The organism is Actinomadura soli (assembly GCF_005889715.1).
In the GTDB taxonomy this organism is placed as follows: Bacteria; Actinomycetota; Actinomycetes; order Streptosporangiales; family Streptosporangiaceae; genus Spirillospora; species Spirillospora soli.
The window spans coordinates 1-57,671 of record NZ_VCKW01000006.1; the positions used below are offsets into that span (position 1 = coordinate 1).

The window sequence follows — 57,671 nt, forward strand, 5'->3', positions numbered from 1 at the left end:
GTCTGGGAGGGTGGGCAAAGCCACGTCCACGTTGCCGCGGAGCAGGTCGGCTTTGGGGCGATTCCTGGCTACGCTGGCGCAGTGAGCGGCGCCACAACGAGGTGGCGAAGTGTCTCTAGGGGAGTTAGTCGATGAGCGGCATGCTCGATCAAGCGAAGGACGACCTGCTCCGGCGGGCGGCTGAGACGTGCGCGCAGCGTCCAGGGGCGCGCGGCGGTGACACGGAGGAGGCCTTCGCCTACCTCCGGCTGTACTACCGGCACGTCGCTCGCGAGGACCTGCTGGATCGGGATCCGGCCGACATCTGCGGCCCCGCGATGGCGCACCGCGCGCTCGGCGAGGAGCGGCCCCAGGGACGCGCGAAGGTGCGCGTCTTCACGCCGTCGCTGGAGGAGTACGGCTGGGACCCGGGCCACACGATCGTGCAGGTCGTCACCGACGACATGCCGTTCCTGGTCGACTCGGTCACGATGGAGCTGACCCGGCACCAGCTCGCCACGCACCTGATCGTCCACCCGCTGCTGGGCGTGGACCGCGACGTCGCGGGCCACCTGAAGGCGTTCCGCGGCAAGCTCGACAGCGACGACGACGTCGACGAGTCGTGGATGCACATCGAAGTGGACCGTACCAGCGACCGGTCCGTCCTGGACGAACTGGAGAAGGACCTGCTCCGCGTCCTCGGGGACGTCCGCGTCGCCGTCGAGGACGAGCCGAAGATGCGGGCCCGCGCCGGTGAGATCGCCGCCGCGATCCAGGAGACCGCGCCGCCGCTGCCGGACAAGGAGCTCGCCGAGGGCATCGAGCTGCTCGACTGGCTGGCGAACGGGCACTTCACCTTCCTCGGCTACCGCGACTACACGCTCACCGAGAGCGGCACCGCGCTCAAGCCCGAGCCGGGCACCGGCCTCGGCATCCTGCGCAGCGACAAGCAGGAGTCCGACAGCTTCGCGGCGCTGCCGCCCGAGGTCCGAGAGAAGGCGACGGAGAAGCGCCTGCTGGTGCTCACCAAGGCGAACTCGCGCTCCACCGTCCACCGCCCGCTCTACCTCGACTACATCGGCGTCAAGAAGTTCGACGAGTCCGGCGCGGTCATCGGCGAGCGCCGCTTCCTCGGCCTGTTCACGCACGTCGCCTACAGCGAGTCGCTGTCGCACATCCCCGTCCTCAAGCGGAAGCTGGAGGAGGTGCTTGAGCTCGCCGGTTTCACCGCCGACAGCTACGACGGCCAGGACCTCATCGAGATACTGGAGAGCTACCCGCGCGACGAGCTGTTCCAGATCTCCGTCGACGACCTGCTGCCGATCTCGCTCGGCGTGCTGCGGCTGCGCGAGCGCCGCCAGCTGAAGCTGTTCCTGCGCAAGGACCTGTACGGCCGCTACATGTCCTGCATGGTGTACCTGCCGCGCGACCGCTACACCACCAAGGTCCGGCTCCGCGTCCAGGACCTGCTGAAGGACGCGTTCGACGGCGTCAGCGTCGACTACAGCGCCAACGTGACCGAGTCGATGCTGGCGCGGCTGCACGTGGTGGTCCGCGGCGAGCGCGGCCGTCCGCTGCCCGATGTCGACGTGCCCGAGCTGGAGGCGCGGCTCGCCGCCGCCATCCGCTCCTGGGAGGACGACCTCGGCGACGCGATCGTCGAGCAGTGCGGCGAGGAGCGCGCCCGGACCCTCGTCCGCCGGTTCGGGGACGCCTTCCCCGAGGGCTACAAGGCCGACTTCCCCGCCCGCACCGCCGTCGCCGACCTGCGCCGCCTGGACGACCTGAAGGACGGCGTCGCCGACACGTCCATCAACCTGTACGAGCCGTACAGCGCCGAGCCGGGCGAGCGCCGCTTCAAGATCTACCGGCTGGGCGACCCGATCTCGCTGTCGCGGGTGCTGCCGCTGCTGCAGAACATGGGTGTCGAGGTGATCGACGAGCGGCCGTACGAGATCAGGACCTCCGACGGGCACCGGTTCTGGATCTACGACCTGGGGCTGCGGTACGAGCCGCCCGCCGGCGTCGCCGAGGAGTCCATCAAGGGCCCGTTCCAGGACGCGTTCACCCGGCTGTGGCGCGGCGAGATCGAGAACGACGGGTTCAACGCGCTCGTCCTGCACGTCGGGCTGAACTGGTGGCAGGCGATGATCCTGCGCGCCTACGCGCTCTACCTGCGGCAGACGGGCACGACGTTCTCCAAGCGCTACATCGAGCAGGTGCTGCTGCGGAACGCGTCCATCACGCGGCTGATCGTCCGGCTGTGGGAGAGCCGCCTCGACCCGACGCTGCAGGGCGGCGAGCAGGAGCGCAGCGCGGGCATCACCGAGGAGCTCCAGGGCAAGCTGGACGACGTCGCCAGCCTCGACGAGGACCGCATCCTCCGCGCCTACCTCGCGCTCGTCCAGGCGACCCTGCGCACCAACCACTACCGGCGCAAACCGTACCTGTCGATGAAGTTCGACCCGCACGCCATCCCCGACCTGCCCGAGCCCCGTCCCACGTACGAGGTCTTCGTGTACTCGCCGAAGGTCGAGGGCGTGCACCTGCGGTTCGGGACGGTGGCGCGCGGCGGGCTCCGTTGGTCCGACCGCCGCGAGGACTTCCGCACCGAGATCCTCGGGCTGGTCAAGGCGCAGGCCGTGAAGAACACGGTGATCGTCCCGGCGGGCGCGAAGGGCGGGTTCGTCGGCAAGCAGCTGCCCGACCCGTCCGCCGACCGGGAGGCGTGGCAGCAGGCCGGAATCGCCTGCTACAAGGACTTCATCTCCGGCCTGCTCGACCTCACCGACAACCTCGTGGACGGCAAGGTCGTCCCGCCGCCGAACGTCGTCCGGCACGACGGCGACGACACCTACCTGGTCGTCGCCGCCGACAAGGGCACCGCGACGTTCTCCGACCTCGCCAACGGCGTCGCCGCCGAGTACGGCTTCTGGCTCGGTGACGCGTTCGCGTCCGGCGGCTCGGTCGGCTACGACCACAAGGGCATGGGCATCACCGCCCGCGGCGCCTGGGAGTCGGTGAAGTACCACTTCCGCTCCCTGGGCACGGACGTCCAGAACGAGGACTTCACCGCCGTCGGCATCGGCGACATGTCAGGCGACGTGTTCGGCAACGGCATGCTCCTCTCCGAGCACACCCGCCTCGTCGCCGCGTTCGACCACCGGCACATCTTCATCGACCCCCAGCCGGACGCCGCTACCTCGTTCGCCGAGCGCCGCCGGCTGTTCGACCTGCCGCGCAGCAGCTGGGCCGACTACGACGCCGCGCTGATCTCCAAGGGCGGCGGCGTGTACCCCCGCACCGCCAAGTCGATCGCGCTGACCCCGCAGACGCGGGCCGCGCTCGGCATCGAGGACGGCGTGAAGGCGCTCGCCCCGTTCGAGCTGATCAGGAGCATCCTGAAGGCGCCGGTCGACCTGCTGTGGAACGGCGGCATCGGCACCTACGTGAAGTCGTCCATCGAGAACAACGCCGACGTCGGCGACAAGGCCAACGACCCGGTCCGGATCGACGGCTCCGAGCTGCGCTGCCGCGTCGTCGGCGAGGGCGGCAACCTCGGCGTCACCCAGCTCGGCCGGATCGAGTTCGCCCGGACCGGCGGCCTCATCAACACCGACTTCATCGACAACTCGGCCGGCGTCGACACCTCCGACCACGAGGTCAACATCAAGATCCTGCTCGACCAGGTCGTCCGGGACGGCGAGCTGACCGGCAAGCAGCGCGACGGCCTGCTGTACGAGATGACCGACGAGGTCGGACGGCTCGTCCTGCGCGACAACTACGCGCAGAACGTCGTCCTCGCCGGCGCCCGCGCCCAGGCACCGGCGATGCTCCACATCCACGCCCGCTACCTGCGCAAACTCGAACGCGAGGGCCGTCTCCTGCGGCGCATCGAGTTCCTCCCGGACGACAAGGCCCTGGCCGAGCGCAGGCAGGCGGGCCTCGGGCTCACCAGCCCCGAGTTCTCCGTCCTGCTCGCCTACGCCAAGCTCGCCCTCGACCACGACCTCGTCGCGTCCGACCTGGCCGACGACCCGTATCTGGAGTCGTGGCTGGTCGACTACTTCCCGACCCCGCTGCGCGAGCGGTTCCGCCCCTACATGGACCGGCACCCGCTGCGCCGCGAGATCATCACCACGGCCGTGGTGAACGACCTGGTCAACGCGAGCGGCTCCACGTTCGTGTTCCGGATGAACGAGGAGACGGGGGCGTCGTCGTCCGACATCGCCCGCGCCTACCTCGTCGCCCGCGACGTGTTCGAGATGCCGAAGTTCTGGCGGTCGGTGGAGTCGCTGTCCCACGAGATCGACGAGTCCACCCAGATCGCGATGCTGCTGGAGGCCCGGAAGCTGACCGAGCGCGGCGCCCGCTGGCTGCTGCACAACCGGCGGCCGCCGTTCGACATCCGCGAGACGATCGACTTCTTCGCCGGGAGCGCGGCCGCGCTGAGCACCCACCTGTCGAAGCTCCTCGTGGGGCTGGACCTCGCCGCGTTCGAGCAGCGCCGCGACGGCTTCGCCCAGCGCGGCGTCCCGGACGGGCTGGCCGAGCGCTGCGCGACGTTCGTCCCCGCCTTCTCCACCTTCGACCTCGTCGGCATCGCGCACGACACGGGCCGCCCGGTGGAGGAGGTCGCGGAGGCGTACTTCGACCTGGCCGACCGCCTCCAGCTGTCCCGGCTCCGCGAACGCATCATCGCGCTGCCCCGCGACGACAAGTGGCGCTCGATGGCCCGCTCCGCCCTCCGTGACGACCTGTACACCGCGCACGCGGCCCTGACCAGGGACGTCCTCGTCACCAGCGAGCCGGGCGGACACCCGGAGGAGCGCATGGTCCACTGGGCGGAGAAGAACAAGCCGGCCGTCCAGCGCGCCCAGCAGACCCTCAGCGAGATCTGGGAAAGCGACAGCTTCGACCTGGCGACCCTCTCCGTGGCCCTGGGCGCCATCCGCACCCTGGTCACCGCCAGCTCGCTTCCATCCGCCGAATAGGCACCGCCGGATGCCGGGCTGGTTCCGCTGCAGCGGTCAGAAGCGCGGGACCGCCCGGCACCCGACGGAGATCAGGTGCCGTGCGCGATGACGGCTTTGCGGTACATCCCGGTGACCGTGGCGCGGCCCTTCGGCGGGACGGCGGCCAGGTACTGCACGAGGACGGTCGTGTCCATGCGTGTCCGGGCGGCCTTGACCGGGGCGAGACCGAGAAGGTCTCCGCCTACGGCCAACTGTCCCCGCTTGGACGAGGAGTACGCCTCGTTCTGCTTGAGGACGTACCAGACCAGGGCCCCCCGGTCCTTGGTGCGGAGCGCGAACACCCGGTACCTGGTGGGGGAGAAGCGGGACGAGAGCGTGACGCCTCGTCCGGCCAGGGTCTGCTCGCCCTGCTTCAGCGCCTTGTACGTCTCGCTGGTCTGCGCCCCGTCCGCGAGGAGGGACGCCTTCGACGCGCCGGGCCCGTCGGTGAGGAGCGCGGCGTGCGCCTCGGGCAGCTTGCCGGGCGCGGTGGCGAGGCCGTTCTTCTCGTCCGGCTCGACCGGGGTGGCGTAGCCGTCCGGGTCGAGGGCGACGGTGCTGAGCGCGTCGCTGGTGGGGTAGGGGTTGGCGGTCAGCAGCCAGGGCGCCCCAGGCTTGGCCTGCGTGAACAGCAGCGCGTGCCGCATCGAGCGCTTCCCCTGCCCGGTGACGGCGCCGGCCGCGAACCAGTGCGGGTATCCGCTCACCCGCGGGATGTAGAACGTCGTGTTCGAGAACTTCACTTCGGGCGGCGGCCGCTTGATGACGCGGCGGAGCTTGAGTGACGCGTCGTCCATGGACAGCTGCGGGTCTGCCTCGATGCCGGCCAGGGCCCCGCGGTTGAGCTTGCGCCTGACCCGGTTGGCCCCGTCGGCGTAGGAGTCGAGGATCCGCTGGGCCTGCGCCTTGTCGAGCGCCGGCGCGGCCGCGCGTCTCTCCGCCTCGGCCGACGATGGCGAGCCTTCCGAGCAGCCGGTGCCCATGGCGGCCGTGAGCAGGCAGGACGTGAAGAGTGAAGCGACGGTGATGGTGCGTGCGGGCATTGCGAAAGCCCCCCGAAGTGGCGACGGAGATCCGGACCGCACGCCATCCTCGCAGAGTGACCACACAGTCACTCTGTGAACACGAAACCTCGCCGCGCAAAACTTTCCGGTGGGCGGGCGAAGGACGCCCAGGTCAGGCGGTCTGCTGCTCCTGCTGCCGGAGCCAGCGGATCTCGGCCTCGATGAACTCGTCGATGTCGCCGTCCAGCACCGCCGAGGGGTTGCCGACCTCGATGCCGGTGCGCAGGTCCTTCACGATCTGGTACGGGTGCAGCACGTAGTTGCGGATCTGCGTGCCCCAGCTGCTGGTGCCCTCGCCGCGCAGCGCGGACATCTTGTCCGCCTCCTCCTGCCGCTTGCGCTCCAGGAGCTTGGCCTGCAGGACGTTCATCGCCGTGGCCTTGTTCTGGATCTGGCTGCGCTCGTTCTGGCAGGACACGACGATGCCGGACGGGATGTGCGTGATCCGCACGGCCGAGTCGGTGGTGTTGACTCCCTGGCCGCCGGGCCCGGACGACCGGTACACGTCGATGCGCAGGTCGTTCTCGTCGATGTCGACGTGGTCGCTCTGCTCGACCACCGGGACGACGTCCAGGCCCGCGAACGACGTCTGGCGGCGGCCCTGGTTGTCGAACGGGGAGATCCGGACGAGCCGGTGCGTGCCGTGCTCGCCGCGCAGCGTCCCGTAGGCGTAGGGCGCCTTGACCGTGAACGTCGTCGACTTGATCCCCGCCTCTTCGGCGAAGGACGTCTCGTAGATCTCGGTCGGGTAGTTGTGCCGCTCCGCCCAGCGCAGGTACATGCGCTGGAGCTGCTCGGCCCAGTCGGCCGCGTCGACCCCGCCGGCCTGGGCGTTGATCGTGACGAGCGCCTCCCGCGCGTCGTACTCGCCCGACATGAGGGTGCGGACCTCGAGCTGCTGGACCGCCTTGTGCAGCCCCGCGAGCTCATCGTCGGCCTCCGTGCGGGTGTCGGCGTCGTCCATCTCCTGGGCGAGCTCGTACAGCGTCACGGTGTCGTCCAGCCGCTGCCGCAGGCCCTCGACCTTGCCCAGCTCGCTCTCCAGGTACGACAGGCGGCGCGTCACCGTCTGGGCGCGCTCCTGGTCGTTCCACAGGTCGGGGTCGGCCGACTGCTCGCGCAGCTCGGCGATGTCGCGCCGCATGCCGTCGAGGTCCAGCACCTGCTCGATGCCGGTGAGGGTCGAGCCGAGCTCCTTGAGCTGCTCTTCGGGTTCGATGGCTGCCACGCCTTCGAGCTTATCGCCGTCCGGGCACCGGTCGGGCGTCCGATGCTCCCCGGCCGGACCTGGGGCGGACGCGGCTCCCTCCTCGGTCATGGCCTGCCCGCCCCGTCCGGCCAATATCATGCGGGTGGCAGAATCACGGGCCGAGGAGGCCGGCCGAGGACGGCGGGCCGTGGAGTTCGGTCCGGGGGACGGGTCTGTGCACAGGTTCTCGCGGATGGTCGCGGCAGCGATGATCGTCGTCATGCCGCTGGCCGCGGGCTGCGCCGAGGGCAAGGCGAAGGCGCGGCCGAGCGCCGCCATGCCCACGACGTCGCCGCCCGAGCCGGTCCCGCTGACGCCGGAGGCCGCCGGGCGCGCGTTCCGCACCTACGTCACCGACGAGGACGTGGCCAGGGCCGCCGGCGACGAGCGGCTGGCGCTGTCGTGGACGTCCGACGGCCAGTCCCAGCTCACCGCGGCCGAGTTCCGTAAGGCCGCCTACGACGGCGACCCGGTGCGGCGCTTCGTCTACGGCGAGCCCAAGCTTTACGTCCCGAAGCTGAAGGACGCCTCCTACCCGCAATGGTTCCTTGTGTCGGTCGACCGTTCCGTCCTGGGGGAGTCCAAGAGCAAGCGCAGGGCGCTGATGGCGTTCATCCTGCGCGGCCCGTCCGACGACTGGAAACTGACGCTCGCGACCCTTCTGCAGCCGAAGGCGAAGGAACCGGCGGTCTTGATCGACAAGGACGGTTACGCGACCCCGCTGGGCAGCGACGACACGTCGGTGCTGATCCGTCCCCGCGACGTCGGCGGCATCCAGGCGACGATCGCCGCGGAGGGCGGACGCAGCGTGGCCGCGAAGGTGATGAAGTCCGGGACCGTCACCACGGGCTTCTACCGGGCGGCGAGGAAGGCCAAGAAGAAGGCCAGGGAGCAGGACCTCACGCTGCAGGTCGTCTACACGGCGACGCCCTTCCCGTACTTCGGGCTGCGGACGAGGACCGGCGGCGGCCTGATCATCTATTCGCTGTTCCGCAACACCTCGCTCGTCGCCAAGGACCCGGAGACCCCGAAACCGGAGATCCCGGAGGAGGCGGAGCACCTGCTCGACGGGACCGTCGAGGGCAACGAGGTCGCCACGACGGCGACCCTGCATTTCGCGGCGTACGACCCCGCGCGGGCCGAGAAGGACGAGCCGCAGGCGAAGGCGCACCTGATCGCCGACGACGGGGCGATCTCCAAGGCCGCCACTCCGCCGCTCAAGAAACCCTAGGAAGCCGGGGAGCCGAGGGATCTACGGGCGCCGCAGGGGCCGGCCGTGCGGCGGGCTCGCCCGCTGTGGAGAGGTCCTAGCCGTAGACCCGCTGGACGACGAGCGCGACGAAGAGCAGCGCGACGAGCCCCGCCAGGACGAGGGCGGGCGGCACGGCCGGGCCGTGTCGGTGCAGTTCGGACCGGGCCTCCCGGCAGGTCGCGCAGCGCCCCTCCACCACCGGGTTCGAGCACCGAGCGCAGATCAGATGTTCGCAGCTCACGTCGTGACCCCAATCTCCGAGAACGGGACGCCGACCCCGTGGCGGGAAACGTCGGCCTGTCTGGTCTCTGTCGAGCTCGTCGGGTGTCTGTCCACCTATTAGGTATCTTTCTCCATCATCCAGCCTAGCCGGACTGTATGGTCGTTCCGGCAAGTCCGGGAGCTTGACGGTACGAAACGACCGGACGTCGGGAGATGGTTCGCATGGCACTGACCGGACGGGAGCGGAATGATCCGGCGATGCGGGCGGCCTTGCGCGTTCGTACCACGTCGAGTGGGACGAGACAGTTGACTCTCCCCTCTACACTGCTCGAAGGCTCCGCGTCCCACCCGGTCGCGAAGCCGGGCGGCACAGGCCGGAGACCGCGGGCGACCAGCCCGCGGGCCGCGGTCCGGGCCGCTCCCCAACCCCTAGACTGAACCGCCGTGATGCAGCCGTGATCCATTTCGACAACGTCACCAAGGTCTACCCGAGCCAGAACCGGCCCGCCCTGGCGCACGTGAACGTCGCCATCGAGAAGGGCGAGTTCCTGTTCCTGGTGGGGCCGTCCGGCTCCGGCAAGTCGACCTTCCTGCGCCTCATCCTGAAGGAGGAGCGTCCTTCCCAGGGTCACGTGCACGTGGCGGGCAAGGACCTGAGCAGGCTGAGCAACTGGAAGGTGCCGCACCTGCGCCGCAGGATCGGCTGCGTCTTCCAGGACTTCCGCCTTCTCCCCAACAAGAACGTCTTCGAGAACGTCGCTTTCGCCCTCGAGGTGATCGGCAAACCGCGGCGGTTCATCGGCAAGGTCGTCCCCGAGGTCGTCGACCTCGTCGGCCTTGAGGGCAAGATGCACCGGATGCCGGACGAGCTGTCCGGCGGCGAGCAGCAGCGCGTCGCCATCGCGCGGGCGTTCGTCAACCGGCCGATGATCCTGCTGGCGGACGAGCCGACGGGGAACATCGACCCCGCGACCTCGATCGGCATCATGAAGGTGCTGGACCGTATCAACCGGACCGGCACCACCGTCGTGATGGCCACCCACGACGCCGCGATCGTCGACGCGTTCCGCAAGCGCGTCGTCGAGCTGGAGGACGGGCGCGTCGTCCGCGACCAGTCCCGCGGCGTGTACGGGCAGGCCTACTGACCCTCCACGGCAATTCCATCTGAACCATCGATTCCTTCCGGGTCGTACGACACCGAGTACGGCGTCGGGCGCGGCCCACAGGTGGGAACCGCCCGCATCGGGCCGCGTTCCACGGTACGGAGACGGCCCGGGCTTCCGGCGGGACACAGGCGATCAAGGACAGCGAGGCATGCGCGTACAGTTCGTTCTCCAGGAGATCTGGATCGGTCTCCGCCGGAACATGACGATGACGATCTCCCTCGTCATCACCGTCGCCATCGCCATGGCGCTCTTCGGCACCGGGTTGCTCCTGCGGGAGCAGGTCCGGGCGTCCAAGAGCTTCTGGTACGACAAGATCGAGGTCTCGATCTTCCTGTGCGCCAAGACGAGTTCCAACGAGGCCTGCCAGAAGCAGGACATCACCGAGCAGCAGCGGCAGACCCTCAAGGGGCAGCTGGAGAAGATGCCGCAGGTCTCGAACGTCGAGTACGAGAGCAAGCAGCAGGCGTACACCCGGTTCAAGGACAACTTCGCGGGCGCGCCCGGCTTCGTGGAGAGCACCAAAGAGGGTGACATTCCCGACTCGTTCCGGGTGAAGCTGAAGAATCCCGAGGAGTACAAGGCGGTCGCGCAGGCGATGCTCGGGCAACCGGGCGTCGACACCGTGATCAACGAACAGGAGATCCTGAAACGGTTCTTCAGGATCCTGAACGGCCTGCAGGTGGCCGCGCTGACGATCGCGTTGATCCAGGTGGTCGCGGCGGTGATGCTGGTCGGCAACACCGTCCGGCTGTCGGCGTTCAACCGGCGCCGGGAGACGGGCATCATGCGGCTGGTCGGCGCGTCCAACACCTACATCCAGATGCCGTTCATCCTGGAGGGTGCGATCGCCGGGCTGATCGGCGGGATGTTCGCGTCCATCCTGCTCATGTTCAGCAAGACACTGCTGGTCGACAGATTGGCGGGCGACGTCCAGCTCGTCAGCCAGCTCGGCTGGAGCACGGTGGTCGCCGTCATCGTCCTGTCGATCTGCTTCGGCGTGCTGCTCTGTGCCGTCGCATCGTTCCTCACGCTGCGCAGATATCTGAGAATCTGACGGCGTGACCGGATCCGGCTGAAGCGCCGGGTCCGGCGTGGTCCGCCGCCCTACACTTGCCGCATGTTCCGGTCCGGCTTCCTGCGGGGGGACGATTCCCCACACCCCCCGGAAAAGCCCGCACGGCTCGGGGGAGGGCGGCCCCGGCGAACCTCCCGTGTCAGGACGGCCGGGCGCTTGCTGCGCGGTGCCGCCGTCGCCACCGCGATCCTCTGCGCGTACGGGCTGGGGATGGTGAGCGGCTCGGGGTCGCAGCGGCACAGCGCCGTCGCGGGCGACGGGTCCGTCCTCGACGAGGCCGCCGCGAAGATCGGCGGCCATGCCGAGAGGCCGGTCGGACGCGCCGAACTCGACCGCGCCGCCATCGAGGGCATGCTGCGCGGCCTCGGCGACAGGTGGGCGCAGTACTACTCCGCCCGCGAGTTCGACGATGCCGAAGGACGCCTGACCGGCCACTACAGCGGCGTCGGCCTGTGGCTAGGCGGCGTGGACGGCGATCCAGGCGCCCGTGCGGCCCGCTCCGGCGTGGTGGTCGCGAGCGTCCAGCCCGGTGGCGCCGCCGCCCGTGCCGGAGTGCTGCCCGGCGACGTCATCACCGGAGTCGGGAACGCGTCCGCGGCCGGCTGGGACGTCGAGCGGGTAGCCGAGGCGCTGCGCGGACGTCCGGACGAGCCCGTCGAACTCACCGTCGAACGCGACCGTAGAACTATGCGGTTCCACCTCGTCCGCACACCGGTCCCCGCAGGAGACGTCACCGTGACCGAGCTTCCCGAGCAGGCGCGGATGATCCGGATCGGCTCCTTCACGCGTGGGACGGGGCAGCGGGTCCGCGCCGCGGCGGCCGGACGGTCGCCGTCCGGCGGTCCCGTGGGCGGTGTCCTGCTCGACCTGCGCGGCAACCCGGGCGGGCTGCTGGACGAGGCCGTCGAGACGGCGTCGGCGTTCCTGTCCGGCGGGCCCGTCGTGACGTACGAGCCGCGCGGGCTGCCCGTCCAGCGGCGCATGGTGACCCTGCCCGGCGACGCCGGGACGCCGCTCGTCGTCCTGGTGGACGCCGGCACCGCGAGCGCGGCGGAGATCGTCGCGGGGTCCCTGCGCGACCGCGACCGCGCGGTGATCATAGGATCGCGTACATACGGGAAGGGTTCGGTGCAGGAGCCCATCCGGCTGGCCGACGGGTCGGTGATCGAACTGACCGTCGGTCGCTACCGCACCCCGAGCGGCCGTAACCTCGACGGGGTCGGGATCGAACCCGACGTGGCGGTCTCCGCCGACCGTCCCCCCAAGGAGGCCGAGCGGAGAGCCCGGACGGTGCTGCGCGGCCTGCGCGCCGCCCTGCCGCCGGGAACCGCCGGGCCGCACAAGGACGAGGACTGAGGACGTGGCACGCGACACCGGGCGCAAGAAGGACAAGGACGCCGGGCACAGGCTCATAGCCCAGAACAAGCGGGCCCGCTACGACTACCACATCGACGACACGTGGGAGGCGGGCATGGTGCTGATGGGCACCGAGGTGAAGGCGCTGCGCGCCGGCCGCGCCTCCCTCGCCGACGGCTACGCGCACGTGCGGGACGGGGAGGTGTGGCTGGAGAACGTCCACATCCCCGAGTACACGCAGGGCACCTGGACCAACCACGCCCCCCGCAGGCGCCGCAAGCTGCTGCTGAACCGCCGCGAGATACAGAAGATCATCACCAAGTCGGAGGAGCCCGGCTGGACGCTGATCCCGCTGTCCCTCTACTTCAAGGACGGGAGGGCCAAGGTCGAGATCGGCCTGGCCCGTGGTAAGAAGGCGTACGACAAGCGCCAGGCCCTCGCGAAGCGGGAAGCCGAGCGGGAGATGCAGAAGGCGGCGGCGGCCCAGTTCAGGAGACGGTGAAGGGTGCCGATGACCAACCGTGGCCGGAGGCGGCTTCCGCGGGGCACGCGGGCTGTGCGGGGCGCGCGGACGCGCCGGCGTCAGGGGGCGTCCCTCGCGGTCTGCGCCGCCCTCGTCGCGTCCCTGACGACGGGATGCTGGGCCGAGCCGTCGGCTATGCCCGCCGTCCGCGACTTCCTGATCGCCTGGCAGGTCGGCAACTACGAGGCGGCCGCAGGCCGGACCGTCGGCATCGACAAGCGGCAGGTCGAGGACGCGCTCAGCCGCGTCCGGCAGCAGCTGGACGCCGCGTCCCTGCGGCTGTCCCTCGGCACCCAGGTCAAGGGCAGCGACGTCGACCAGATCGTCAAGAAGGGCGACGAGGCCGACGCGCGCTTCACCGTGAAGATCGACCTCGGGGAGAACGGCCAGCCGTGGGAGTACCCCGGGCTGATGCACCTGCGCCGGATCGGCGGCAAGTGGAAGGTGGTCTGGAGCCCGTCCATCGTCCACACGAAGCTGAAGCCCGGGCAGCGGCTCGCCGTGGTGACGGAGGTGCCGAAGCGCGCCCCCATCACCGACACGCAGGGCCGCTCCGTGCTGCAGGCGGTCGACGCCTTCATGGTCGGCGTGTACCCCGGGCAGCTCGCCGATCCGCAGAAGACCCTCGACCTGCTCGCCAAGCAGACGAAGATCGACGGTGGCCGCCGGCTGGACGCCGAACGCCTGCTCGGCCGCGTCCAGTCCGCACCGCCGCAGGAGTTCCTGCCGCTCCTCACACTCCAGGTCCCGACGCACAGCAAGCTGATCCAGCGGCTCAACCGCGTCCCGGGCATCCGGTTCCAGGCCGTCAAGGCCCCCATCGCGCCCGCGTACGCGCCCGAGCTGATCGGCGGCCTCGGCCCCGCCACCGCCGACCGCCTCCAGCAGGTCGGCGCCCCCTACCAGCCGGGCGACACCATCGGCGTCAGCGGCATCCAGCTCCTCCAGCAGCGCCGCCTCGCCGGGACGCCCACCGTCCGGGTCGTGGCGCAGGACGAGACCGGCGAGAACACCGAGGAGCTGCGTTCCTGGCCCGGCCAAGACCCGCAGGCCGTCCGCACCACGCTCGACCCTGGCTTCCAGCGCCGCGCCGACTTCGCCCTCAACGGGCTGACCTATCCCGCGTCCATGGTGGCGGTACGTCCGAGCACCGGCGAGGTCCTGGCCGTCTCCAACCATGGGACGAACGGCCAGAACCTCGCGTTCGAGGGCCACTACCCGCCCGGTCTGACGTTCGGGATCGTCTCCGCCGAGGCGCTGTTCTCCCAGGCCGGGATGAACCAGTCCACGAAGACGACCTGCCCCGGCAAGGTGACCGTCGGCAACCAGACGTTCGTCAACAAGGCCCGCCCTGACGGCCCGTTCTCCACCCACTTCGCCACGTCCTGCAAGACGACCCTCGCGCAGCTGGGCAGCAAGCTGGACGCGCAGACCCTCGTCAAGGAAGCGGGCCAGCTCGGCCTGGGCCAGAACTGGGGCCTGATGGTCCCGGCGTTCACCGGCTCTGTCCCGACCCCCGCCGACGAGGGCGAGAAGGCGGCCGCCATGGTCGGCGAGGGCAAGGTCGAGGTGAGCCCCCTGGCCATGGCCCTCGTCGCCGCCGCCGCGCAGAACGGCACCTGGAAGCCGCCGTACGTCCTCTCGGACATCCCCAAGACCGTCCAGGCGCCCGCGCCGCAGAACCTGCGGCCCGAGTCCATCTCCAGCCTCAAGAAGCTCCTCGGCCGCAACGCCAAGTTCGGCAACGCCCGCGGCGCCCGCGTCTCCGGCGACGTCGTCGGCGTCGCCGCGCTCGCCACCTACCAGCGGGACGGCGCCACCAGGACCGTCTCCTGGTTCGTCGGCTCCATCGGCGACCGCGCCTTCGCCATCGCCGTCGAGGGCCGCGTCAACACCCCCCAGCTCGCCGCCAGGTTCCTGACCGGCACAGCTCGCGGCGCGGGGTAGACGACTTTGTCATCCCTTTAAGCATCAGGCGCAACTAACCCACCGCTCCCGAGCGTCTTTACGGGTGACTGAGACACCGCTTGGGGGGTTGCGGGCTCAGTCGCCGTGATGAGACCAGAGCCTCGTCTCGGGGGAGGCTCTGTCGTCCGGACCGGCCCGACCCTGCCGGTCGACCCCGGTGGGCGCGACCAGTTCGCGCTCACCGGGGTTCACGGCCGCCGGGAATCACGTTGCCCGTTCACGCGTTATCCTTGTAACGTCATCATGCGGACGTCCCCGGACGCCCGTTTGACAACTGAACATGGGGGTGACCGGCTTCGACTTCGGTCGTTCGAGCCAGGGGAAGCGGGTCGAGGGTTGCTGTCGTGACCTCGTAAATCCTGTGACAGCAAACCAATAACTGCCAACACGAAGCAGTCCGAGTTCGCTCTCGCCGCCTGAGCGAGTAGCGAACTCTGTCAGCCCGGGTGAGTCTCCGCCCCGGGACCTGGCATCGTAAGGAGACTCCACCTACCAGCCCGGTCGCGGGGCCGGTAGGGAAACCCAACAGCGACTGAGTCCGTCGGCGACACGCCTGCGTGAGCGCCGGGACTGAGAAAACGCCAAGCAGGCTGCACCCGGAGAAGCCCTAGCCCATCACCGAAGGACGCGGGTTCGATTCCCGCCACCTCCACCACCCGCGAAGCCGCCGGCCAGAACACATCTGACCGGCGGCTTCCGCGCGCACGCCACCGTTCCTCTACGAACTCGACCCCGATGGCGCGCGCGAGGTTCTCGACGACGTTCAGCCCGAAGGGCACCACAGCCGACGCGGCGAACACACGCTGCTGGAAGCGGCGGAGCCCCTCCCGCCCCTCGGGCTGTATTCCTTGAGGTCGTCGGGTGTCCACTTCGAGCCACACGTTATCCACGCACTGGACGGCGAACCGTCCAGGCGACTCTCTACCCTTGGATCGCTATCGCCAAGGAGGGGTCACCATGCTGCCCAAGCTGCTGCAAGCGTTCTTCAAGGGCCTGTTCGCCGTCGTCATGACCCTGATGCCGACGTCCGTTCCCGCCGTCGCCACCCTCGTGGCCGTCAGTTCGACCATGGCCATCACGGCCGGCTGCGCAGCGGGGGACGATGACGACGGCGGCGATGACGAAGACAATGACGGCGGCGACGACGACTGATCGTCCGCGCCGCGCCCCGCCGCCCGTCACCGGTCTGCCAACGGCGCTTGACCTGACGGCGGCCTCGTGGTGGAGTGCCGAACGTTCGTTGACCAGCGGAGCGACGACCAGCAGATCGCCTGGGCCGACGAGCGGTTGCCCGGCAGGCGCGCCCGGCTTTTGTGACGCCGTGTTCCTTCTGCGCGCTGGCGCCGAATCACTCGCCGGTCGCTCCTTCCTCTGGCGCGCCTGACCCTGGCGACGGCTCCACTCGCACTTCGCTGACCGGCTGGGGTACGTGAATCCAGGCGAGTTCGGTGAAGCCCTTCTCGGGGATCATCACCTCCGTGCGCTGAAACGACTCGGCGTCCAGTGCGTCCCCGCAGTGCAGGATGACGTCCCTGTAGAGAACGTCGGGAACGATCAGCACGAAGTCCGAGGCCGGGTGCGCGGCGAGTGTCTGGCAGTGGAGTGGAGTCGAGGAGACGGTGGACCGCGATGGTGGAATCGCCGACCCAGCCGTTCGCGCCGTTGCTCACATGTCCGCGGTGCAGGGAGACCCGGATGCGGAGTCGAGCGTGCTCGCTCAAGTCGATGTTGCTCTCGACCAATGCCTTTCGGAGCTCGGTGACCAGCCGTGGGATGACGACCGTCTCGTCGATGTCCGGGGGCAGGACCACGAACTGCCCGTCTCCGGACGCTTGAACCTGGTTGTCCGGGACGTCGACCCCGGCATTGTGTCGGGCGCGGGCCAGTAGGTCGACGAACCGTCGCTGCGCACGGATGGCCTCGGTCAGTCGAAGTCGGCTGAAGCGTTCGATGTCGGCGGCCAGGCACAGCCTCACCCCCGACTTCGTCTGTGATCGGGCGCCCGGTCCAGCGGCCCAAGGCCGGCTCGGCACCGCCATACCCACATCGTGCGACACATTGGGACGCGGCCCGGATCGTCCTGGAGGCAGAGATGCGACGAAGGGCTGGGGTTCACCCGCGCTCACGTGCGCGATAGACCACCGGTTCTGACGGACCGTCGCATCGGCTCGCAGTGAACCGCGAAGATCGGGCAGGTCGGCAGGAACGGCCAGCACCGCGAGTACCATGTGGCCGCCGTGCACACCCCGTTCCGATTCGAACTGCGTTCCCGCCGCGGCAGTGGAGAGTCCGTCGAAGGAGACTGTCACCTCCGGCGCCTCGGCGGACTGACGGGGAGAGGCTGTCTCCAGGTCCAGGACCATCACGCGGTCGTCCTCGAACGACGTCCTAAGGTAGACGGCGATGATCACGGGCCGCCGCTTTTCCACCACCTCGAATGCCACCCGCAATCCCACCAGTTCGTGGCCGCCCAATACGGAGGGATCGACCCTGCCCTCCTGCTCGGTAAGCGGATACGCCGTGGGGAGGGCCAGGCGAATGGTCGCGACATAGGCCGCCTTGGACATGGGCAGCTTTCCACCGGCGGTCGTGAGTTCGACGCTCGCCGCCGGTTCGGAGTCCATCGACGCCGCGCTCATTCCCGGATCATGGGAAGGTCCGGCAGATAGCGTCGGTCGCCGGACAGGAATCCGGCATGCCCGCCGATCAGCGCCCTGCGGTGTCTGCCGTCGCGAATCTCGGCCGAGGTCGCGCAGATGACCAACGGCACGGACACGTCCGCCCCCGCCCTGACCAGTTCGATCCTCAGCTGGTGTGCGGCGGCATCGCCGACGCACAGGTCATGGACCTCGAATCTGCGCAACTGCAGGTAGTCCTTGCCTGCCACCGGTTCGGGCCCAGTCGTGGTCGTTCGTAGGTGGCTGAAAGTGAGACGCCGGACATGGGGTACGAGATGCGGAAGTTCCACCTCGTTGAGCTCTTCGGCCAGTTCCCTGCGCAGACACTCCGTCGCGCTCTCTCGATAGGCGCCGCTGAGGAACCAGCGTTCGAAGGCCGGAATCGATTTCCCGGGAAGGAAGCCACGCAGGTCATGATGGAGATCGTTGGCCAGCGGCTCGGGTCTGTCGGGCCGAAAGCCCCAGCTCTCCAGGAGCCGGGCCGCAGGGCCGAAGTGTTTGTACACCCCGCCCGGCGGGTTGAACACACCGGGACGGCTGGGAGAGTGCAGCAGAACATGGCGGTCGTCATCTCGGATGCGAACCAGAGCCGAAAAGGAGATCCTTACTTCCCGTGCGCGCATGGCCTCTTCTCTCCTCGCCTCCGCCATTGTCGCCCGGCCCGCGCGGGGAAAATGTGTCACCGGTCTCGGTGAAGGCGGCCGGTGTGTGCCATACACCATCGTCAACCAGTGCCATGTTCCAGAACATGAGAATCACCACCGCCGGGATGCCGGCACAGCCACGACCACACTCTTCTGCCGCGGGTGGGTGTGTGCGGGGCAGGCGGATATTGGCTGGGTGTGGGGGCGGTGCGCTGGCACAGTGCTGGTGTGGACGACTACGTGACGATCAATAGGGCCAACTGGGACGAGCGGGCCCCGGCACATGCCGATTCCCCCGACTACGAATTCGATCGGTTCATCAACGACCCCGGGCACCTCAGTGGCGTCGTCCGGTTCGACCGCCCCCGCCTGGGCGATCTGATCGGGCTGCGTGCCGTGCACCTGCAATGCCACATCGGCACCGACACCGTATCCCTGGCGCGATTGGGCGCCACGATGAGCGGCCTGGATTTCTCCTCGGCCGCGCTGTACCAGGCGCGGCGGCTGGCCGCCGGCACGGGAAGCACCATCGACTTCCGCCAGGCCGAGCTCTATGACGCCGTCGAGGTCTTCGGCCGCGAGGGTTTCGATCTGGTCTACACCGGGATCGGTGCCCTGATCTGGCTGCCGGACGTGGCGCGATGGGCCCGCGTCGTCGCCGAGCTGCTGCGACCGGGCGGCCGCCTGTTCATCCGCGAGGGCCACCCCATGCTGTTCGCACTGGACGAGACCACAAGCCCGCCCTGCCTGCGTTACCCCTACTTCGAAACCACCGAGCCGGTGATCTTCGACGAGCCCGGAACCTACGTGGAAACCGAGACCGAGTTCACCCACGGGCTCACCCACGAATGGAACCACGGCCTCGGCGAGACCATCACCGCGCTGCTCGCGGCCGGGATGCGGGTGACCGGCCTGACCGAGCACGACAGCGTCCCCTGGCAGGCCCTGCCCGGACAGATGGCCATGGACGAGACCGGCGAATGGCGCCTGACCCGCCACCCCGAACGCCTGGCCGCCAGCTACACCCTCCAAGCAGTCAAGGAATAGACCACGACAGACCCATCCCCCATGCGCACAACGCCCTCACCTGCCGTGGAGCGGCGCTCCCGCAGGGGTTGGCTCCAGGATGGGCGGGGTCGGTGGCGGTGTGCTCGTCCACCGTGACCGGATGGCGCTGGTTCGTCCGGCACGGCGTGGTGCCCGATGCGGCGTATCCTTCGTCCGTGGAACTGCGCTTCGGTACCCGCCAGTCCGACTCGCGGTGGGTCGACGCCGTCTGGACCTGCACGAGCGAGCAGGTCACGGAGATGACGTCGGTGGCAGGGGTTCGCTGGGGGCTCGTGTTCTGGCAGCAGGACGGCCGGGCGTACGCGAGCGTCACCGGTCCCGAGACCAGGACTGGCACGGCGCCGGTGCCGGAGGGCGCGACCTTCACAGGCATCGAGTTCGCGGTGGGCACCTCGTTGCGGGCCGTGCCCACGTCGGCGCTGGTCGACGCGGGCCTCGAGCTCCCCGACACCACGCGCCGGACGTTCCGGCTGGACGGCGCGCGCTGGGAGACGCCCGGCCCCGACGACGCCGAGGCCCTGGTCGAGCGTCTCGTCCGGGCCGGGATCGTGCTCGGTGACCCGCTCGTCGCCGAGGTGCTGCGGGGTCACCGCCCGGACGTCTCGGGGCGCACGGTTGAACGCCGGTTCCGCGCCGCGACCGGGCTGACACGGGGCGCCATCCGGCAGATCGAGCGGGCCCGCGCGGCGGCGGGGTTGCTGGCGGCCGGTGATCCGGCCGCCGCCGTCGTCGCCAAGCTCGACTACTTCGACGAGCCGCACTTGGCCCGGGCGCTGCGCTCCTACGTCGGACGGACCGTCGGGCAGCTGCGCGGGGGCGCCGTCGGCGCGATCGGCCTCGACCTGGATCAGCGCTTGAGGTCATAGACCAGCTTCAGGATCCCGTTCGGGTAGCTCTCCGACTCCCGGAGCGTCAGCATCTGCTTGTCGCGGTCGGCCCGCCCGAACAGGCTCTTCCCGGCACCGAGCAGTACGGGGAAGACGAGCAGGTTGTACTGGTCGATCAGGCCCGCGTCCGACAGCCGCCGGGCCAGTTCCGCGCTCCCGTGAATGAAGATCGCACCGCCCTCGCCCTCCTTGAGCGCGGCGACGTCCTCGGTCGAGCGCAGGATCGTCGTCGGCCCCCACCCGTCGACAAGAGCGTCGTCGGGCAGCGTGGACGACACCACGTACTTGGGCAGTTCCTTGTAGCCGGCGTGGTCCTCCGAGCCGGGCCAGATCGGAGCGAACGCCTCGTAGCTGCGGCGGCCGAACATCAGCGCCGTCGTGTCGGCGAGTTCCTCGCCCTTCAGCGACCAGGCCTCTGGGACGAACTCGAGGTCCTTGAACACCCAGCCGCCGCTGCGGTGCTCCTCCCCAGGCCCTCCGCCGGGTGAGTCCACAACACCGTCGAGCGACATGAAACCGGTGTAGACCAGGTCACGCATAGCGCTTACTCCTCGTGATCGGGCGAGCTGCCGGGTTCACAATAGATCGCGGACGCGGGGCCGTCTTGGACGGAAACGACAGCGTGTTCAGCACGCGTACCACAAAAGCGCCACAGCCGGCTCGCGCTCGGGCGAGCCGTCTGCACGTCCGGCCGCCCAACGAAGTAGCAGGGTGCCTCCATGCACCTGAAAACTTCACCCGGCGACATCGTCCGCGATCACCTGCCTCGCCTCGCCGGTGACCGGTACGGCCGTGGCCGTCGACGGAGGCGTGGACGGCCTGCGCCCATGCGTCCACCCCCGACGCCGCGCGCCCAAGGGCCGGGCCATTGAATCGGTCTCCGCGGTGGCGCCCCTCGGACCAGCCCGCGCCGCAGGCAGGATCTTCTGTAGCGCTCTCCTTCTCTGCGATGAGCGTGATCCGCCGTTCTCGTTCTGGCCTGGGGGTGAGTGTGAGGGGCTCGAGCGTCCGACGTCTTGGGCCGAGGGGGCCGACCGCCAGGATCGTCCGTCCATCGCGGTCTCAGGTAGTCGGGACGGTGGTCAGTACCACTCGCCGGGGTCTGCCCAGGTGAGGAAGTGCGGCTGGGCGTGGGCGGGTGCGGAAGGGGGTTCGGTGACCGTGTAGCCGCCGCGGTAGAACAGCAGCGGACGCTCTCCGGTGCCGGCGGTCAGGTCGTCCACGCGGCCTATGACGATGTGGTGGTCGCCGCCGTCGTGGACGGCATGCACCGTGCAGTCCGCCCAGGCGGACGTCCACGTCGTTGCTTCCCGTGCCGCGCAACCCGACGGTGTGCCAGACGTCGCGCACGGTGTAGTCGTCAGCGGGCAGCAGGAAGGCCGCCCAGTCGGCGGGTGCGCCGTCCTCACCGAGGATCAACCCGCCGAGGATGGCGGCGCCCGCATGGTCGACGCCCGAGGAGAAGCTCCACTTGCCGACAGCCGGTATCCGCCCTCGACGATGCTCGCGCGTCCGACGGGAGCGTAGGCGGAGGAGACCAGCGTGCTGGGATCCTGCCCCCAAGTGTCCTCCTGGGCCTGCGCGGGGAAGGTCGCGAGGTGCCACTGGTGGGCGCCGAGAACGGAGGCGACCCAGCCGGTCGACCCGCAGGCGCTGGCGACCGAGCGGACCGCGGTGTAGAAGGTCACCGGGTCGCATTCGTAGCCTCCGTAGTTCGCTGGCTGTAGCAGCCGGAAGAAGCCGCTCTCGCGCAGCGCCTTGATGGAGGCTTCAGGCACCACGCGCGCGTCCTCGGTCTCCTGCGCGCGCTCGCGCAGGCTCGGCAGCAGTTCGTGGACGGCGTCAAGCACCTGATGGCTCATGGATCGCTCCGCATCGGATCGGGGTGGTTGACGAGAATCATCTGGCGGCCGCGACGCGACGGCCAATACCGTTTCGCGTGGCTCATATACCGGCGACGTCATAGCGGTCCGCGGGGGCGTGGCTCCCAGATCCGCCTACATGGCCATAAAGCTGCACGTCATGCCCGTGCTGCGATACGGGCACCCCGGACCCGTATCTGCCCGGGATCGCGTCCGATGGCAAGGGTGGTGTCGTCCAGACCGCGCCCGGCACGCTCGCGACAAGACACCGCCGGCTCCGGCCACCGGTTCAGGAGACCGGGTTTGAGACGACTGGTGGCTTCCCGGGGTCGGGGCCTGGCCGGGGTGGGTGGTGCGGCGGCTGGAAGGGATGAGGAGCGCGGCGGCCACGGCCGCGGTGGAGATCGCGGCGAGCAGGAGGAAGGCAGAGGTGTAGCCGGATTCGCGGGGGAGGCCGGTGGGTTGCGGGGCGGCGGTGATGATGCTGCCCACGATGGCCGTTCCGATCGCGCCGCCGATGGTGCGGATGTTGGCGTTCATGCCGCTGGCGGCGCCGGTCTGGTCGGCGGGGACGCTGGTGACGATCAGGTTGGCCATCGATGACATCGCCAGGCCGAGGCCGGCGCCGGACAGCGCGGCCGCCGCGGCGACCTGCCATTGCGCGGAGTGGGTGAGGGCGAGCGCGGCGAAGGCCGTCAGGCTGAGCGCCGAGCCGGCGGCCAGCTGGAGTTTGGAGCTGACGGCCCGCTCGATGGGCCCGCTGACGAGTCCGGCCACGAACATGGTGACGAGCATCGGCAGCAGGAGCAGGCCCGCCTCGGTGACGGTGGAGCCGAATCCGTAACCCGCGCCCGCGGGAGTCTGGACGAACTGCGGCAGGAAGGCGAACAGTGCGAACTGGCCCGCGCCGAACAGCAGGGCGACCAGGTTGGTCGTCCAGACCGGGGTCAGCCGCATCATGCGCATGTCGATCAGCGGGTGCGCCGATCGCAGTTCCGTGACGATCCATACGGCCAGGATCGTCACGGCGGCGAGGAGCAGGCCGAGGACGGCGGGTGAGGTCCAGCCCCATTCGGGGCCCTTGCTGACGGCCAGCAGGAGGCTGACCAGCCAGGCCGACAGCAGGACCGCGGCCGGCCAGCTGAAATGGGCGGCCTGCGACGTCGTCGAGGACGGGATGAGCAGGTACGCGGCCAGCGCGGCCAGTCCGGCGAGGATCATCGGGAGCCAGAACAGCCAGGCGTAGCCCAGGGCCTGGACGATCGGGCCGGCGAGCACGATGCCCACACCGCCGCCGGCGGCGATGACGGCGGAGATGCCGCCGACGCCGACGGCGACGCGCTCGCGCGGGAACCGGTCACGGATGATCCCGTAGGACAGGGGGAAGACCGCGCCGGCCGCGCCCTGCACGGCGCGGGCGGCGAGCAGGACGCCGATGTTGGGCGCGAGCGCGGCCAGCAGGCACCCGGCGGCCAGCACGACCAGGACGGCGACCAGGGCGCGCCGTTTGCCGAAGGCGTCGCCGGCCCGGCCCAGGATCGGGGTGAAGACCGCGGCCGACAGCAGGTTCGCGGTCATCACCCAGGTGACGGTGCTCTGCGAGGTGTGCAGCTGCGCCTGGATCGTCGGCAGGACCGGGGTGACCAGGGATTGCAGCATCGCGAAGGCGCCACTGCCCGCGGCCAGGACTAGGAAGGTCACGCGGGGGTTCGCCGGTCTCATGGCCGTCCTCGAGTTCGGGCGTGGGACCGGCTCACGTGGTCGCCGAACCTTCGTCCGGGACGCCGCTGCCCTGGTAAGAGCCGAGGTCCTGGACGAGATCGAGCAGTTCGGGGTGGTCGGAGAACCGGTCGCTGTGCACCTTGGCGATCTTGTCGCCGATCTCGGGGTCGGGATCGTCGGTCAGGTCCTGGGAGATCATGTTGGCGACGAGCGGCAGGCCGAACGCGTCGATCTCGCGGTGCAGCGGCGCGTACATGTAGGCGCGGTAGGCGTCGACGTCCTTGAGCGCGTACATGGCGCCGTAGTGGAACTCGCCGCCTATGTCGCGGCCGACCAGGAAGAACTCGATGACGTCCAGCTCGCGGCCCATCCTGCGCAACAGCTCGAGCGCGTGCTCGACCTTGTCGGCGGGGGCGTCGGGCTTCATGGCGATCCGGATCTGGTGATAGATCATGGCGGTTCTCCTCCACAGAGACCTTGATGCGACGGTTGGTTGCGTTAAGGACTCTAACCGCCTGTGCGCCTAAACGCAACGCCTCGACGCGTTAGCGTCCCGTTAATGCGCCATCGAGTTGCTTCTAGGTGCGGTGGCGCTCTACCCTGCCTGGATGCCCGGAGATCCGCTCAACGACGTCCAGCACCTGCATGCCGACGCTGCCCAGGCCCGGCCGGGCGGCAGGACGGCCCGCGTGCGCGAGGCGGTCATCGACGCGACCATCGCCGAACTCGGCGAAGTCGGCTACGCCGCGCTGCGCATCGACGCGGTGGCCGAACGCGCCGGCGTCAACAAGAGCACCATCTACCGCCGCTGGGGCACCAAGACCGGCCTGGTGTCCACCGCCCTCATCGAACGCCGCGGCGACCTCGTCCCACCGGCGGACACCGGCAGCCTGCGCGGCGACCTCATCGAACTGCTCAAGGAGATCAGGCTCGGGCTCCACACCCCCTGGATCGCCGCGCTGATACGCGAGACCGGGCTGCGCACCCCCGACAACGCCGACCTGTACGAACTCCTCGACAAATTCTGGCCGGCGCGTTTCCGGACCTCCGGAGCGATCTTCGTACGCGCCATCGAACGCGGCGAGCTTCCCGCCGGCAGCGACCCCGACTTCCTGCTGGAGATGCTTTCCGGGCCGCTCTACTTCCACCTGCTCATGCTCGGCCGACCGCTCGACGACGCCTTCCTCGAAAAAACAGCCGACTTCGTCCTCACCGCCGCCCGAGCCCGGCCCCCGGCATCGCAACAGTCCGACAGCCCCGCCTCGACGGAGGACTGAGCCGACCGGGCGACCTACCGGAATCTCATGCCGGTAGCCGGGTGTGTGAGATCGCCGTGAGGCGCTGTTGCGGGCGTGGCCCGTTTAGTCAATGTGGAGGGCGAGGCTTTCGATGAGGGCCTCAAGATTTGGGTCGGTGCGGGCTGCGGCGCGGAGGCGCTGCAAGGTCGCGCTGAGCCATTCGGACGGTAGCCGGTCTCGTTCGGCGGCGAGTTGGTACAGGACGAGTTTCCGATAGATGGTCCGTGCCCTGTCGTCCTGGCTGATAGTGGCAAAGAAGCCGTCGAGGGCGATGGTGAGGCAGGCGTCGTAGGCCGTGGTCAAGGTCGTCTCGTCTGAGTCGGGGCGTGAGTTGGAGAGCCATAGGGTGAGGAGCGCGTACGCGGGGGAGAAGGCGCGCTCTTCATCGGGGCCGTGCAGGGTGCCGAACGTTGGATCGAGAACGCCCGTGAGCGGTTCGAGGGCATGGGCCATCGTGTCGTCGACGTCGTCGCACATGAAATGAACGTGATGACGGACGTCTTCCAGGCTGTAGTTGCGCCACCGTGAGAACCGGCCCCGTCGCTCGTCGCCGGGAGGGATGGCGTAAGACCAGTACGGGTCAACTGGCGGGACGGGGGTCTCGTCACGGTCGAAGCTAATGATCACAGACCTTTCTGTGTCACGCCACGACCGATTCACCTTGAGGCTATGGACAAGGCCACTCCATCCTTCGGCGGTGAGTTGGGCGCGCCACAGGTAGGCCAGCCGTCGCCATTGGGCGATCGGCTTTGCCCGGTCCGGGAACAGTTCGTTTACCGCGACCGGGGTGCCCAGGAGAGTGATGAGCAGCATGAGATTCGCCGCATACGCGGCGTGTCGGCCCGGGACGGAGACCGCGGCCGGCCGGTAGCCGTCATACGCGCCGGCACTCCGTTCTTCCAGTGACCCATGGAACAGCCTCAACAGCAGATCGCGGATCACCGGGCGCCGTTGCGCTGGGATGGTCACCAGGCGATCACGCAGGAAGTCCACGGTGCTCTGCCGGGTGGTGAGCGCAGCGTACGAGAGCAGAGCGTGCAGGAACGCGTCATCGATTGGCGTCCTGCGAGTCTGCGCCGCGGCGAGTTCGGCGGCGGCGGCCAAGGCATCGAGTTCGTGGACGACCAGACGGGCGACAAGGTACTCGCCGAATGTGGCGTGCAAGAACTCGTAGGTACTGAGCTGTGACTCCCCGCGCTGCGCTCGTGCTTCGTGAATGAAGAAGAACCGGCCGATCGTCAGTTCCGAGTCTGACAGGGGCGACTGCATAGAGGTGGTCTTGCCCCTGGCTGAGTGCATTTCGGGTAGCAGCGTGCTCAGATCCCCGTCCAGCTCCTCAGGGGTCGTCCATTGCCGGTTGCGGTTGAACATGGCGAACGCCACGATCGACAATCGCGTCAACTCCACGTCCACCGCCCGCGCGAGATCGGCCTTGGACGAGGATCTGTGGGTTTTGGAGTTCTCCCGTTCGGCGAATCGGCGCAGGAGACGTTCGTACAGGTCCGCCGCCTGCAACGTCGTCGACGAACGCTGAAGCAGGTTGTGGTCGGCATCGTATAAGGCGAGCATCAGCAACAGGAGCGGCTGTGCGGTCAGCTCGCGATGCTGCAGTACCGCTTCCAGCGGCAGCGGTCGCAGGTGACGGCGAGCGAGAACGGCTGAGTTGGCGGCGTTCCAGACGCCGAGCCACCGCTCGATCTGCGCCTCGCGGAACGGCTCCAGCTGAACGGCGATCATGCTGTCCACCGCGCGGGCGCGGTCGGCCACCGTCGTCCGGCTCGTCACCACCACGGCGACCGGGCGGCCCTGCTCGGCCTCGCGTCGCTGCAGCCGCGCCGCCTGCACCAGGTAGTCCGACTGGTTGACGCCGGTGGCCTGCAGCAGTTCGTCGAACCCGTCCAGCATGACCACCGGAAGGGCTCCGCCCGCGCGGCGCACGAGCCGGGGCCATGAGACGTCCTCCCCGGTCGTCATCCTGATCGCCTCTTCGATCTGGCTCTGCAGATCGGTGTCGGCCCGCACCTCACGCAGCACCACCCGCACCACCAGGAAGTCGCGAGGAGACAGTTTCGCCGCAAGGATCCGCGTCAGCACTGACTTGCCGGACCCCGGCTGGCCGAGGATCAGCAGCGGCGCCTCCGTGGCCTGGGGGGAGGTCAGATGGCCGAGCAGGAAACCGTGCAGATCGGTGCGCACGGAATGTTCTCGCCACCACGACTCCCGAGCCACGAGGTCGCCTGAATCGACATACGCGGCACGGAAGTCAGGGTTGACGTAGATGTCTCCAAGCGGGGGCAGTACGAGGTCTTCACCCGAGCCCATCTCCAGGACGGGCTTGCTCAATGCGACCTGGTGGTAGCGGGCGAGGGCCCCGCCCACGTCCCCGGTGTCCCGGTCGGCGGCGACCTGCTCCAGCAGCCGTTCCATCACTTCCAGGCCGCCGCGCAGACCCCGCACCTCGGCCCTGGTGGCCTGGTGATCTACCAGATTGGCCCAAAACGCCACCTCTGGAAACTCTCCCGCGAGCCGGCGGAACATTTCCTCGTAACGACGCAGGGCACGCTCGGGCAGATCGTCTCGCACGGCTGCCTCTAGCTGGTGGCTCTCCTGCTCGCTCAACTCGCGCCAGGCCGTTGTGGCCGCGATGACCTGCTGCACCGCCGTGGACAGGTCATCGTAAAAGTCGTGCAATGCGGCCATGGTGATTTCGTACGGCCACTGGGGAGCCGGCATCGGTACATCGGAATGCAGGAGTGTTCGCACCAATTCGCGCATTCGGCCGTCACCCGCGTCATCGCCGGTCGCGAAGGCGATCTGACCGGACCGGCCGAGCTGGAGTTCGCTGACCTCGAACGGGAGATCGATCTTTTCCAAGCGCTCAAAGAACGCTGTGACCACAATGACTGAATGCGCTGCCACCAGCCGTTCGCTGCGCTCGAAACGACCGAGGCCCGACAGGCGCTCGCTCAGCGTGGACACCAATTCCCTGCTGAGGCGAACCAACTCCGCACGCGGATCGAAGAGACTCATCAGCAGGCCGCCGCCGGTCACCGACGCGGCGGCCAGCAGGGCGCCGCCCGTCAGGCGGTCCAGCATGGCCACGGTCCGGCCTTGCCGCCCTCCCAGGAGCTCGGCCGCATCCGCATAACTCAAGCTCCGCGCCATTTCCGCCCCGATCCGGTCGCCCAGGCTTCAGCATCCCAAGACCAGCGCGCGGGAACGGCCCCATGACCGGTTCCGGCACTGCGTACTGCGTGCGTGTGTTGAGGCTCCGGGGGGTGCGAGCCGAGCGACTTTCCGCACTGGTACGCGCCCACCCGGATGCCCAGCGTTTCAGGTCAGGGCAGGCATCCCGGCGCTGCCGTCGTCGTCACCGGTGTCCCAGGGGAGTTCCTGGCGCCTGTCGATCTGGCGTTTGAAGTCGAACATCCGCCGCGTGCGGCGCTTGCGCTCCTGGCCCAGCCACTCCCGGCCCTCGGCGGCCACCGACTCCAGGACGCGCAGCGCCCCCCGCACGCCCGAGTTGTCCAGCGCCAGCTCGAAGAGGCTGTCAATGTTCTCCCGCAGCCGGTCGAGGAAGCCCTCGTCGAAGTGCTCGACCACGATCTCGATCGGTGGGCCGCCCATCAGGGAGAGGCGGAAGGCCTGGCTGGAGATCAGCGAATCGACGTCCTTGCCCTTCTTCGCGTCGTCGGCCTCCTCCATGAGGATCACGCTGCGGCGGCCGGCGTCGAACCGCACCCCGACCTCCACCACCCGCGCGGAGGCGATGGCGTCGTACCGGAAGTTGTTGCGCTGCTGGTTGCTGACGGTGCCGGTGAGGAAGTCGAGGTCCATGCTGATCTGCCGGACCCCGGCCTCGGTCAGCAGGAAGACGATCACCCGGTAGCGGGAGTACCGGGGCGGGCCGAACACCACACGCGCCTTCATGCACGGCGCGCGGTACTCGGTGAGGATGGCATGCGCGACGATGTCGCGATTGGCCAGGCCGCAGGTGTTCATCGCCAGGTTCTTGATGTAGAACTTGTCGTGGTCCAGCCAGCGGGCTATCTCCGCATCGGTCGGCCGGTCGGCGAGTTCCGCCTGGGAGGCTTCGTACGCGGCCCGCTCCTCGGCTTCCTCGGCGGCGACCCACTCCGCCTCGGCGTGGTGGATCCGCTGCTTCACGAGCCGGACGCGATAGCCGCTGCCGAAGCCGATCGCGGCGCCGGCGCCGGTGAGCAGGATGAGCAGCAGACCGAACCCGATGTCCGCGCGGAACAGGCCGATGACCCCGCAGAGCAGCCCGAACCCGAGCGCGAACCGTCCGAGACCGGCCAGCCCGCCGGGCGACGCGGCGTACAGGTCCTCGCGGTGCTCGCGCAGCTTTCCCTTCTCCCAGCGTTCCTTGGCCCGCTTGGCGTGCCAGGTGATGAGCCAGTCGAGCTCGTTGATCATCAGATCGGGGTCGGTGTAGCGGTGCCGGATGTCGTCGGCCAGCGCGCGGCGCAAGCCTTCTGTGGCTTCCCACCAGTTCTTCCGGTTGTTGGCGCCGTCCGGGTTCTCCATCTCGAAGCAGATGTCGACGAACGGAGCGACGACGGAGCGAAACGCATCACGCCGCCGCAGGAAGCGCCGGTGCTCCCTGTCGGCCTTGTCGCTCTCGCCCCATTCATGGTCGTCGTCATCGTCGCTCTCCTGCGGCTTGGCCGGCGCGTAGGCGGTGGGGACCTGCGGGTACTCGCCGTGCCGGCCGTTGTCGGCGGCGATACGGCCTTGGATCACCAGCCATTCGACGCCCCTGGTGGCCAGCAGGTAGCCGCCGCCGCCCACCCCGGCCGCGAACAGCAGGGCGGTCAGCGGAGCCACCGGGATGACCACGAAGAACGCGATGAGGAGGGACAGGCCCGCGATGGCCGCGCCGATGGCGGCCCCCGTCCGCGCCCCCGTGGTGATCTCGGGCTCGGTCGACCCGCGCGGGATCGGCGGATGCGGGACCGGCGTGAAGAACTTCACGGCGCGGTTCTCCCGGTCACCCGCCATCCGGTATTCCCTGATCTTGGCCGCGTAGGTCGCCTCCAACCGGTCCTGGAGCGCGCCGGTCATGATGAACTCCAGGTGCCGGCGCAGTTCCTCCCGCCGGGCTTCGGGAAGAGCGTCGTGTAACCGGAGGGAGAGCTCGTACTCCTGCTCGTTCATCATGCCGACGCGCTCCTGCTGGAGCAGGCAGTTGACGAACCGGGTGATCACGTTCAACGCCTCGACCCACTCGTCCGGGCTGTCGGGGTTGACGAGGGCCGAGGCGTGGCGCAGCGACTCGAACTCCGGATTGTCCAGATGGTCGAAGGAGCGCCCGCTGAGAACCGCCAGCGCCCAGTAGTAGGCGACCTTGTGCGACCGGTAGCCCGCCTCGACGGCCTCCCGGATCAGCTGCTCCGCGCGCCTGGGCATGGCACCGTCGAGCAGATTGAGCGCTTTGCCGAACCGCTCCTCGGGCGGCGCGGACTCGCCCACGTCGTAGATGTGGACGTCGCCGTACATGTAGGCGAACTGGCCGCCGATCTTCGCGTTGTCATGGGCGTTGAACGTCGCGTTGTGCTCGCCCTGGGAGTTCGGGGGGGCGTTCACGCCTCCGGCTCCTCTTCGGCCTGGACCTTCACCGGGGCGTCCTTGGCGGGCATGTGAAACGTCATGTTCCCGGAGGCTTCCGCGGTCTGCATGGCCACCGTGGTGTTGTCGTAGTTGTTGAACACGACCCTGCCGTCCCTGTTCCCGTCCGTGCCGTCTCTGTTCCTGTCTCGGTCGCTCATCGCTCTCCCAGGGGTACGAGTGGAATCTGTTCGGATCCGCTCGGCGAGTTCCTGGAGGCGCCGGTCGAGCGGACGTTGGAGATGGCGCCGTGCCGAGTCCTCGGCAAGCCGGAGGATCTGGTCGGCCCGGCCGGGAAGGCCCGTTCGGTGCGCCGCGGTCACCCACAGCTGGACGAAGTCGGAGTCGTGCAGCGCGTCGGGTTCGTCGGCGAGTTGCTCGCACTCCCGGACGAGCCGGTCGAAGCGCCCCTCGCGCAGGTCCTGCTCCAGGCAGTGGATGACCGCATCGCGGTGCTCCAGACGGAGCGCCGTCCGGCGTGCGTCGGCCCAATGGCCCGGAAGGCCGCTCAGCGGCCGTCCGCCGTAGAGGCCCTTGCCATCCGACCCCCACTCCTCCAGAGCCGCACGCATGAGGTCGGTCGATCGCGGCCCGGCGGCCCTTCGGGCCTCGGCCAGCTTGGCCCGGAACCTCAGGACGTCGGCCTGGTCGCTCGCGAGGCGGAGCCGGTAGGTGTCGCTCGCACCGGGGATCGGGTCGCCGGCGTCACGGTAGGCCGGCTCCAGCCGCGCGCGGAGTTCGGAGACCACCCGCTTCACGCCCCCCTCGGGGGAGTGGAGCTGCTCGTCCCAGAGCGCCGTCTCCAGGCTCGGGCGGTCGACGGGGCCGCCGCCCGCCAGGACGAGGACGGAGAGAAGGTGCTGCTGCTGGCGGGTGAGGCTCGCGACCCAATCACCCCGCGAGGCCGTGACACGGCCGAGAATCTCGAAGTTGATCACCGTACTCCAAACGCACCGAGGGCGAACCGGGGGCGGACTCCGCGCGCACCGGCCTGACCGAAGGTCGTCCCATCGCGCGAAGGCGCGGGGACGAGGGAAGGATCGGAAATGTTCGAGAGCGACAACTGGCCGGAGACGAACTTCCGGTGCAACGGCGGAGGCGGCTGCGTGATCGTCGAGAAGATCGCCGGCACCGTGGTCATCAGGGACAGCAAGAACCCGTACCAGCCGGGGCTGGTGTTCAGCCGGAAGGAGTACGCGCAGTTCCGGCGGCGCGTGCGGGGCGGGTCGTGGCCGCGGCTCCTGCTCACCACCGGGTCGGACATCACGGTCCGGCTCCTGGTCGAGCCGGTCGTGCGGTTCGTCCGGTGGCTGACGGGCTGACCGGCGCGGGCGTCCAGGCCCGGGCACCCGGCGGATGGCCTGCCGCCGGGTGCCCGGACCCGCTCCGGCCTCATGGGACGCTCTCCGGCGGCAGCGCCTTCAGCTCGGCGGCGATGTCGCGGAGCAGCGCGTTGGCGGAGCCGCCGAACGTGGCCGACTCCTTGAGACGCGACCACTGCCGCTTGTAGAGCGCGACCTCGCCCGGGTCGGCGACGGTCAGGTTGGCGTGCACGGTCTCGACCATGACCAGCGTGCCGCCCTCTTCGTCCGCCGGTTCGAAGATGACGAAACCGTGCGGCACGTGGGTGAGGGCCGGGGCGGACTGCGGGATGAGCCCGATCGACACGTTCTCCAGGGTGCTCAGCGAGTCGATGCGGTCGAGCTGGGCGAGCATGACGTCGACGGGCGTGATCCGGAAGCGCAGCGCCGCCTCGGTCACCACGAACTCGAACCGGCGGGACGGATCGAAGAGCGCGACCTGGCGGTCGAGCCGGCCCGCGACGGCCGCCGGCACGTCAAGCGCCGGATAGGCCGGCTCGAACTGCGCGAACACGCGCCGTGCGTACTCTGCGATCTGGAGCAGCCCGGGGACGATCGACGGCTCGTAGACGAGTTTGACGCCGGTCGCGTTCTCGATCTCCTGGATGTCGTGCTGGAGATGGACACGTTCCGGGAGCGCGCTGCTCCAGGGGTGGATCTCGGTGTAGGCCGGGTCGACGAGCGTCCCCAGCTTCTCGGCCGCGGTCGCGGACAGGCCGGTGGCGGCTGCCCACGCAGCCACTTCGGCGTGGGTCGGGATCGTCGCGCAGGACTCGATCCGTGACACCTTCGACTGGCTGATGCCGACGCGTTCCGCGAGCCGCCGTCCGGACAGGTCGGCCTGCTCGCGGAGCCTCCGCAACTCGCGCGCCAGCCGCCACCGGTTCGCGAGCAGCTTCTCCTCATCAGGCACGCGCCGGTCTCTCCTTCAGTGTGAATCGTGGTGAATCAAGCGGACCTGGATCGGGCCCCGCGGACCGCGCCGCACCCGGCTATACACTGATGTACTGGCTCTACAGGCTCTGATGCAAGGGATGAATCAGATTCGGCATGATTCACGCGCCAGCCGCCGACGTGCGCGCGGGTCTCGTGAGAGTGCTCGTCCGCAGGGCGGGGCGGGACGGAGGGGCCGGGTAGGATACGTCGTGTTCTGGGGGCTGAAACCGGCTGACGCCATGGTGAGAGAGCGTGGAGGGCCGAGGTGGACTTGCTGGTCGTCACCGTGGCCCAGCGTCCCGACCTGGCGGATTCCGTCAACGAATTCGATGACTGGCCCGCCTTTATCAACCAGGACAAGGTCGGTGACCTGTACTACGCCGACGCCATTACGGCCTTCCCCGAATTCGTGCAGCTGGCCTTCGACCGGGCCGCGCCCGACCGGCTGGTGGCCAAGGCGTTCAGCGTGCCGTTCAGCTGGGCGCATGATCCCGACGAGCGGCTCCCCGCCGGCGCCTGGGACGAGGTCATCCTCGCCGCCACTCATGATCGGCTGGCGGGACGGAAGGGCAACCTGGTGTCGGCCCTGGAGATCTCGATCCGCCGCGACCTGCGCGGCACGGGCCTGGCGGCCGTGATGCTGGCGGAGATGCGCGGCAACGCCATGCGGCTCGGGTACAGCAGCCTGGTCGCCCCGGTGCGCCCCAACGCGAAGTTCCATCAGCCGGACATGCCCATCGAGCAGTACGCGGCCCTGTCCCGCGACGACGGGCTGCCGGTCGATCCGTGGCTGCGGACCCACGTGCGGGCCGGCGGCCGTATCGTCGGATTCTCGCGGCACGCGATGACCATCAGCGGGGAATTGGCCGAGTGGCGTTCGTGGACCGGTCTTCCCTTCGACACCGCGGGTCCGGTCTACGTCCCCGACGCGCTTGTGCCGGTCCATTGCGATCTGGTCCACGACTATGCCGTCTACTGTGAGCCCTGCGTATGGGTGCACCACCCGCTCAACTGACTTCGGCGTTCAGCGCGCCGGATTCCATCGCGCCGCCGAATTTCCGCAGCGCGTCCAGGTAGACCGAGTAGACCTCGTCCGGGGTGGCCAGCGGGGTGTCGAAGACCGGCGGAAGCTCCTCGTGGTAACGGTCGAATTCGCGATGGTGGAGCCGCATGCCGTGCCGTTCCGGCGCGGCGAAGTACGAGGTGCCCGGATAGGGCACGAACACCGAGACGTACGACGCGGTCAGCAGCCCCTCATCGATGAGCGCGGCCACCTGGTCGACCGTTCGGCACATGTCATCGCGGCTCTCCACCGGCAGCCCGATGATCGTGTACGTGCAGACGAGCAGCCCGGCATCGCGCAGCCGTCGCAGGATCTCCCGTAAGGCGCCGAGCCGCGTCCACTGCTTCATCGAGTCCTGCGTCGCCTGGTTCAGCGATTCCAGCCCGACCTCGAGCCATCGGCAGCCCGCCGCGTACAGGGCGCTCGGCAGCCTCACGTCGTTCAGGCAGTTCAGCCGGGTCTGGCAGTCGAAGTGGACGTCGCCCCGCCGGGCGAGGAGCGCGCAGATGTCGAGGGTCCGGTCGGTGTTCAAGGTGAACGTCTCGTCGCCGAAATAGACGGAGTGATGCGCGCCATATCGGTCCCGGTAGGCGTCGATCTCGGCGAAGACCCGGTCGGGCAAGGCGTACTGCGGACGGCGCCCGATCGTCTGTATCGTGCAGAAATCGCACCGGAAAGGGCAGCCCAGCGCGTAGTTCTGCCTGATGTAGCGTATTTCGCCGCCGACCGACGGATCGAAGACGTCGACCTTGGGAAAGGGCAGCGAGGACAGCGGCGTCCGGTCATGGCGGGCCGGTGTGACATGGACGCGGCCGGCGCCCGCGTCGAACGCGAGATTGCCCGTTCCGGTCCAGTCGGCGCCGGAGGCGAAGGCGGTGAGCAGGCCCATCAGCGCCTCCTCGCCCGGCCCGTGGACCACGACGTCGACCGACCGGTGCCGGGCGAGTTCGGCCCTCAACGGGGTGGCGACGATGCCGCCGAAGACGGTCCGGGCGCGCGGATATTCCTCCTTGACGATCTCGGCCACGCGCAATGCCTGCGGCAGGTTCACGGTCATGGGCGAGAACAGGTAGACATCGCCGGGACAGCGCGACACCTCCCGGCGGACGAGTTCCTCGTCGATTCCGTCGGTGACCGAGCCGTCGACGTACAGGTTCAGCGTCGCGGTCTCGAATGTCCCGTCCGTCGCGACGACCCCGGCCAGCCAGGGAATCCAGTGGGGCAGCTCCCACATCACCCGCCGCATCCGGCGCGCCCGCGGGTGAGCCGGATAGTAGCGGTCGTCGAGCCTTTCCCAGTAAAGGTCCCGGCCCGGAACCTCACGGGCCGCGTACGGTGCGTGCACGAATACAATTCGCATATCTCACCCATTAATGGCCTGTCGTGAACAATGTGGCGCTGAGGTCGATCGCGATGATCCCCCTGGTCGTCCCGACCGCCAGCGTCGCTCCGCCGCCGGTGCGCAGCCGGGACGCCGGGTCACCGAGGCCGTCGGCGAGGTCGCACACCGGCAGCCCGATCGGCAGGGCCCGGACGAGCAGCCGCGACTCCGGGTGCCACAGGCACACCGTGCCGTCCATGCCGCCCGACGCCAGCAGGGCCGCGCCGTCCTGGCGGGTGACCACGGCCACCGCGCGCACCTGGCCGGCGTGGCCGGACAGCGGCGCGCCGGCGGGGCGGCCGGACGCCGGGTCCCACAGCCGCACGAGATGGTCCGACCCGGCCGCGGCCAGCAGGTCGGGGCCGCCCTGCACCGGTACCGAGCACAGCGACCAGATCCAGGTGCCGGGCGCGGCCGGCAGCGTGCCGGACGCGGACCCGTCGGCCAGGTCCACGAGCGTCACCCGGCCGTCCTGACCGCCGCAGGCCAGCAGCGACGTCCGTGACGTCCGCACGACGCACAGCGACTGCACCGGGCCGTCCTGCACCCGCGCCGGCGGCACTCTCCAGCGGCCCGTCCGGACGTCCCACCGCCCGACCGTGCCGTCGCCGTAGCCCACCGCGATGGCGTCCTGGTCCGGCACGGCGGCCAAGGCCAGGACGGGCGCTTCAGCCAGTACCGGCGGGTGCACGGGTGCCGGGCGCCGGGGCTCTGCCCCATGCGGATCGGCGGCCCGCAGGTCGACGGCGTGCAGCGTCCCGTCGGCACAGCCGATCACCACGACGCAGCCGCCGGGATCCGGGACGCACACGGTCACCGCGTGGCCGTCCCGCCACACCGGCCGCCACCGCGGCGCGTCCGGGCGCCATGTGCTGAGCACGCCGTCGCGGGAGACCAGCAGGCAGGCGGGCCCGGCATCGCCCGCCATCGGCCGGACGACCCCGACGCTCAGGGGACTGTCGTCCAGCGGGGCGCCGCGCAACCGGGAGGTGGACGGATCCCAGACGCGGACGAGGCCGTCCTGGCCCGCGGACGCCACGTGGGCCGCCCCGCCCGGCACCGGGCCGGGCGGCAGAGTGCAGATTCCCCAGCCCGTCCCGGCGTGGCCGGACAGCGGCGGCCCGGCCGGGCGCCCGGTGTCCGGCTCCCAGAGCCGCACGCAGCCGTCGTCGCCGATCGTCGCCAGCCTGCCGTCCCCGCCGGGCACGAAGCAGATGTCCCACAGCGAACCGCTCTGGGTGACCACCGGCGGCCCGGCCTCGCTCCCGGTCTCCGGGTCCCACACCCGCGCGGTCCCGTCGTCGGACGCGGTGGCCAGCCACACGCCGCCGCCGGGACGGGGTACGACGCACATCGCCATCACCGCGCCGGGATTCGTGCTCGACGTCAGGTCCGTCATGGCCGCGGCCCCGGGTCTCCAGTACCGCAGGACACCGCTCGCCGAGGCGCTGAACACCGTCACACCGTCGTCGCCGTCCGCCACGCACGCGGCGTAGACGTTGCCGGCGTCCTGCGACAGCACGGTGGCGGCCTGCCCCGGGACGGCCGGGTCCCACAGCCGGACGGTCCCGTCGCTCCCGGTCGTGACGAGACCTTCGCGACCGCCGGGCAGCGGCACGCGGCAGGACGACCAGACCGGGCCCGCATGGCCCGTCATGGGCGGCCCGGCCTGTGCCCCCGTCTCCGGGTCCCACCGGCGGACGGTCCCGTCGTTCCCGGTGGTCACGATGAGGGCCGGACCGTCGGGCGGGCTCACGGCGCACACCGACCAGACCGGGCCCACGTGGCCGGCCAGCGGCGCGCCGACCGGCAGCCCGGTCACCGGGTCCCAGCGCCGGACCGAGCCGTCGGTCCGGGTGGCGGCGATGATCGGCCGCGGGCCGGCGCCCGTCAGGAACGCCGCCCTGGTCACCGGGACCGGACCGGTGGCCGGTGGTTCCGGCGCCAGCGCGCCCGGTGAGACGTCCCAGATCCGGAGGGTCCCGTCGGCGCCCGCGGTCGCCAGCAGCCGGGCGCCGGACAGGTCCCCGGTCAGCCCGCACACGCCCCACACCGTGCCCGCGTGCCCGTACAGCGGCCAGGTGACCGGGGCGTCGTCGGCCATGAGGTCCCAGAGCACGACGACCCCGTCCCCGCCCACGGTGACGAGCTGGTCGCCGCCCGGACCGGGCAGGGCGCACCCGCGCCAGATCGGGCCCGCGTGCCCCGGCAGCGGCGAGCCGACCGGTTCCCGGCGGCGCGGATCCCACAGCCGGACGATTCCGTCGACGCCCATGGCCGCGATCAGGGTTCGCCTGTCGGGGGCGCGCACCACCCGCACCTCCCAGACCGGGCCGCCGTCGCCGCTCATGGGCGGGGCGGTCTGCCGGCCGGTGAGCGGATCCCACAGCCGGACGGTCCCGTCCTCGGCCCCGGACACGATCAACGGCGCGGCGGCGCCCTCGTCCAGCCAGAGCGGGCACACGCTGAAGACGGGCCCCTCGTGCCCGGTCATCGGATCGCCGACCGGGGAGGACGTGCGCGGATCCCACACCCGCACCGTCCCGTCGCTCCCGGCGGTCACGAGCAGGTGACCGGACCCGGCGACCGGTATGGCGCAGACCTCCCAGATCGTTCCCTCGTGGCCGGTCATGGGACGGCCCACGGGCTGCGCGGTCACCGGATCCCAGAGCCGGACCGTCGCGTCGTCGCCCACCGTCGCCAGCTGCCCCCCGACCGCGCACACGTCCTCGACGGCGCCGTCGTGCCCGGTCATCGGATCCCCGATGGGCGCGGCCGTGAACGGGTCCCACAGCCGGACCGTCCCGTCGTCCCCGACGGAGACGAGCAGCTCGCGCCCGTCCTGGCCCCGCGCCGTGCAGACCGCGTTGGCGCCGCCGTCATGGCCCGAGATGACCAGGTGCGGCTGCTCGGGCGGCAGCGCCGCGCCCGCCACCCCCCAGGTCGCGGTCGGCTCCTGGACGTGGTGGGCCGGATCATGGGTCAGCATCGACAGGTGCCGGAGCCCGGCCCGGTCGCCCGGGTCGGCGTCGACCAGCCGGGCCCGGGCCGACAGCACCGCCGCGAGCCGCGGCGGAATCGGGCGGCGTCCGAACAGGGAGGTCGCGATGTCGCCGGCCATCGCGTTGGGATCGAGGCTGTCGAGCACGGCCCGCCGGCCGCCGAGCTCGTCCCACAGGTCGGCCTCGGCGATGTGCGCGGACAGGTAGCGGCGCAGGTAGCTCGAATCGATCGGGGACGCCCGGCCCGCGGCGCGCAGCAGTGCCGCCGCCGTCGCGCGGCACCGCTCCCGGTACTCGTGGGCGGGGACGGACGGCGCCAGGAAGTGCTCCACGAACGTGCGGTGGGCGAGCCGGTACACCGTCTGGCCGGCCTCGCTGGTGACGGTGATGTAGGCCGGTGCCCGATCGATCAGGTCCTGGATCACCGCGCGGTCCACCGGCGGGCCGGTCCCGTCCCCGGCCGCCGGGAGCAGTGCCCCGGCGGCGATGCCCCACACGTCGTCCTCGATCGGCAGCCCGCGCCCCTTGGCCTGCGCCAGCGCCTGGATCAGGGGCACGAAGGCGTCATGCTGCCGGCCCAGCCGGGCGACGACGGCCGAGAACAGGTCCCGGTGGGTGCCCGACAGCAGCCGGCCCAGCGTGTGGGCACGTCCCGGGTCCAGCAGCGAGGGATTGTGGATCAGCTCGTGCACCGCCAGCCGGGCGAACAGGAACCGCTCGTTGCGCTCGGCGATCGCGTCGGCGGCGGCGGCGATCCACTCGTCGCGCGGCGGGTAGTCGCTGATCGGGGTCCGGTGCTCGCCCGGGTGGTCGCGCGCCTCGCGCAGCCGGCGCGAGACGTAGCGGCGCATCGCGGTCGGGTCCGGCCGCAGCGCCCGGACGGTCGTCGCCGTCCCGCCCACCGCCAGGGCCTTCAGGAGGTTGTCGTCCGTGGCCGGGTGGTCCGGTGTCTCCGCCGTCGACGGCCGGGTGCCGAGGACGATCCGCAGGCTGGTGCCGGCGGCGAGCCGGGCGAGCGCCCGCGCCGTGTCGAGCGGGTCGACGGCCTCGTCCAGGGCGTCGGCGAGCAGCGTGTACGGCGCGTCCCGGCGGAGCAGCTCCGCGTGCAGCCAGTCGAGGTCGTTCGCGAGCCCGAGCAGGGGGTCGCCGGCGCTCGGCGGGGGCCCGCACCCGGCTCCCTCGGCGATCCGCCCGACCGTCTCGCGGATGGACAGCCCGGACAGGTGCAGCGCGTGGTCGAAGGCGCCGTCGGCGGGCGCGGACGGCGCGGGCAGCGGATCGATCAGCCCGCGCCGCAGCAACGCCTCCCGCACGTCCGGCAGGGAGTGGATCAGGAGGGTGCCGAGCAGCGCCGACTTGCCGATGCCGGCGGGCCCGGTCACCACCATGACGCCGTGCCCGTGCCGGGAGATCCAGCTCACCACCTCCGCGCACTCGTCCTGGCGGCCCTCGAAGAACCAGGAGATCTCGCCCTCTTCCGCGCTCTGCGCCTTGGACAGGAAATGCCTGCGCTCGTCGGTGCTGAGCTGGGTGAGCGCGTCCTCCAGGTAGCGGATGCTGTCCAGCGGGCCGGACAGCGACGCCGGCGGCGGAGCGGCCCGGACCAGCGCCGCGTCGCCGGGCTGGAACAGCTCGACGAAGCCGCCGGGCAGCAGCGCGGCCAGATCCTTGCAGATCTCGTAGAAGGTGATCTCGGCCCGGTCCTTGTACGTGCCGCGCAGCAGGCACCTCAGCGCCTCGCTGAACCGGCCGAGCGCGGTCGCGCCGTCCGCCGAGACCCCGACGAGCAGGACGCGCGCCACCCGGTCGACGGAGCGGTGCATCGCGCCGGCCATCAGCTCGGCGAAGCGCGCCGACCGGCACGCGTCGATCACCACGATCGCCCAGGCGCCGTCCGCGGTGAGCTGCCGGCTGATCACGGCGTCGGCGAGCTGCTCCGGGCTCACGCCGAAGGCCCCGACCTCGGGCGGGCTGGCCGAGTGGGCGAGGGCGGCCGAGGTGTCGTCGGACCAGCCGTGACCGGCCCAGTACAGCACCGAATCGCCAGGGCGCTCGGGGCGCGCCCAGGTCAGCAGGCGCCGCTGGACGGCGTTCGCGTCCCGCTGGTCGAGCCTGCCGGGCCAGCGGCGGTGCACCGGCTCGAAGTCCGCGAGCAACTCCAGCACCCGGCCGACCTCGGCGTCCACCGGCAGGTCGGGCAGGTCAGGGTCCTGGTACCGGCCGATCGCCATGGGGAACAGCTCGAGCTCCGGCGGCGGCACGGCCCCGTCGATCGCGGCTGGCACGGCCTCAGCCGCCGCTCACCAGGAAGAGCTGCGTCACCGGGCTGGCGCCGCCTCCCGCCACCCGGAGCCGGTACAGCCCGGGTCGCCGCCCGCCGATGACGGCCCGGTGGCCGTCGCCGCTCCGCTCCAGCTTCGGCGCCGCCGCCTGGCGGCCGGTCTCCGCGTCGGTCACCCGGCACGTGACCCGCGCGGGATGGCCGGCCCCGGTGACGGTGAAGGGGATCGGCTCGCCGGCCGGGACGACGTCCGGCACGTCGAGGCCGAGCCGGGTCTCGCCCTGCCACGGCCCGGTGTCCCGGTCGGCGAGGACGTCGGACGCCACCACCAGCGCCTCCGCGCAGCGGGCCATCGCCCCGTGGGTCTGCGCGAGCGGCTGCCCCGTGCTGTCGCGGATCCAGGCGGAGTCGCGGGGGACCGTGCCGTCCCCCCTCCGGTCGGCGCGCTCGACGCCGCCGTCCGCCGACGGCCGGCACGTATACCGGTGCCCGGCCACTACGCCGTCCTTCAGGGTGACCGCCTGGACGGTGGGCTGGTCGGTGCCCACCACCCGGACGTGGCCGGACGGCAGGACCTGCTCGCGGTCCGCCGCGTCGCGCGCCGAGTCCTGCCACAGGCCGGGGTCCGCGTCCATCCCGGTGATGTCCGAGGCGGTCAGCGCCCGCGCGTCGGCGCCGGTGTCGACGCACCGGTACGTCGGCAGGAGGTCGTAGACGCCGGGCAGGGTGACCGCCAGCTCACGCAGCCGGCGCGCGGGCAGCGCCGGCGAGCCGCGTCCCGCCGCCAGCAGCAGCGCCGCCTTCGGGGCACCGGAGAACGGCGTGCCGAACGTCACGGTGGCGCGCACGTCGTCGGCCGCGCCGGAGATCAGGCCGAGCTGCCGGGCGAGGAGGCCGCCCATCGAATGCGCGACGACGACAAGCCGCGCGGGACCCTGGTCGGCACTCGCCCGGCGGGCGGCTTCGCAGGCCGGATGCGCCCGCCAGCCGGTCAGATGCCGGTCCGCCGCCTTGGCGAGCAGGCCGGCGTTGTACGCCACCGGAAGCCGCCAGTCGTACGGGAACGTCGCGACCGCCGCCGGGTCGGCGCAGACCTTGCGCAGGCCGGTGACCAGGTCGGTGTAGGGCTCGAAACCGCGCAGCAGCGGCGCGAAGGCGGGGAACCGCAGCAGGCCGCCCGGCCGGATGCGGCCGTAGCGGCCCGCCCGCTCCTCGTCGGTCAGGCGGAGCCGGGCGAGCGAGCGCCCCGATGTCCACGCCTGGACGTACCAGCGCGGATCCCGCAGGCCCCAGAGCTGCTTGCCGCTCTCGTCCTCGACGAGCTCGGACCCCATGATGCCGGGCACGATGAGCACGGCGTCGTAAGCGCTGATGTCACTGCCCTCCCCGTACGGGCAGCCGGTGCGGCGGCCGCAGACCGTGCTCTCGCGGTCGCGTCACGCCGGTGTCCGCGCAGGGTGAGCGGGCGTCCCGAAAGATGTCCACTACGCCCCCGCCTTCGCCATGATCGCGATTCGACCGTCCCGCAGGAGCACACCCAGCTAAACTTTTATCGGAAGATCGCGCGATATGTCAGTAAGCGCAGTGCGACGACCGAAGTCGGCCATGACTTCTCCGGCGATGGGCCCGCCCGTTCGCCCGGTGCCTCGGCGGACGGGGGCGCCCTCGCCGGCGAGGACTGGTTGATCATGGCCGGATCGTGACAGCGGGCCATTTTGTCAAAAGTCATCGGCGCGGACCGACCGGGACATACTTACACTTGCCGCGAACGGGGTCCGGATGGCGGGCCGGCGGGGGAGGGGAAGGCACCTTTGCACGGTGTCGGCGACCGCATTAATGCGGTTATCGAGGCAAGGCGCGCGCAGGTACCGGTCATCGAGCGGGAGATCTCGCAGTGGGAACGCGTCCTGCGGATGCTGGACGATCTGGCCGCGACGATCCGGGAATGCGAAGCCGCCGAGGAGGGGCAGGCCGCGGCCGACGCGCTCGCCGGTATGGACGTCGCGGCCCTGAGCGCCCAGGCCGCCGGGGCGCTGGGCGCCTTGACGGCCGTGCGTGCGAAGGTCGGGCGCCGCACGGTGAACATCGGCGTCAGCGGCCGTGCCCGCAACGGTAAGAGCACGCTGCTGCAATCACTTTCGGGCCTGTCCGACGAGCAGATTCCGACGGGCCGCGGCCAGCCGGTGACCGCCGTCCGCAGCCGTATTCACCACTCGGTTTCACGCGCCGACGCACAGCTGACCATGCATTCCGAACAATCCTTCTGCGATGAGGTGCTGGGCCCTTATCACGCCGTTCTGGGATTGTCCTCGGGACCGCGGTCACTGGACGAATTCGCCGCCCATCTGGTAGGGGACGGCACGGAAAACGGGATGCCGGACGAATCGCGGGAGAACGGCCTGCGCGGCCACCCGCAGTTCGCCCCGATGCTCGCCCGGCTCCGCGAGATGCGCGAATCCCTGGGCACCTTCCGCGGCCACCTCACCGGGGGCGTGCGGCAGGCCGACCTCGCCGACCTGCGCGGCTGGGTCTCCTACCCGCCGCCGGACGACGGGTCCGGCGCCGCGCCGGATCGCCGCTACCTCGCGGTGCGGGACGTCCTGATCCACTGCCCGTTCCCGATCGAGGACGTGGTCGCGCTCGGCCTGGTGGATCTGCCGGGGCTGGGAGAGCTCGTCCCGCACGCCGAGGAGCACCATCTGGCGGGCCTGGAGAACGAGGTCGACTTCGTCCTGATGGTCAAGCGCCCGACCGACACGGGCGCCCTCTGGTCGGTCGAGGACGCTCAGGCCCTGGAACTGGTCAGGCGCGCGGGCGGGGCCGTCGCGGTCCGCGACTTCATGGCGATCGTCGTTAACACCGGCGGCTGCGACCAGGTCAACATCGACGCGCTCAACGCCGACATCGACAAGCGGCTGAACGAGGGCGTCCAGGGCCGCTTCCACAACGTGATCAACGTGGACGGGGCGGACCGCGCCGAGGTCCGGACCCGGGTGCTCGCCGGGGTGCTCGACCATCTGGCGACCGCCCTGCCGCGGATGGACGCCGCCTCCATCGGCCGGGCGCTGGAGGTCGGCGCGGCGGCGCGGCGGGACGTCCTCGCCGCCGTGGAGGACGCGCTGGCGCGGCTGCGGTCGATCATGACGCCGACGGCCACCGAGGAGCTGATCGCCCGCGCGGAGGCGCTGCGCCTGGAGGTGGCCGAGTCGCTTCAGGCATGGGTGGACGAGCTGCGCAGGCGCGCCGACGAGGGGTATGAGGACGAGGAGTTCCATGCCCGGGTCACGGAGGTCGCCGACGACGTCCGCGCCTGGATCCTCGACGGGTTCGGCGAGGGCGAGGAGGCGTGGACGGGCAGGGCGCTCGGGCAGATGCGCCTGCACAAGTCGAGCGCGTCCTTCGCCGAGGGCGCCCTGAACGGCATCCGGGTGGAGGTCTCCCGCAGGTTCAGCGCGATCGACGACCTGCTGGCGCGGCGCCGCGAGCGGTTCTGGGGCGAGCTGATCGACGCGCTCGGGCCCCGGCTCGGCCGGTTGCTGGAGGGCGACGATCCGCAGCGCGCGCTGCAGGGCCTGGCCGAACGGTTCCGGGAGTCGCCGGAGCCCTGCCCCGTCCTCGGGGAGTCGCTGGACCTGGTGCTGGACGTCCGGCTCGACTACCGCACCCGGGTCCTGCCCAAGGTGCGCCGGGCGCTGGAGGTCCTGCTGCCGCAGTCACGCGGCGACGCCGCCGAGCTGGCCGCGATGCTGGCCGTGCCGCGGACCCCGGAGGGCGCGGCGGAGCTGTTCGTCGCGGTCTCCCAGCTCGCCCGGCAAGCCGCCTACGACGCCGGCAAGGTCCTCGCGGGCGAGCCCAACGTCAGCGCGGCGGTCCTGCACGCCTACGGGGAGCAGTTCGAGGACACCTTCATCCGCTCCGCCGCCTCCGAGACCGAGTTCCGGCGGATCGCCGAGGCGTTCCGCGATCAGCTCTGGGACGAGCACGCCGCCGGGGCCGCCACCGCCACCGCCCGGGTCCAGCGCGTCCGGGTCGCGCTGACGCGGCTCAGGCAGACGCTGCGCGACCCGGCGACCTCCACGCAAGCGGTGACCACCACGCACGGGACGGCGACCATCACGCACGGGGGGACACAGGGATGAGCGAACCGTTCAAGGCCGCGGTCGTCGGGCCGTCCCGGGTCGGCAAGACGACGCTGCTGACGGCGATCCTGGCGGACACCGCCGAGCTTCTCGCGGGCACGCCGGTCAGCGTCGCGCTGGACGAGGCGACGGCGAGCCGGGTCCGCCGGCAGAAGGGTCACCTCCGCAGCGCGATCGAGGCCGGCGAGTTCGACGCGGCCGCGCTCGGCGGGACCCAGGCCATGTCCGTCTACGAGATCAAGCTCCAGGCCGACGGCGACGTCGGGCTGGAGATCCCGTTCCGCATCCTCGACTACCCCGGCGGGTGGCTGGATCCGGACATGCGCGCCCGCTCGCCCGAGGCGGGGAAGGAGTGGCCGAGCTGCGAGGCCCACATCAAGGACAGCATCATGCTGCTGCTCCCGATCGACGCGGCGGTGCTGATGGAGGCGTCGACGCCGGCGCAGCGTGCCGCCGTCCCGGAGCTGCTCGGCCTGGTGGACGTCGAGGCCGTCGCCGAACGGTGGGCCAAGATCCGCAACCAGCACCCCGCGGAGCCGGCGGTGCTGCTGCTGGCGCCGCTCAAGTGCGAGAAGTACTTCTCCGACAACGGCGGCGCCGGGCAGGAGGCCGGCAGGCTGCGCAAGCTGGTGCGCGAGAAGTACAAGGAGGTCCTGCGGATCGTCGCCGCCGAATGCAAGGACCGGATGGTCCACGTCGTCTACGCCCCGATCGACACCTACGGCTGCGTCGAGCTGATGGAGGCCGAATGGCTGCGGCTCGGGTCCGGCGGGCTGGACTTCCGCGGGCACTACCGGTTCCGGGGGCGTCCGCCGACGATCAGCGTGAAGGCCGCCGGGACGATCATGCAGGAGCTGTGCCGCGCCATCCTGGACACCGAGATCGGGCGGACCACCGAGAGCATCGACGCGAGCCTCAGCGCCTACACCAGGCTGCTGGAGCGCAAGGCCGCGCCCAAGGGCGGGTTCCTGAACACGCTCAGCTACTACCTCGGCAACGAGGTGTGGGAGAACCGGGCCGGGCGCCAGCGGACCCAGCAGGAGATCGCGCGGGCGCAGCGGCAGCGGGAGCAGCTTCGCGAGGCCGTCGAGAAGCTGGTCGCGTCGCCGTCCGACGACCGCGTGGAGGTGTGGTAGCCGGTGCGGCCCTACCTGATGACGCGCGGGATCCCGCGCGACCTCGACTACGCCTTCGTCGGCGCGTCGCCGGCCGACCCGTGGTGGTCCCCCGGCGGTCGCGAACTGGTCGTCCTGGAGGAGCCGGCCGTGCTCGCCAGGAGCGCGAAGGGCTCGCTGGGGATGCTGGTCAGCGGGTTGCCCTCGTCCCGGCGCGACGTGCTCGGAACCCGCATCCGGCACACCCTGGTCGTGGACGCGCTGGAGGCGGACCCTGCGCTGGCCGGGCGGCTGGCGGCCACCGCGCTCGACCCCGCCGGACGTGAGCGGCTCGGCAAGGAACTGGACGAGATGCTCCCCATCGGGAGGGTCGAGGCGGTCCTGTCCGGCGACGCGGACGGCTCCGAGGTCGGCGGCCTGCTGGAGCGCCTGCTCACCGCGCCCGGGTGGGAGACGAAGCCGGACGGGAAGGGCGCCGACCGCGAGGGGTCGTGGGCGGCTCCGCTCGGCGATCCCGGCGCCCGCGCGGCGTTCCTGGCCCGGGTCGCGGCGCTGGCGGAAGGGCGCGAGGGGCACGCGTTCGTCTCCCACTCCCTGACGAGCGTCACCGGTGCCGGACGCGCCGCGGCGGAGCTGCCCGGTCACACCGCGATCCTGCTCGCGGACGGGGAGATCGGCGGGGTGGTGGAGCTGGGAAAAGTCCCGGGAGCCGTGGCGGCCCCGCCACGGCGGAGCGCCCCGCCGAGACCCGTGCCGATCATCGCGGCGGGGAGCCTCACGCTGGTGATCGCGCTGGCGGTGCTGGCGATCCTCTTGCTCTGATCGGCCCGGACGAGTGGTTCCGCCTGAACGTTCAGGTCGGCGCCCTCTGGTGGACGGGATCGGTGACCGTGTCCCCGCCGCGCCTCCACGGAACCATCGCCCCGTACGGCACGGCCGACGAGGCCCGGATCGAAGGCCGGTTCGACCTTGAGCCCATCGGGCCCGAGGCGGCGCGGATCCAGCAGTCCCCTCTCGGCGGACTGCTGGAACGGGCCCTCAACGTGGATCCGAAGGGGATGCTGAAGTTCGGCTTCGGCGAGTTCCGGGTGAGCGCCGTGATCGCCGGGCGGAAGTGGAAGAGGATCCAGGTCCTGCGGAACGAGCAGGTGCTGCCCGCCGTGGTCGAGTGCGACGAACTCCTGGGCCGGCTCGACGAGCTGGTCCGCGCGGTGTCGCCGGAACTGAACCGGCTCGCGGGGCGCACCGCCCGGGGCCCCGTGGAGAAGGCCGTGCGCCACTGGCGGATGGCGCGTCTGCACCTGGGCCTCGGCCGGTTCGACTCGGGTGGTGCCGAGGCGGAGAAGGGCCTCGGCGCTCTGCGGCACACCACCTCCGGCGGGCCCCTCACGGACCCGCACCTGCGGGAACTCGGTGAGGAGCTGGTCACCCTGCTGGACGAGATCGACCGTCCCAGCGAGGCCCGAAGGATCCGGGAGCTGCTAGACGACGCCGGAGGGTGACCGGCGGCGCAGGTAGGCGTGGAGGGCCGCGCCGATGACGAATCCCGCCCCCGCGGTCGGCCACGTCGCGGCCGGGGAGGCCAGCCCGCCGAGCAGCGCCGGCGACAGCCAGGCCAGCACCAGCCAGGCCAGGGCCGCCAGCATCAGACCGGTTCCAGTGCGTTCCAGCAGGCCCGCCGCGCGGCCGTGCCCCGGGAACGCCAGCCGCGCGCTGACGGCCGAGGCGGCCAGGACGATGCCGCCGAGCAGGAGGACGATCGGGGGTTTGACCGGCCCCGGCACCGGCACCTTGAACCCGAGGGACTGGATCGCCGCCAGGGCCATCAGCAGGCTGCTGATCACGGCGGTCTGCAGGAGACCGAACATCTCGTGCCGCCGCCGTCCCGCCTCGTCGCGTTCATGGAGCCGCCTCCGCAGCAACCGGTCGGCGATGGCGCCGACCTCGTGCACGCGGTCCCGGGCGGCGGTGAGGTAGGACTCGTCGTCGTCGAGACGCTGGACCAGCCACGCCGACAGGCCCTGGTCGTCGTGGAACGGACCGTACGGTTGCGCGGCGTGCCCTGAGACCTCCGCCCAGGTGGCCATGTTGGCGGCCGCGATCTGCACGCTGCGGCGCATGGTGCGCAGCCCGGCGAGGGCTTCGGCCAGCCCGGCCTCGTCGGCCTGCAACGAGATCAGCCGCCGGTCGGCCGCGGTGAGGCGGGCGTCGTCGTCCGCGGCGGGGCGGGTGCCGTCGGCCGCCTCGGTGACCAGCGGCAGGACGTCGTTCAGGGTCCGCTCGGCGCGCCGCCGGATCCGCGCGAGATCGCGGCCTCCGTCCCAGACCCTCAGCTGGTAGCGCACCTTCGCGGCGTGGAGGAGGTACCGGACGACCGGGGCCGGAACCGGGCCGCCCACCATCCAGATCGACCTGCTGAGAGCCGCCTTGCGGCCGGCGGGCGCGACGGCCAGCAGATGCCGTTCGGCGCGGGTGTCGACCCGCGGCGAGATCTCCCACAGCCTCCACCCGGCCGACGTCACCGTGTCCTGCTCGTGCCATCCGGTGGCGGACGGCACGTCGGGCGCCGCCGTGCGCACGGCCTCCCGGAGCCTGCCGGGGTCGGTGTCACGGGCCTCGGCCCAGTGGAGGTACACCGCGCCCAGGAAGTCGTCGGGCAGCCGGCCGACAGCGGACCGCCACCTGCCGTGCAGCCGCCGCCACGCGTCGGCGCCCTCCGCCTGGTCGGTGCCCTCCGGCGGGTCGGCGTCCAGCGACACCGAAAGGATCCAGACCTCGTGGTCACGGGTCAGCAGCGCCTGCCGGGCACCGCCGCCCTCGTCCCTGTTGCGCATCGCGGCCACGGGGCCGGCCGGCAACGAGTGGAGCGGCTCCGCCGGGAACGCGGTGGGAAGGCCCGTCCTGGAGACCGCCTCTCCCATCGCGAGCGCGTCGGCGCACGCTCGCCAGACCTCGCGGAGCGCTTGAACGGCGGCGGTGGCGCGGGGGCCGTCCACCCTGGCGAACAGGTGGACGACCAGGCCCCGCTCAGCGGTCATCGTCGTCGGCCGGCTGGGCGAGCATGTCAGAGATCCGGTCGCGGAGTACCTCGGCGCGTTCGCGCACCGGTTCGGTCATGGTCCCTTCGTCGCCCTCCTCGCCCAGCGGCAACATCCGGGTGGGGTCGGCCGATTCGACGGTTTTGACGCTTTCACTCAATGATTCGACGTCGCCGTCCGCCAGTGCCCGAATCGCGATGTCCAGCGCCGCCTCGACCTCTCGCCAGCGCCGACCGGACATCGACCATTCCCGCATCTCCCGCAAGATGTCCAGCAGTTCGGCGGCTTCTTCGGCTTCGGTTGGCGACAAATGCAATTCCTCCGCTGCCGTGACCGATCTCCCACAAGTGGGCGCTATCGACGTATCCTATCCTGGACGACCGCGGGAAAAAGGTGGGCCGGGTGACATTTCGGCGATGGGTCGAGGGCGCCGGCAGCGTGGCCCGTACGCTGCGAGCCGAGGCGGGGCTGTGGCGCGCCCAGAGCGACGACGACCCCGCCGTCCTGGACGCCGTCGTCCAGCACCTTCGCGAAGCGCTCGACAATGCCCCGCACAACCCCGATGGGATTTTCGGCCGGCCGCACATGCTGAGCGACCTTTGTTTCGCCCTGCGGCTGCGCTTTGAGCGCGGCGGTGCCGTCGAGGACATCGACGGCGCGGTCGCGGCGGGGGAGCAGGCCCTGGGCGAGGCGTTCTCCGGCCATCTCGCCCGATCCGCGATCCTGGCCAATCTGAGCGCGGCGCTGCTGAGCCGCCATGGCCGCAGAGGCGGCGGGGCCGACCTGAACCGGGGTGTCGAACTCGCGGAGCTGGCGGTGGAATCGACCCCGGCCGGGAACGGCGAGCGGCCGAAGTACCTCTCCAATCTCGGCAGCGCACTGCGGAGTCGCTTCGAGGAGACGGGCGTCCGCGCCGATCTCGATCGCGCCGTCGAACTCGAACGGCAGGCGATCGAGGCGTTTCCGGCGGATTCGCCATTCCGGCCGGGCGTGCTGGCCAATCTCGGTGCCGCGTTGAGCGCCCGCTTCGACCTCTACGGCGACCCGGCGGACCTGACCGGCGCCGTCGACGCGCTGCGGCAGGCCGTGGACGCCGCACCGCCGCGGCACCCGAACCGGCCCGGCGACATGTCCTCGCTCTCGGGCGTGCATCTGAGCAGGTACGAGTACCGGCGCACGGCCGGGCCGGGCGGCGCGTCCGACGATCTCGACCGGGCCGTCCATTACGCCTCGTCGGCGGTGACCGCCACCCCCGCCGGGCATCCCGAGCGGCCGGGACGGCTCGGCAACCTCGGCAACGCGCTTCTCGCCCGCTACGAGGCGCACGAGAACCCCGAGGACATCACCGCGGCGGAGGCCGTGGTGAAGGAGGCGCTGGAACTGGCCGACGCCGAGATCCCGGACCATTCCGCCCTGCTCGACTGCCTCGGCGGGGTCCTGGCCTACCGGCACCTGGTGTTCGACTCGTCCGCCGACCTCGATCGCGCCATCGAGGTCACGCGCCGGTCGGTGGACCGGCTCCCGTCCGGCCACCCCGGCCAGGCCGCACGCCGCTGGAACCTCGCCTCGCTGCTGATCCACAGGTCCCAACGCACGAGGGACAGCCGGGACGTGCGGGAAGTGCTGGTCCAGTTGCGGGCCGCCGCGACGAGCCCCACCGCGGCGGTGGGCGTCCGGATCCGTGCGGCACGCCGGTGGGGAGCCGTCGCGGCGTCGCTCGGAGATCGCTGGGCGACCGCGGCCGAAGGATACGCCGAGCTCATCTCGCTGCTGCCGCTGCTGGCCTGGCGCGGGTTGGACACCCCGCGCAAGGGGGAACTGCTGGCCGAGTTCGCTTGGGTCGCCGCGGAGGCCGCCGCGTGCGCCGTCCAGGCCGGAGACCCGCGCCGGGCGCTGCGGCTCCTGGAGCAAGGACGGGGCGTGCAGTGGGCGCAACTGCTGGAACTGCGCAGCGACCTGTCCATGATCGAGGCGGCCGACCCCGGCCTCGCCGCCGAGATGGTCTCCGTGCGGGACGCGCTCGACCGGGTGGAGGTCGGCGCGGCCGTCGAGGGGGGCGCTGCGTGGCTCCCCCGGATCACCGACGAACGGCTCCGCCTGGCCCAGCGCTGGGACGAGCTGCTCGCCCGCGCCCGTGAACTGCTCGGCGCCGGCTTCCTGAACGCCCCCGACGTCGCGGATCTCCAGCACGCCGCCGGAGGCGGACCGGTCGTGGTGGTCAACGCCAGCGTCTGGGGCTCCCACGCCCTGATCGTCACCGCGGACGACGTCCGGGCGGTGCCGCTGCCGGAGCTCAGCGAGGACGCGGTCGTCGAGAACGCCAACCGCTTCATGGCGACCATCAACGCGTTCGACCAGCGCGGCCTGGCGGAGTTCCCGGGGCTGGAACAGGCCATCGCCGACATCCTCGGCTGGCTGTGGGACGCGGCGGCGGAGCCGGTGCTCGCCGAACTCGGCCACACCGGCGCGCCGGCGGGAGACTGGCCCCGGGTCTGGTGGTGCCCGACGGGGCCGCTGACCGTCCTGCCGCTCCATGCCGCGGGACGCCACCACCTCGACGGGGAGAGCGTGCTCGACCGCGTCGTCTCCTCCTATCTCCCGACGCTGCGGTCGGCCGCCCCCGCCCCGCCGGCCGGCGGGGAGCGACCGGCGCCCCGCGTGCTGCATCTGGCGGTACCAGGACCGGCCGGGTACCCGCCGGTCACCGGCCTGCGCAAAGACCGTGAGCTCCTGGCGGAACTGCTCCCCGAAGGGAGCGTCACTCCGCTCTACGACCCGGACGTCGAGCCCGACGCGGTGTACAAGGCGTCACGAACGCACAGCGTGCTGCACTTCTCCGGCCATGCCACCCAGGACATCGCCCACCCGCATCGAGGGGGCCTGCTGGTGGGCGACAGCATCCTGACCGTCCCGCGCCTCAGCGCCGGTCACCCCGGAGAGCTGGCCTTCCTCGCGGCATGCCGGACGGCGCTGGGCGGCGTCCTGATCCCCGACGAGGTCGTGACGATCGCGGCGGCCTTCAACCACGCGGGCTGGCGGCACGTCATCGGCACCCTGTGGCCGGTCGGCGGGCGGGTCGCCGCGAAGATCGCAGCCGGGGTCTATCCCCGCATCGTCACAGACGGGAGGGTCCATCCCGACCGTACGGCGCTCGCTCTGCACCTGGCGGTACGCCACCATCGGGCGCGCCGGACGGACCGCCCCAGCCAGTGGGCGGCATTCGTCCACCTCGGCGATCACGGGGCGGGGCGCCGCTGAGCGTCGAGGATGAGGTCGAGCTGGGCCTGGCTGGCCAGAGTGTCGGGGTGGTGGACGCCGAGAACCCGGGTGCGGCCGTCCAGCACGGTTCGTCCCGCCTCCTCCGCTTCTTCCAGCCTCCCCAGCCGATACAGCACGACGGAGTGAACACTGCGGCTGGCGAGGGTATCCGGGTGTTCGGGGCCAAGAATCTGGATGCGGCCGTTCAGCGCGGCCCGCCCTTCTCGCTCGGCTTCCTCTATCTGGCCGAGTCCGCTCATGATTATCGCGAGGTTACTGCGGCTGGCCAGGGTGTAAGGGTGTTCGGGGCCGAGTACCAGAATGCGGCCGTTCAGTGCCGCCTGCGCTTCCTGTTTGGCCTCTTCCAGGCGCCCCAGTTCGCCCAGCACTGTCGCGAGGATGCAGCGGCTGGCCAGGGAGGATCGGTGCAGGTCCCCCAAGACCCGTATGCGGCTGCTGAGCACTCTCCGCCCCTCTTCCTCGGCTTCCTCGAAGCGCGCAAGATCGCGCAGAATGGTGACGAGGATGCTCCGGCTGGCAAGAGTGTGAGGGTGTTCGGGGCCCAGTACTTGGATGCGGCTGTTCAGCACCGCCCGCGCCTCTCGTTCGGCTTCGTCCAGCCGCCCGAGCCGGCGCAGCAGGGCAGCGAGGTTGCTGCGTCGCGCGAGGGCATCGGGATGATCGGGCCTGTGCCGATCGTGTTCGGTCGCCTGGCGCAGGGCATGTTCCGCCAGTTGATAGCGACCCTGAGAATAGGCTGCGCCCGCAATGCTGAGGCTGTCGGCCGGACTCGCATAGGCCAAAGCGGTGATGAGGGTCCGTTCCGGAACGTACTGCCCGGCGGGTGTGCGTCGTTGGACGACGTCGATGAGATAGTCGAAAACCTCGAACGTGTCGTTTCCGACGGGATGCAGCAAGGCATTGCCCGAAGGGCGTAGGCGGGTGGCCCATTCCCATGCCCGGTCCTCGGGCTCCGGGCGAAGGCGTGCGCCACCCCGTTCGCTGAGATAGCCGACGTGCAAGTCGCTGAGGAGAGCCCGGGGAAGCGGGCTGGTGTAGCCGGCCCGGCAGCAGTCGATGGCGGCCTCGATCAGCGACGCCCCGCGCGGGTGAGTACCGCGTGCCCAGGCGTTCTCCCACTCTCTCAACAGTTCCGGGCCGCAGGCGAGATACTCAGCGAGCCCGTAACTGCCGGAGTGGACAAGAGCGTCGCTTATTCGTGGGTCCTCCTCGGCCATCTCGCGAGCCCTGCCCCGCTCGGTCCCCGTGAAATTTCGTTCGAGAAAAATGCGGTCGGCCTGATCGAGTACCGCTTGGGTGTCATATTGGAGCTGGCGCCCTTCCTCTCCGGGAGCGGTCTCGGCGCCGGTGAGGCGGCTCTCTTCCGCGGCGCGGAGGGTCGCCAAAATGATTCTGTGGTGATTGTTCCCGGCGAGCAGCTCTGTGATCGCCATGCGGGTGAGCCCCTCGGAACCCAGATAATGTTCCATGTCGTTCAACCACAGTACGCATCGTCGCATCTTCGCGGCGGCCTCGATGGCCGCGGACAATCCGTCCCTGCCCTCGGGTGCGATGAAAACGTGGTCCGGCAATGTCGCTCTCATGGCCTCGTAGGCGGTCCTAGTTTTTCCCGCCGTGGAATCACCGACCAGCAACAGGAAGCCGGAGTGGTTCAGCACGTCTCGGAGCCGGAGGTCGATATCGCGCGGCACATATACCGGCACCCGGTCGCGGCTGAGCGGATCACCGTCTTCCGTGGGGTCGCGCAGCGGCGCGGGATGCACGCCGACCGCGATCGGGTCAGTGATCTCCCTGACCCGGGGAAGTCTCCCGCCCGGCGTGAAGGTCCCCGAGGCCAACTGCTTGGCCTGCTCGTCGCGGTGTTGCGCCAGTGCTGTGAGCCGATCCCTGCCCACCCAGGCGAACAGCGCCGCGACGGGACTGATCGCCGCCGCAGCGGCCAACGCGCGCCAGTCCTGGACGTTGGCGATGGCCAGTAGCGCGGGGACCGCGACCAGTAACCCCGCGCTCACCGCCAGCAGCCCGTACCAGCCGGCTCGCCGTTGCCGCATGCCTGCTCCCGCCAGGTCCGGTATCTGGATGATTACGTTAGCCGCCGGCCCGTGGAACAAAAGGTAGATTGCCACACTCGGTCAGACGTCCGGCGAGAGAACCAAACCGCTAGCGCGAAGGTAAGCGCCGCAGAAAGCGCCGGGCCGGAGATCGCCGCACTGCGCGGCGAATCGATCACTATCGCCTTTTCCAATGGGGTTGTCTTGGGTGCTGCGGGTTCGTGATCGCCATCATTTTTTGTTCTCGTCTCCTGCGGGCGCCCTCGCGGCGGTGAGGTCGGGCCTTGCCCGGCGATCGAGGTCGACTTGTCCTGGTTCATGGGTGAACGGCCTGACAGCGCCGGTGTCCTGTGGGTTAGATCGGAGAGGCAGCGGATCGAACGGCGAAAGGCGGGTCGGGTGGCGGTTCGTCGGGTGGCCCTGCGGGTGGTGACGGCGGTCGCAGGAGGGGTGATAGTGGCCGTTGCGGTCAACCAGGTCTTTAATGGCAGCAAATGGAATTGGCGGGCGCTGGGCATCGCGGTCGGGGTCGCGGTCGGCGCGGAGCTGGTCAACCATTGGCTGGATCGCCAGGACGCGATGGAAGGGGACGACCCGCGTCCGGCCGGGGGCAAGGTGTCGCGGCGGCGTTACCTGCGACGAGTCCGCCTGTCAGTGGAACAGATGGAGACCATGGGCCTGGTCACCCAGGCCGATCTCGTCCTGCGGACCCGGCAGGTCTACGTCGATGTGATGCTCCGGCCGAGGACCGTCGCCGACGCGACGACCGACAGCGGTATCGGCCCCGGCCCGTCGTCTCCCACACCCGGGCGCCGGGCCCAGCTGTCGTCGTTCCTCACGGCCGGGTGCGTCCTCGCGGTCCTGGGTGCCGCTGGATCAGGAAAGACCACTCTCGCCCGCTACACCGCGTTGGAAATGGCCGAGCAGCGACGGTGGCCGTGGCATCGGGAGTTCTGGCGCCCCCGCATTCCGGTCCTGCTCTACCTGCGCGAGCACGCCGCGGCGATCCTGGCCTCCGAGCCCGAGGACCTGGCCCAGGTCGCCGTCGATGCCCGGGGGCTGCGCAGCGTCGTCCCCGCCGGGTGGCTTCGCCAGCATCTGGAGAGCGGCCGGTGCGTGGTGCTGCTGGACGGCCTGGACGAGGTCGCCGATGCCGACGACCGGTGGCGCGTCATCAGCTGGGTGGACGACCAGATCAGCCGGTTCCCCGGCAACTCGTTCGTGGTGACCTCCCGTCCGCTCGGTTATGAGCCCAACCAGCTGTCCCGTGCTGACGTGCTGCAGGTGCAACGCTTCACCTACCAGCAGATCCGCGACTTTCTCAGCGCCTGGTACCGCGCCATCGACCGTCGCGCCTACGAAGGCGACCAGCAGGAGATCGACCGGGGTGCCGCGGAGTCCGCGGAGAAGCTGTTCAACCTGATCAGTACCAGCCCCGCACTGTACGACCTGGCCGCCAACCCGCTGCTGCTCACCATGATCGCCAGCGTGCATCGCTATCGCGGTCAGCTCCCTGGCAGCCGGGTGGCGCTCTACGAAGAGATGTGCCAGGTACTTCTTCATCGGCGGCAGAGCGCCAAGGGGCTCAAGGATTCCACAGACCTCAGCGGGGACCAGAAGGAACGCATCCTCCAAGAGCTCGCCTGGCACATGATGCGCCACACGCTCCGCGACATCCCCGCCGAAGACGCCCACCGTGCCATCCGCCGGATTCTTCAGCGCACCGGACCCGAGCTAAGTGCCGATTCCTTCCTCGACCATGCCCGCCGTAGCGGCATGCTCGTGGAACGCCAGCATCGGCACTACGGATTCGTCCACCTGACCCTGCAGGAGTTCTTGGCCTCCGCGCTCGTCCCGCAGCACCCGTCGCACCGTCAACGCCTCATCGATAAAGTGCGCGACTCCTGGTGGCGTGAAACCACCCTTCTGTGGGCGGCCCGTAATGATGCCAGCCCCGTCGTCGAGGCCTGTTTGGCCGCCCGTACCGTCACCTCGCTGAGCCTGGCCTACGCGTGCGCCGACGAAGCACTCGAACTCGAGCCCGACCTTCGCGCTCAACTTGACGAAATGCTCACCGTCACTCCGACCGATCCCAATGAAATCAAGCTCTTCAACGGTATTGCCGCGGCCCGGGAGCTCCATGACACTCGCACGCTCAACGACAACGGGGTGCAGCTGTGCGTCAACACCGTGTCTCAAGATCTCTGGAACCGGTCCACCGGCCAGCTGAACACCTCAGACCCGCTGACCCTCAACCGCGCACCGGCCACGCACTGGTGGCCCCGTGACATCGACCCGTTTCTCACCTGGCTGAACAGCCACTTCTCTGATGGAACCAGCTATCGCCTGCCCACAACGGAGGAGGCGCACCAGGCCGCCGCCAACTCGCTGCTCCCCGTCACGGCGATCTGGGCAGGCAAGAACAACAAACCACACCTCTTTTCCCCGCCTCTACTGAACCACCCACTCCTACCCCCCAGCCGCAAGGTCGCTGCCTACTCCGACCTTATTCTTGATCACACCCATCTCTTTTTCCGACTTCTCTTCAGTCGCTCAAGCCTCAGCTTCATCCAGCTCCTCACTTACGCCCGGCCCAGAGACCTCACCCGCCCCGATCACCAATTACTGACCGCCCTCGACCTCGCTCTGGCCCTCAAGCATGCCGAGTACGGCCTCTCCGCCCGCACCATCACTCTCGCCCGCGCCCTCAACCTCGACGTCGGCGGCGACAGCGGGCGCGTCCTCGCCCGGAACGCATCCGCCATCGCTCGTAGCCTCGGCCCCGAAATCGGCCTCGAACTCGGCTCCGACAACGCCCACAACCTGGGCCGCGCGCTCAACCTCGACCGCGATCACGAACGCGCCCTCAACCTCGCCCTCTACCTCGACCTTGACCTCAATCGCGCCACCGACCGCGCCCCCGGTCTCGAACGCGATCTTCGCCGCGCCGTCCTCCGCGACCCCGACCACGACCACGACCACAGCTCGGGCACCGCGATTCCACTCGACATGGACCTCAGGGTTGCTCGGGAATTCGCCCGGGCCGGGCTGGCGACGTTTGAAACACGGGTCGTCTTGCACGTCGCCCATGCCTGTAATCGGCTTGCCGCGGTCCTGTCCGCCTTTGCCGCGTCCGACCAAAGGCCACGAAGCCGCGCGGAAAGCGGGGGTGTTTTCCACCAGCCCCTCTCCAGGGCCTTGGCAACCGTCCGCGAGCACGAACCGGTCAACGATCCGGAGGCCACGTTCCAACAGATCCTCAGTCTCATGAACACGTACGGCCCACAAGAGTCCGTGCTTCTCATCGAGAACGCGCAAGCGCTGGCCGCGCCACTGTGGGACCGCGGTCGGCAAATCCAGCAGCGCGAT

The 57,671-nt window shown here is 70.4% G+C and carries 39 protein-coding genes and 1 other RNA gene (1 of these 40 running past the window's edge); 20 read left to right on the top strand and 20 right to left on the bottom strand.

Annotation, left to right across the window (positions count from 1 at the left end; genetic code table 11):
• The first annotated feature begins 131 nt into the window (after positions 1–131).
• On the top strand, positions 132–4,973 hold the full coding sequence (locus ETD83_RS02235; RefSeq protein WP_138643352.1) for an NAD-glutamate dehydrogenase: 4,842 nt from the start codon (positions 132–134) through the stop codon (positions 4,971–4,973).
• A gap of 71 nt (positions 4,974–5,044) precedes the next feature.
• Here ETD83_RS02235 and ETD83_RS02240 read toward each other — a convergent pair whose 3' ends face one another.
• Together ETD83_RS02240 and prfB are read right to left on the bottom strand one after the other, a co-directional pair.
• Positions 5,045–6,037 carry a hypothetical protein gene (locus ETD83_RS02240; protein WP_138643353.1) on the bottom strand — a complete coding sequence of 331 codons (993 nt, stop codon included), beginning with the start codon at positions 6,035–6,037 and terminating at the stop codon, positions 5,045–5,047.
• A gap of 133 nt (positions 6,038–6,170) precedes the next feature.
• Positions 6,171–7,286: a peptide chain release factor 2 gene (gene prfB, locus ETD83_RS02245; protein WP_138643354.1), complete on the bottom strand. Its 1,116-nt coding sequence runs from the start codon at positions 7,284–7,286 to the stop codon at positions 6,171–6,173.
• A gap of 124 nt (positions 7,287–7,410) precedes the next feature.
• Here prfB and ETD83_RS02250 point away from each other — a divergent pair, with 124 nt between their 5' ends.
• A complete protein-coding gene (locus ETD83_RS02250) occupies positions 7,411–8,538 on the top strand; it encodes a hypothetical protein (protein WP_138643355.1) in 1,128 nt (375 codons plus the stop codon).
• Positions 8,539–8,614: 76 nt separating this feature from the next.
• Here the strand turns inward: ETD83_RS02250 and ETD83_RS02255 are convergent, their stop codons facing one another.
• On the bottom strand, positions 8,615–8,800 hold the full coding sequence (locus ETD83_RS02255) for a hypothetical protein (protein WP_138643356.1): 186 nt from the start codon (positions 8,798–8,800) through the stop codon (positions 8,615–8,617).
• 436 nt (positions 8,801–9,236) lie between these two features.
• On the opposite strand from ETD83_RS02255, the gene ftsE reads away from it, so the two are divergent.
• From ftsE to ETD83_RS02290, 7 genes are all read left to right on the top strand, one after another.
• Positions 9,237–9,926: a cell division ATP-binding protein FtsE gene (ftsE, locus tag ETD83_RS02260; protein ID WP_138643357.1), complete on the top strand. Its 690-nt coding sequence runs from the start codon at positions 9,237–9,239 to the stop codon at positions 9,924–9,926.
• A 169-nt stretch (positions 9,927–10,095) separates the two neighbouring features.
• The gene (ftsX, locus tag ETD83_RS02265; protein ID WP_138643358.1) at positions 10,096–11,001 is read left to right on the top strand and encodes a permease-like cell division protein FtsX; all 906 of its coding nucleotides are present in this window, start codon (positions 10,096–10,098) and stop codon (positions 10,999–11,001) included.
• Positions 11,002–11,178: 177 nt separating this feature from the next.
• Positions 11,179–12,378 (top strand): S41 family peptidase, encoded by a 1,200-nt coding sequence (locus tag ETD83_RS02270; RefSeq protein ID WP_230420627.1) that lies wholly within the window; start codon positions 11,179–11,181, stop codon positions 12,376–12,378.
• Between the two features lie 4 nt (positions 12,379–12,382).
• Positions 12,383–12,880 (top strand): SsrA-binding protein SmpB, encoded by a 498-nt coding sequence (smpB, locus tag ETD83_RS02275; RefSeq protein WP_138643360.1) that lies wholly within the window; start codon positions 12,383–12,385, stop codon positions 12,878–12,880.
• Positions 12,881–12,889: 9 nt separating this feature from the next.
• A complete protein-coding gene (locus ETD83_RS02280; protein WP_138643361.1) occupies positions 12,890–14,848 on the top strand; it encodes a penicillin-binding transpeptidase domain-containing protein in 1,959 nt (652 codons plus the stop codon).
• A gap of 303 nt (positions 14,849–15,151) precedes the next feature.
• Positions 15,152–15,524: a transfer-messenger RNA gene (gene ssrA, locus ETD83_RS02285) on the top strand.
• Between the two features lie 302 nt (positions 15,525–15,826).
• Positions 15,827–16,021: a hypothetical protein gene (locus tag ETD83_RS02290; protein WP_138643362.1), complete on the top strand. Its 195-nt coding sequence runs from the start codon at positions 15,827–15,829 to the stop codon at positions 16,019–16,021.
• A gap of 26 nt (positions 16,022–16,047) precedes the next feature.
• Here the strand turns inward: ETD83_RS02290 and ETD83_RS02295 are convergent, their stop codons facing one another.
• Together ETD83_RS02295 and ETD83_RS02300 are read right to left on the bottom strand one after the other, a co-directional pair.
• Positions 16,048–17,508 (bottom strand): hypothetical protein, encoded by a 1,461-nt coding sequence (locus ETD83_RS02295; protein ID WP_138643363.1) that lies wholly within the window; start codon positions 17,506–17,508, stop codon positions 16,048–16,050.
• Positions 17,505–18,170, bottom strand: a complete 666-nt coding sequence (locus ETD83_RS02300) for an SMODS-associated NUDIX domain-containing protein (protein ID WP_138643364.1) — start codon at positions 18,168–18,170, stop codon at positions 17,505–17,507. The genes ETD83_RS02295 and ETD83_RS02300 overlap by 4 nt, the downstream gene beginning before the upstream one ends.
• 249 nt (positions 18,171–18,419) lie before the next feature.
• On the opposite strand from ETD83_RS02300, the gene ETD83_RS02305 reads away from it, so the two are divergent.
• Together ETD83_RS02305 and ETD83_RS02310 are read left to right on the top strand one after the other, a co-directional pair.
• Entirely contained in the window at positions 18,420–19,238 is an 819-nt protein-coding gene (locus ETD83_RS02305) for a class I SAM-dependent methyltransferase (RefSeq protein ID WP_138643365.1), read from the top strand.
• 176 nt (positions 19,239–19,414) lie between these two features.
• A complete protein-coding gene (locus ETD83_RS02310; protein WP_138643366.1) occupies positions 19,415–20,125 on the top strand; it encodes a helix-turn-helix domain-containing protein in 711 nt (236 codons plus the stop codon).
• On the opposite strand, the gene ETD83_RS02315 is transcribed toward ETD83_RS02310, so the two are convergent.
• The 5 genes from ETD83_RS02315 to ETD83_RS02335 all read right to left on the bottom strand — a co-directional run bounded on the left by ETD83_RS02315 (position 20,107) and on the right by ETD83_RS02335 (position 24,184).
• Complete coding sequence (locus ETD83_RS02315) at positions 20,107–20,685, bottom strand: dihydrofolate reductase family protein (protein WP_138643367.1); 579 nt, start codon at positions 20,683–20,685, stop codon at positions 20,107–20,109. The two genes, ETD83_RS02310 and ETD83_RS02315, sit on opposite strands and share 19 nt — an antisense overlap.
• Positions 20,686–21,228: 543 nt before the next feature.
• Complete coding sequence (locus ETD83_RS46265) at positions 21,229–21,555, bottom strand: flavin reductase family protein (protein ID WP_138643391.1); 327 nt, start codon at positions 21,553–21,555, stop codon at positions 21,229–21,231.
• Positions 21,556–21,561: 6 nt separating this feature from the next.
• Positions 21,562–22,008 carry an acyl-CoA dehydrogenase family protein gene (locus tag ETD83_RS02325; RefSeq protein WP_230420629.1) on the bottom strand — a complete coding sequence of 149 codons (447 nt, stop codon included), beginning with the start codon at positions 22,006–22,008 and terminating at the stop codon, positions 21,562–21,564.
• Positions 22,009–22,143: 135 nt separating this feature from the next.
• Positions 22,144–23,709 carry an MFS transporter gene (locus tag ETD83_RS02330; protein WP_205717448.1) on the bottom strand — a complete coding sequence of 522 codons (1,566 nt, stop codon included), beginning with the start codon at positions 23,707–23,709 and terminating at the stop codon, positions 22,144–22,146.
• A 52-nt stretch (positions 23,710–23,761) separates the two neighbouring features.
• On the bottom strand, positions 23,762–24,184 hold the full coding sequence (locus ETD83_RS02335; protein ID WP_138643369.1) for a Dabb family protein: 423 nt from the start codon (positions 24,182–24,184) through the stop codon (positions 23,762–23,764).
• Between the two features lie 154 nt (positions 24,185–24,338).
• Between ETD83_RS02335 and ETD83_RS02340 the strand changes: the two genes are divergently transcribed.
• Positions 24,339–25,007 (top strand): TetR/AcrR family transcriptional regulator, encoded by a 669-nt coding sequence (locus ETD83_RS02340; protein ID WP_138643370.1) that lies wholly within the window; start codon positions 24,339–24,341, stop codon positions 25,005–25,007.
• A gap of 84 nt (positions 25,008–25,091) precedes the next feature.
• Here the strand turns inward: ETD83_RS02340 and ETD83_RS02345 are convergent, their stop codons facing one another.
• The 3 genes from ETD83_RS02345 to ETD83_RS02355 form a co-directional block, all read right to left on the bottom strand.
• On the bottom strand, positions 25,092–28,193 hold the full coding sequence (locus ETD83_RS02345) for an NACHT domain-containing protein (RefSeq protein ID WP_407921464.1): 3,102 nt from the start codon (positions 28,191–28,193) through the stop codon (positions 25,092–25,094).
• 168 nt (positions 28,194–28,361) lie between these two features.
• Positions 28,362–30,635 carry a hypothetical protein gene (locus ETD83_RS02350; protein WP_138643372.1) on the bottom strand — a complete coding sequence of 758 codons (2,274 nt, stop codon included), beginning with the start codon at positions 30,633–30,635 and terminating at the stop codon, positions 28,362–28,364.
• The gene (locus ETD83_RS02355) at positions 30,632–31,594 is read right to left on the bottom strand and encodes an AfsR/SARP family transcriptional regulator (RefSeq protein WP_171063979.1); all 963 of its coding nucleotides are present in this window, start codon (positions 31,592–31,594) and stop codon (positions 30,632–30,634) included. Before ETD83_RS02355 ends, ETD83_RS02350 begins: the two co-directional genes overlap by 4 nt.
• A gap of 108 nt (positions 31,595–31,702) precedes the next feature.
• Here ETD83_RS02355 and ETD83_RS02360 point away from each other — a divergent pair, with 108 nt between their 5' ends.
• Positions 31,703–31,978, top strand: coding sequence for a DUF397 domain-containing protein (locus ETD83_RS02360; protein WP_138643373.1), 276 nt, complete (start codon positions 31,703–31,705; stop codon positions 31,976–31,978).
• A 70-nt stretch (positions 31,979–32,048) separates the two neighbouring features.
• On the opposite strand, the gene ETD83_RS02365 is transcribed toward ETD83_RS02360, so the two are convergent.
• Positions 32,049–32,930: a helix-turn-helix domain-containing protein gene (locus ETD83_RS02365; RefSeq protein WP_138643374.1), complete on the bottom strand. Its 882-nt coding sequence runs from the start codon at positions 32,928–32,930 to the stop codon at positions 32,049–32,051.
• A 288-nt stretch (positions 32,931–33,218) separates the two neighbouring features.
• Between ETD83_RS02365 and ETD83_RS02370 the strand changes: the two genes are divergently transcribed.
• A complete protein-coding gene (locus tag ETD83_RS02370) occupies positions 33,219–33,968 on the top strand; it encodes an N-acetyltransferase (RefSeq protein ID WP_138643375.1) in 750 nt (249 codons plus the stop codon).
• On the opposite strand, the gene ETD83_RS02375 is transcribed toward ETD83_RS02370, so the two are convergent.
• From ETD83_RS02375 to ETD83_RS02385, 3 genes are read right to left on the bottom strand one after another with little or no spacing between them, the layout of a single operon-like run.
• Positions 33,961–35,361, bottom strand: coding sequence for a B12-binding domain-containing radical SAM protein (locus tag ETD83_RS02375; protein WP_171063980.1), 1,401 nt, complete (start codon positions 35,359–35,361; stop codon positions 33,961–33,963). The genes ETD83_RS02370 and ETD83_RS02375 overlap by 8 nt on opposite strands.
• 25 nt (positions 35,362–35,386) lie before the next feature.
• The gene (locus tag ETD83_RS02380) at positions 35,387–40,684 is read right to left on the bottom strand and encodes a WD40 repeat domain-containing protein (protein ID WP_138643377.1); all 5,298 of its coding nucleotides are present in this window, start codon (positions 40,682–40,684) and stop codon (positions 35,387–35,389) included.
• Between the two features lie 4 nt (positions 40,685–40,688).
• Positions 40,689–42,035, bottom strand: a complete 1,347-nt coding sequence (locus ETD83_RS02385; protein ID WP_138643378.1) for an esterase/lipase family protein — start codon at positions 42,033–42,035, stop codon at positions 40,689–40,691.
• A gap of 456 nt (positions 42,036–42,491) precedes the next feature.
• On the opposite strand from ETD83_RS02385, the gene ETD83_RS02390 reads away from it, so the two are divergent.
• The 4 genes from ETD83_RS02390 to ETD83_RS02405 all read left to right on the top strand — a co-directional run bounded on the left by ETD83_RS02390 (position 42,492) and on the right by ETD83_RS02405 (position 47,436).
• Positions 42,492–44,819: a hypothetical protein gene (locus ETD83_RS02390; protein WP_138643379.1), complete on the top strand. Its 2,328-nt coding sequence runs from the start codon at positions 42,492–42,494 to the stop codon at positions 44,817–44,819.
• Complete coding sequence (locus ETD83_RS02395; RefSeq protein ID WP_138643380.1) at positions 44,816–45,955, top strand: hypothetical protein; 1,140 nt, start codon at positions 44,816–44,818, stop codon at positions 45,953–45,955. Before ETD83_RS02390 ends, ETD83_RS02395 begins: the two co-directional genes overlap by 4 nt.
• A 3-nt stretch (positions 45,956–45,958) precedes the next feature.
• Positions 45,959–46,756: a hypothetical protein gene (locus tag ETD83_RS02400; RefSeq protein WP_138643381.1), complete on the top strand. Its 798-nt coding sequence runs from the start codon at positions 45,959–45,961 to the stop codon at positions 46,754–46,756.
• Between the two features lie 62 nt (positions 46,757–46,818).
• Positions 46,819–47,436, top strand: coding sequence for a hypothetical protein (locus ETD83_RS02405; RefSeq protein ID WP_138643382.1), 618 nt, complete (start codon positions 46,819–46,821; stop codon positions 47,434–47,436).
• Here ETD83_RS02405 and ETD83_RS02410 read toward each other — a convergent pair.
• A complete protein-coding gene (locus tag ETD83_RS02410) occupies positions 47,416–48,972 on the bottom strand; it encodes a CATRA conflict system CASPASE/TPR repeat-associated protein (RefSeq protein ID WP_138643383.1) in 1,557 nt (518 codons plus the stop codon). The two genes, ETD83_RS02405 and ETD83_RS02410, sit on opposite strands and share 21 nt — an antisense overlap.
• Positions 48,962–49,282 (bottom strand): CATRA system-associated protein, encoded by a 321-nt coding sequence (locus tag ETD83_RS02415; protein ID WP_138643384.1) that lies wholly within the window; start codon positions 49,280–49,282, stop codon positions 48,962–48,964. Before ETD83_RS02415 ends, ETD83_RS02410 begins: the two co-directional genes overlap by 11 nt.
• Positions 49,283–49,374: 92 nt before the next feature.
• Between ETD83_RS02415 and ETD83_RS02420 the strand changes: the two genes are divergently transcribed.
• Positions 49,375–52,230 carry a CHAT domain-containing protein gene (locus tag ETD83_RS02420; RefSeq protein ID WP_138643385.1) on the top strand — a complete coding sequence of 952 codons (2,856 nt, stop codon included), beginning with the start codon at positions 49,375–49,377 and terminating at the stop codon, positions 52,228–52,230.
• Here the strand turns inward: ETD83_RS02420 and ETD83_RS02425 are convergent.
• Entirely contained in the window at positions 52,209–54,302 is a 2,094-nt protein-coding gene (locus ETD83_RS02425) for a tetratricopeptide repeat protein (RefSeq protein WP_138643386.1), read from the bottom strand. The genes ETD83_RS02420 and ETD83_RS02425 overlap by 22 nt on opposite strands.
• A gap of 456 nt (positions 54,303–54,758) precedes the next feature.
• Here ETD83_RS02425 and ETD83_RS02430 point away from each other — a divergent pair, with 456 nt between their 5' ends.
• A protein-coding gene (locus ETD83_RS02430) for an NACHT domain-containing protein (protein ID WP_171063981.1) crosses the window boundary here: on the top strand, positions 54,759–57,671 show its 5' portion. Its footprint extends 180 nt past the window's final position; 2,913 of the gene's 3,093 nt are visible here — the first part of the coding sequence; the start codon lies at positions 54,759–54,761; its stop codon lies beyond the right edge, outside the window.

What these genes read in the sequence shown, in the direction of transcription:
- ETD83_RS02235 (WP_138643352.1), top strand. Translation starts at nt 132, where the DNA reads ATGAGCGGCATGCTCGATCAAGCGAAGGACGACCTGCTCCGGCGGGCG.
- ETD83_RS02240 (WP_138643353.1), bottom strand. Translation starts at nt 6,037, where the DNA reads ATGCCCGCACGCACCATCACCGTCGCTTCACTCTTCACGTCCTGCCTG.
- ftsX (WP_138643358.1), top strand. Translation starts at nt 10,096, where the DNA reads ATGCGCGTACAGTTCGTTCTCCAGGAGATCTGGATCGGTCTCCGCCGG.
- ETD83_RS02280 (WP_138643361.1), top strand. Translation starts at nt 12,890, where the DNA reads ATGACCAACCGTGGCCGGAGGCGGCTTCCGCGGGGCACGCGGGCTGTG.
- ETD83_RS02290 (WP_138643362.1), top strand. Translation starts at nt 15,827, where the DNA reads ATGCTGCCCAAGCTGCTGCAAGCGTTCTTCAAGGGCCTGTTCGCCGTC.
- ETD83_RS02295 (WP_138643363.1), bottom strand. Translation starts at nt 17,508, where the DNA reads ATGAGCGCGGCGTCGATGGACTCCGAACCGGCGGCGAGCGTCGAACTC.
- ETD83_RS02300 (WP_138643364.1), bottom strand. Translation starts at nt 18,170, where the DNA reads ATGCGCGCACGGGAAGTAAGGATCTCCTTTTCGGCTCTGGTTCGCATC.
- ETD83_RS02315 (WP_138643367.1), bottom strand. Translation starts at nt 20,685, where the DNA reads ATGCGTGACCTGGTCTACACCGGTTTCATGTCGCTCGACGGTGTTGTG.
- ETD83_RS02325 (WP_230420629.1), bottom strand. Translation starts at nt 22,008, where the DNA reads ATGAGCCATCAGGTGCTTGACGCCGTCCACGAACTGCTGCCGAGCCTG.
- ETD83_RS02335 (WP_138643369.1), bottom strand. Translation starts at nt 24,184, where the DNA reads ATGATCTATCACCAGATCCGGATCGCCATGAAGCCCGACGCCCCCGCC.
- ETD83_RS02340 (WP_138643370.1), top strand. Translation starts at nt 24,339, where the DNA reads ATGCCCGGAGATCCGCTCAACGACGTCCAGCACCTGCATGCCGACGCT.
- ETD83_RS02345 (WP_407921464.1), bottom strand. Translation starts at nt 28,193, where the DNA reads ATGGCGCGGAGCTTGAGTTATGCGGATGCGGCCGAGCTCCTGGGAGGG.
- ETD83_RS02360 (WP_138643373.1), top strand. Translation starts at nt 31,703, where the DNA reads ATGTTCGAGAGCGACAACTGGCCGGAGACGAACTTCCGGTGCAACGGC.
- ETD83_RS02395 (WP_138643380.1), top strand. Translation starts at nt 44,816, where the DNA reads ATGAGCGAACCGTTCAAGGCCGCGGTCGTCGGGCCGTCCCGGGTCGGC.
- ETD83_RS02410 (WP_138643383.1), bottom strand. Translation starts at nt 48,972, where the DNA reads ATGACCGCTGAGCGGGGCCTGGTCGTCCACCTGTTCGCCAGGGTGGAC.
- ETD83_RS02425 (WP_138643386.1), bottom strand. Translation starts at nt 54,302, where the DNA reads ATGCGGCAACGGCGAGCCGGCTGGTACGGGCTGCTGGCGGTGAGCGCG.